The 57,295-nt window shown below is 46.2% G+C and carries 59 protein-coding genes and 1 other annotated feature (2 of these 60 cut by a window edge); of the genes, 33 read left to right on the top strand and 26 right to left on the bottom strand.

Annotation, left to right across the window (positions count from 1 at the left end; all coding sequences use genetic code 11):
• Positions 1-188, top strand: partial view of a hypothetical protein gene (locus ADM98_RS02685; RefSeq protein ID WP_053452148.1) — the end only. 1,192 nt of this gene lie to the left of the window's left edge; only the last 188 of its 1,380 coding nucleotides appear in the window; its start codon lies off the left edge, out of view; the stop codon is at positions 186-188.
• A 71-nt stretch (positions 189-259) separates the two neighbouring features.
• Here the strand turns inward: ADM98_RS02685 and ADM98_RS02680 are convergent, their stop codons facing one another.
• Positions 260-826: a GNAT family N-acetyltransferase gene (locus ADM98_RS02680; RefSeq protein ID WP_053452147.1), complete on the bottom strand. Its 567-nt coding sequence runs from the start codon at positions 824-826 to the stop codon at positions 260-262.
• Positions 827-928: 102 nt separating this feature from the next.
• Positions 929-1,546, bottom strand: coding sequence for a YitT family protein (locus ADM98_RS02675; RefSeq protein ID WP_053452146.1), 618 nt, complete (start codon positions 1,544-1,546; stop codon positions 929-931).
• Between the two features lie 411 nt (positions 1,547-1,957).
• On the opposite strand from ADM98_RS02675, the gene ADM98_RS02670 reads away from it, so the two are divergent.
• Positions 1,958-3,307, top strand: a complete 1,350-nt coding sequence (locus ADM98_RS02670; RefSeq protein WP_053452145.1) for an FAD-dependent oxidoreductase — start codon at positions 1,958-1,960, stop codon at positions 3,305-3,307.
• Positions 3,308-3,366: 59 nt separating this feature from the next.
• On the opposite strand, the gene ADM98_RS02665 is transcribed toward ADM98_RS02670, so the two are convergent.
• On the bottom strand, positions 3,367-3,828 hold the full coding sequence (locus tag ADM98_RS02665) for a VOC family protein (protein WP_053452144.1): 462 nt from the start codon (positions 3,826-3,828) through the stop codon (positions 3,367-3,369).
• 131 nt (positions 3,829-3,959) lie between these two features.
• Here ADM98_RS02665 and ADM98_RS02660 point away from each other — a divergent pair, with 131 nt between their 5' ends.
• From ADM98_RS02660 to ADM98_RS02625, 8 genes are all read left to right on the top strand, one after another.
• Complete coding sequence (locus ADM98_RS02660; protein ID WP_053452143.1) at positions 3,960-4,844, top strand: SDR family oxidoreductase; 885 nt, start codon at positions 3,960-3,962, stop codon at positions 4,842-4,844.
• A gap of 121 nt (positions 4,845-4,965) precedes the next feature.
• Positions 4,966-5,517, top strand: a complete 552-nt coding sequence (locus tag ADM98_RS02655; RefSeq protein ID WP_053452142.1) for a maltose acetyltransferase domain-containing protein — start codon at positions 4,966-4,968, stop codon at positions 5,515-5,517.
• A gap of 97 nt (positions 5,518-5,614) precedes the next feature.
• On the top strand, positions 5,615-6,499 hold the full coding sequence (locus ADM98_RS02650; protein WP_053452141.1) for a hypothetical protein: 885 nt from the start codon (positions 5,615-5,617) through the stop codon (positions 6,497-6,499).
• Between the two features lie 19 nt (positions 6,500-6,518).
• On the top strand, positions 6,519-7,202 hold the full coding sequence (locus ADM98_RS02645; RefSeq protein ID WP_053452140.1) for a response regulator transcription factor: 684 nt from the start codon (positions 6,519-6,521) through the stop codon (positions 7,200-7,202).
• On the top strand, positions 7,199-8,470 hold the full coding sequence (locus tag ADM98_RS02640) for a sensor histidine kinase (protein ID WP_053452139.1): 1,272 nt from the start codon (positions 7,199-7,201) through the stop codon (positions 8,468-8,470). Before ADM98_RS02645 ends, ADM98_RS02640 begins: the two co-directional genes overlap by 4 nt.
• 66 nt (positions 8,471-8,536) lie before the next feature.
• Positions 8,537-9,616, top strand: a complete 1,080-nt coding sequence (locus ADM98_RS02635; protein WP_053452138.1) for a site-2 protease family protein — start codon at positions 8,537-8,539, stop codon at positions 9,614-9,616.
• A gap of 149 nt (positions 9,617-9,765) precedes the next feature.
• Positions 9,766-11,154, top strand: coding sequence for an MATE family efflux transporter (locus ADM98_RS02630; RefSeq protein WP_053452137.1), 1,389 nt, complete (start codon positions 9,766-9,768; stop codon positions 11,152-11,154).
• A 108-nt stretch (positions 11,155-11,262) separates the two neighbouring features.
• Positions 11,263-11,829, top strand: coding sequence for a 3'-5' exonuclease (locus ADM98_RS02625; RefSeq protein ID WP_053452136.1), 567 nt, complete (start codon positions 11,263-11,265; stop codon positions 11,827-11,829).
• A gap of 53 nt (positions 11,830-11,882) precedes the next feature.
• On the opposite strand, the gene ADM98_RS02620 is transcribed toward ADM98_RS02625, so the two are convergent.
• The 3 genes from ADM98_RS02620 to ADM98_RS02610 form a co-directional block, all read right to left on the bottom strand.
• On the bottom strand, positions 11,883-12,998 hold the full coding sequence (locus tag ADM98_RS02620) for an NADH-dependent flavin oxidoreductase (protein WP_053452135.1): 1,116 nt from the start codon (positions 12,996-12,998) through the stop codon (positions 11,883-11,885).
• A gap of 92 nt (positions 12,999-13,090) precedes the next feature.
• Complete coding sequence (locus ADM98_RS02615) at positions 13,091-15,181, bottom strand: MMPL family transporter (RefSeq protein ID WP_053452134.1); 2,091 nt, start codon at positions 15,179-15,181, stop codon at positions 13,091-13,093.
• Between the two features lie 70 nt (positions 15,182-15,251).
• Complete coding sequence (locus ADM98_RS02610) at positions 15,252-16,046, bottom strand: hypothetical protein (RefSeq protein ID WP_082318480.1); 795 nt, start codon at positions 16,044-16,046, stop codon at positions 15,252-15,254.
• 115 nt (positions 16,047-16,161) lie between these two features.
• Between ADM98_RS02610 and ADM98_RS17095 the strand changes: the two genes are divergently transcribed.
• Positions 16,162-16,335: a YycC family protein gene (locus ADM98_RS17095; RefSeq protein ID WP_082318479.1), complete on the top strand. Its 174-nt coding sequence runs from the start codon at positions 16,162-16,164 to the stop codon at positions 16,333-16,335.
• Between the two features lie 46 nt (positions 16,336-16,381).
• On the opposite strand, the gene ADM98_RS02605 is transcribed toward ADM98_RS17095, so the two are convergent.
• The gene (locus ADM98_RS02605; RefSeq protein WP_053452132.1) at positions 16,382-16,864 is read right to left on the bottom strand and encodes a site-2 protease family protein; all 483 of its coding nucleotides are present in this window, start codon (positions 16,862-16,864) and stop codon (positions 16,382-16,384) included.
• Between the two features lie 187 nt (positions 16,865-17,051).
• The gene (gene pulA / locus ADM98_RS02600) at positions 17,052-19,058 is read right to left on the bottom strand and encodes a type I pullulanase (RefSeq protein ID WP_235504816.1); all 2,007 of its coding nucleotides are present in this window, start codon (positions 19,056-19,058) and stop codon (positions 17,052-17,054) included.
• 111 nt (positions 19,059-19,169) lie between these two features.
• Here pulA and ADM98_RS02595 point away from each other — a divergent pair, with 111 nt between their 5' ends.
• A complete protein-coding gene (locus ADM98_RS02595; protein ID WP_053452131.1) occupies positions 19,170-19,664 on the top strand; it encodes a YajQ family cyclic di-GMP-binding protein in 495 nt (164 codons plus the stop codon).
• A 110-nt stretch (positions 19,665-19,774) separates the two neighbouring features.
• Here ADM98_RS02595 and ADM98_RS02590 read toward each other — a convergent pair whose 3' ends face one another.
• Positions 19,775-20,560: a 3-hydroxybutyrate dehydrogenase gene (locus ADM98_RS02590; RefSeq protein WP_029342884.1), complete on the bottom strand. Its 786-nt coding sequence runs from the start codon at positions 20,558-20,560 to the stop codon at positions 19,775-19,777.
• A gap of 121 nt (positions 20,561-20,681) precedes the next feature.
• On the opposite strand from ADM98_RS02590, the gene ADM98_RS02585 reads away from it, so the two are divergent.
• The 3 genes from ADM98_RS02585 to ADM98_RS02575 all read left to right on the top strand — a co-directional run bounded on the left by ADM98_RS02585 (position 20,682) and on the right by ADM98_RS02575 (position 22,736).
• Entirely contained in the window at positions 20,682-21,560 is an 879-nt protein-coding gene (locus ADM98_RS02585; protein WP_053452130.1) for a LysR family transcriptional regulator, read from the top strand.
• 91 nt (positions 21,561-21,651) lie between these two features.
• Positions 21,652-22,065 (top strand): carboxymuconolactone decarboxylase family protein, encoded by a 414-nt coding sequence (locus tag ADM98_RS02580; protein ID WP_053452129.1) that lies wholly within the window; start codon positions 21,652-21,654, stop codon positions 22,063-22,065.
• Between the two features lie 77 nt (positions 22,066-22,142).
• A complete protein-coding gene (locus ADM98_RS02575; RefSeq protein ID WP_053452128.1) occupies positions 22,143-22,736 on the top strand; it encodes a metallophosphoesterase family protein in 594 nt (197 codons plus the stop codon).
• A 62-nt stretch (positions 22,737-22,798) separates the two neighbouring features.
• On the opposite strand, the gene ADM98_RS02570 is transcribed toward ADM98_RS02575, so the two are convergent.
• Together ADM98_RS02570 and argS are read right to left on the bottom strand one after the other, a co-directional pair.
• Positions 22,799-23,404 carry a hypothetical protein gene (locus ADM98_RS02570; protein ID WP_053452127.1) on the bottom strand — a complete coding sequence of 202 codons (606 nt, stop codon included), beginning with the start codon at positions 23,402-23,404 and terminating at the stop codon, positions 22,799-22,801.
• A 30-nt stretch (positions 23,405-23,434) separates the two neighbouring features.
• Complete coding sequence (argS, locus tag ADM98_RS02565) at positions 23,435-25,117, bottom strand: arginine--tRNA ligase (RefSeq protein WP_053452126.1); 1,683 nt, start codon at positions 25,115-25,117, stop codon at positions 23,435-23,437.
• A gap of 60 nt (positions 25,118-25,177) precedes the next feature.
• Positions 25,178-25,395: a binding site (T-box leader), on the bottom strand.
• Between the two features lie 129 nt (positions 25,396-25,524).
• On the opposite strand from argS, the gene ADM98_RS02560 reads away from it, so the two are divergent.
• A complete protein-coding gene (locus tag ADM98_RS02560) occupies positions 25,525-27,201 on the top strand; it encodes a GGDEF domain-containing protein (protein ID WP_053452125.1) in 1,677 nt (558 codons plus the stop codon).
• Between the two features lie 36 nt (positions 27,202-27,237).
• Positions 27,238-27,999, top strand: coding sequence for an alpha/beta hydrolase (locus ADM98_RS02555; RefSeq protein WP_235504815.1), 762 nt, complete (start codon positions 27,238-27,240; stop codon positions 27,997-27,999).
• Between the two features lie 59 nt (positions 28,000-28,058).
• Here the strand turns inward: ADM98_RS02555 and trhO are convergent, their stop codons facing one another.
• A complete protein-coding gene (gene trhO, locus ADM98_RS02550; protein ID WP_082318478.1) occupies positions 28,059-28,973 on the bottom strand; it encodes an oxygen-dependent tRNA uridine(34) hydroxylase TrhO in 915 nt (304 codons plus the stop codon).
• Positions 28,974-29,211: 238 nt separating this feature from the next.
• Here trhO and ADM98_RS02545 point away from each other — a divergent pair, with 238 nt between their 5' ends.
• The 4 genes from ADM98_RS02545 (at position 29,212) to ADM98_RS02530 (ending at position 32,977) form a co-directional block, all read left to right on the top strand.
• On the top strand, positions 29,212-29,859 hold the full coding sequence (locus tag ADM98_RS02545; protein WP_053452122.1) for a TVP38/TMEM64 family protein: 648 nt from the start codon (positions 29,212-29,214) through the stop codon (positions 29,857-29,859).
• Between the two features lie 266 nt (positions 29,860-30,125).
• Positions 30,126-30,452: a DUF485 domain-containing protein gene (locus tag ADM98_RS02540; RefSeq protein WP_053452121.1), complete on the top strand. Its 327-nt coding sequence runs from the start codon at positions 30,126-30,128 to the stop codon at positions 30,450-30,452.
• Positions 30,449-32,005: a solute symporter family protein gene (locus ADM98_RS02535; RefSeq protein WP_053452120.1), complete on the top strand. Its 1,557-nt coding sequence runs from the start codon at positions 30,449-30,451 to the stop codon at positions 32,003-32,005. Before ADM98_RS02540 ends, ADM98_RS02535 begins: the two co-directional genes overlap by 4 nt.
• 114 nt (positions 32,006-32,119) lie before the next feature.
• Positions 32,120-32,977: a sulfite exporter TauE/SafE family protein gene (locus ADM98_RS02530; RefSeq protein WP_053452119.1), complete on the top strand. Its 858-nt coding sequence runs from the start codon at positions 32,120-32,122 to the stop codon at positions 32,975-32,977.
• A 55-nt stretch (positions 32,978-33,032) separates the two neighbouring features.
• Here ADM98_RS02530 and ADM98_RS02525 read toward each other — a convergent pair whose 3' ends face one another.
• The gene (locus ADM98_RS02525) at positions 33,033-34,409 is read right to left on the bottom strand and encodes an alanine/glycine:cation symporter family protein (protein ID WP_053452118.1); all 1,377 of its coding nucleotides are present in this window, start codon (positions 34,407-34,409) and stop codon (positions 33,033-33,035) included.
• 142 nt (positions 34,410-34,551) lie between these two features.
• On the opposite strand from ADM98_RS02525, the gene ADM98_RS02520 reads away from it, so the two are divergent.
• The 3 genes from ADM98_RS02520 (at position 34,552) to ADM98_RS02510 (ending at position 38,038) form a co-directional block, all read left to right on the top strand.
• Positions 34,552-35,769 (top strand): PucR family transcriptional regulator, encoded by a 1,218-nt coding sequence (locus ADM98_RS02520; protein ID WP_053452117.1) that lies wholly within the window; start codon positions 34,552-34,554, stop codon positions 35,767-35,769.
• Positions 35,770-35,890: 121 nt separating this feature from the next.
• Positions 35,891-37,015 (top strand): alanine dehydrogenase, encoded by a 1,125-nt coding sequence (gene ald / locus ADM98_RS02515; protein ID WP_053452116.1) that lies wholly within the window; start codon positions 35,891-35,893, stop codon positions 37,013-37,015.
• 162 nt (positions 37,016-37,177) lie between these two features.
• Entirely contained in the window at positions 37,178-38,038 is an 861-nt protein-coding gene (locus ADM98_RS02510) for a tetratricopeptide repeat protein (protein WP_053452115.1), read from the top strand.
• 3 nt (positions 38,039-38,041) lie between these two features.
• Here the strand turns inward: ADM98_RS02510 and ADM98_RS02505 are convergent, their stop codons facing one another.
• Positions 38,042-38,689, bottom strand: coding sequence for a diacylglycerol/polyprenol kinase family protein (locus ADM98_RS02505; protein ID WP_053452114.1), 648 nt, complete (start codon positions 38,687-38,689; stop codon positions 38,042-38,044).
• 111 nt (positions 38,690-38,800) lie between these two features.
• Between ADM98_RS02505 and ADM98_RS02500 the strand changes: the two genes are divergently transcribed.
• Entirely contained in the window at positions 38,801-39,424 is a 624-nt protein-coding gene (locus ADM98_RS02500; protein ID WP_053452113.1) for a DUF1836 domain-containing protein, read from the top strand.
• Positions 39,425-39,469: 45 nt separating this feature from the next.
• On the opposite strand, the gene ADM98_RS02495 is transcribed toward ADM98_RS02500, so the two are convergent.
• Both ADM98_RS02495 and ADM98_RS02490 read right to left on the bottom strand, forming a co-directional pair.
• Positions 39,470-39,946 carry a hypothetical protein gene (locus tag ADM98_RS02495; RefSeq protein WP_023469691.1) on the bottom strand — a complete coding sequence of 159 codons (477 nt, stop codon included), beginning with the start codon at positions 39,944-39,946 and terminating at the stop codon, positions 39,470-39,472.
• Positions 39,947-40,117: 171 nt separating this feature from the next.
• Positions 40,118-40,645 carry a restriction endonuclease gene (locus ADM98_RS02490; protein ID WP_053452112.1) on the bottom strand — a complete coding sequence of 176 codons (528 nt, stop codon included), beginning with the start codon at positions 40,643-40,645 and terminating at the stop codon, positions 40,118-40,120.
• Between the two features lie 162 nt (positions 40,646-40,807).
• Here ADM98_RS02490 and ADM98_RS02485 point away from each other — a divergent pair, with 162 nt between their 5' ends.
• Both ADM98_RS02485 and ADM98_RS02480 read left to right on the top strand, forming a co-directional pair.
• Positions 40,808-42,943, top strand: a complete 2,136-nt coding sequence (locus ADM98_RS02485; RefSeq protein ID WP_053452111.1) for an ATP-binding protein — start codon at positions 40,808-40,810, stop codon at positions 42,941-42,943.
• Positions 42,943-44,007 (top strand): SDR family oxidoreductase, encoded by a 1,065-nt coding sequence (locus tag ADM98_RS02480; protein ID WP_053452110.1) that lies wholly within the window; start codon positions 42,943-42,945, stop codon positions 44,005-44,007. The genes ADM98_RS02485 and ADM98_RS02480 overlap by 1 nt, the downstream gene beginning before the upstream one ends.
• Before the next feature lie 52 nt (positions 44,008-44,059).
• Here the strand turns inward: ADM98_RS02480 and ADM98_RS02475 are convergent, their stop codons facing one another.
• Positions 44,060-45,451 carry a TrkH family potassium uptake protein gene (locus ADM98_RS02475; protein ID WP_053452109.1) on the bottom strand — a complete coding sequence of 464 codons (1,392 nt, stop codon included), beginning with the start codon at positions 45,449-45,451 and terminating at the stop codon, positions 44,060-44,062.
• 160 nt (positions 45,452-45,611) lie between these two features.
• Here ADM98_RS02475 and ADM98_RS02470 point away from each other — a divergent pair, with 160 nt between their 5' ends.
• From ADM98_RS02470 to motB, 3 genes are all read left to right on the top strand, one after another.
• Complete coding sequence (locus ADM98_RS02470) at positions 45,612-45,851, top strand: hypothetical protein (protein ID WP_023469697.1); 240 nt, start codon at positions 45,612-45,614, stop codon at positions 45,849-45,851.
• Between the two features lie 98 nt (positions 45,852-45,949).
• Positions 45,950-46,735 carry a flagellar motor stator protein MotA gene (motA, locus tag ADM98_RS02465; RefSeq protein WP_053452108.1) on the top strand — a complete coding sequence of 262 codons (786 nt, stop codon included), beginning with the start codon at positions 45,950-45,952 and terminating at the stop codon, positions 46,733-46,735.
• The gene (gene motB / locus ADM98_RS02460; RefSeq protein WP_053452107.1) at positions 46,710-47,477 is read left to right on the top strand and encodes a flagellar motor protein MotB; all 768 of its coding nucleotides are present in this window, start codon (positions 46,710-46,712) and stop codon (positions 47,475-47,477) included. Before motA ends, motB begins: the two co-directional genes overlap by 26 nt.
• Positions 47,478-47,520: 43 nt before the next feature.
• Here motB and ADM98_RS02455 read toward each other — a convergent pair whose 3' ends face one another.
• From ADM98_RS02455 to ADM98_RS02430, 6 genes are all read right to left on the bottom strand, one after another.
• Positions 47,521-48,054, bottom strand: coding sequence for a DUF420 domain-containing protein (locus ADM98_RS02455; protein WP_053452106.1), 534 nt, complete (start codon positions 48,052-48,054; stop codon positions 47,521-47,523).
• A gap of 3 nt (positions 48,055-48,057) precedes the next feature.
• Entirely contained in the window at positions 48,058-49,485 is a 1,428-nt protein-coding gene (locus ADM98_RS02450; protein WP_053452105.1) for a dihydrolipoyl dehydrogenase family protein, read from the bottom strand.
• Positions 49,482-49,859, bottom strand: coding sequence for a DUF1499 domain-containing protein (locus ADM98_RS02445; protein WP_029342907.1), 378 nt, complete (start codon positions 49,857-49,859; stop codon positions 49,482-49,484). Before ADM98_RS02445 ends, ADM98_RS02450 begins: the two co-directional genes overlap by 4 nt.
• 110 nt (positions 49,860-49,969) lie before the next feature.
• The gene (locus tag ADM98_RS02440) at positions 49,970-51,355 is read right to left on the bottom strand and encodes a sensor histidine kinase (RefSeq protein WP_053452104.1); all 1,386 of its coding nucleotides are present in this window, start codon (positions 51,353-51,355) and stop codon (positions 49,970-49,972) included.
• Complete coding sequence (locus tag ADM98_RS02435) at positions 51,352-52,044, bottom strand: response regulator transcription factor (RefSeq protein WP_053452103.1); 693 nt, start codon at positions 52,042-52,044, stop codon at positions 51,352-51,354. Before ADM98_RS02435 ends, ADM98_RS02440 begins: the two co-directional genes overlap by 4 nt.
• A 20-nt stretch (positions 52,045-52,064) precedes the next feature.
• On the bottom strand, positions 52,065-53,309 hold the full coding sequence (locus ADM98_RS02430; protein WP_235504814.1) for a hypothetical protein: 1,245 nt from the start codon (positions 53,307-53,309) through the stop codon (positions 52,065-52,067).
• 139 nt (positions 53,310-53,448) lie between these two features.
• Here ADM98_RS02430 and ADM98_RS02425 point away from each other — a divergent pair, with 139 nt between their 5' ends.
• Complete coding sequence (locus ADM98_RS02425) at positions 53,449-54,279, top strand: Cof-type HAD-IIB family hydrolase (RefSeq protein WP_053452101.1); 831 nt, start codon at positions 53,449-53,451, stop codon at positions 54,277-54,279.
• Positions 54,280-54,329: 50 nt separating this feature from the next.
• On the opposite strand, the gene ADM98_RS02420 is transcribed toward ADM98_RS02425, so the two are convergent.
• A complete protein-coding gene (locus ADM98_RS02420; protein WP_200904876.1) occupies positions 54,330-54,989 on the bottom strand; it encodes a uracil-DNA glycosylase in 660 nt (219 codons plus the stop codon).
• A gap of 80 nt (positions 54,990-55,069) precedes the next feature.
• On the opposite strand from ADM98_RS02420, the gene ADM98_RS02415 reads away from it, so the two are divergent.
• Positions 55,070-55,795: a WecB/TagA/CpsF family glycosyltransferase gene (locus ADM98_RS02415; RefSeq protein ID WP_053452100.1), complete on the top strand. Its 726-nt coding sequence runs from the start codon at positions 55,070-55,072 to the stop codon at positions 55,793-55,795.
• A 59-nt stretch (positions 55,796-55,854) separates the two neighbouring features.
• Here ADM98_RS02415 and ADM98_RS02410 read toward each other — a convergent pair whose 3' ends face one another.
• Both ADM98_RS02410 and ADM98_RS02405 read right to left on the bottom strand, forming a co-directional pair.
• Complete coding sequence (locus ADM98_RS02410) at positions 55,855-56,487, bottom strand: NAD(P)H-dependent oxidoreductase (RefSeq protein ID WP_053452099.1); 633 nt, start codon at positions 56,485-56,487, stop codon at positions 55,855-55,857.
• Between the two features lie 152 nt (positions 56,488-56,639).
• The gene (locus ADM98_RS02405) at positions 56,640-57,098 is read right to left on the bottom strand and encodes a MarR family winged helix-turn-helix transcriptional regulator (RefSeq protein ID WP_029342913.1); all 459 of its coding nucleotides are present in this window, start codon (positions 57,096-57,098) and stop codon (positions 56,640-56,642) included.
• Positions 57,099-57,269: 171 nt separating this feature from the next.
• Here ADM98_RS02405 and ADM98_RS02400 point away from each other — a divergent pair, with 171 nt between their 5' ends.
• Positions 57,270-57,295: the start of a hypothetical protein gene (locus ADM98_RS02400; RefSeq protein ID WP_053452098.1), read on the top strand. It continues 235 nt past the right edge of the window; the window shows 26 of its 261 coding nt (coding positions 1-26); its start codon is at positions 57,270-57,272; its stop codon lies beyond the right edge, outside the window.

The following is a 57,295-nucleotide window of genomic DNA, read 5'->3' as shown; positions in this document are numbered from 1 at the left end:
TCGGTTCCGTCAGTAAATGGAATGCAGAACCAAAATCCGACCAGATTTACGTAACTGGTCGGTTGCTCGAACGTCTTCATGCTCAAGGTGTTCGACCAAAAGTCAAACCGGTCGTCCGCTTTACGAGTGATTCCCGCTACGAACCGGAAGATGCACAAGCGATGCTATATCAGTTAATAGCACCTTGATCGCATCACTGTATACAAACGAAAAACCATGTCGACTCCCGAATGACTCCGGGGAAATCGACATGGTTCTTTTATTGCTGCGTATCATAACGACGTTCCATATAATCAAAGGTGCCACCGCTGATTTCGATTGTTCGTACCGGTTTAAAGCCGAGACGCCGATACAGTCGCTGTGCTCCTCCGTTCGTTTGATCAGCGTTTAAGGTGAATGCTTGTAGTCCTCGTTTTTCGCCTTCTTCCGCTGCTGCCTGCAACAGTTCCGTTCCAATTCCTTTGCCACCATGACGCGCGTCAACAGATAGTGTATCTAGGTAATAGACGGGTCCCTCCGTCTCGACGTCGATCTGGGCATCTTGCCCTGTCCACTGTTTCAATTGTTTTTTAATTGGTTCGTCGAGTTGTTTCGCATCTGTCCCTGCATAAGCGATCACGATGCCCGCTACTTCACCCTCGATGACTTTGACGAGGATGTTCTCATGACTAAGCCGGTTTCCGGTTTGGGAAACGAAATAGGCGAGTCGTTCTAGAATCTCTTCTTTTTCCGTCGCCCCTGTCAGCGTCTCAGCGATTTCATGAATCGCTTGTTCAATTAAGGGAGCAATCTGTTTTGCTTCTGAAGCATCTGCTTGTCGAATCATCTCGTTATTCTCCTTTGAACTTATTTTCTAATCAATGAACCTGAAAAATCGGACTCGACGAAGTCGAATCCGATACGTAATTTTTTTGGACTTCCATTCATTTCACTGCGTGACTTTTGGTACGACTGGCGCCGGTACGATGACAGGCTCCCGTGTCATGACAGCAACGACACGACCGGCAATCGCTACGGCCAGTAACGTGTACAACGTCAAGCTAAGTGGCAGATAAACAAGTGAAATGACTAACACGATGGCATCGAGTCCGAACAAAATCGTTCCGATCGATAGACCTGTCAGTTTACTAAGTCCCATCGATAGCAGATCATCTCCACCTGTCGCCGCTCCACTTTTCAAAACAAGTCCGAGACCATACCCGGTCACGATTCCGCTAGCGATGGCTGCGATGAGTGTCGCTGGCCAAGCTTGTTCTGGAAAGTGGAACAAATCGAGTCGATGCCACATCTCGTAAAAGAGTGATAATGCACCTGCTGAAAGTAGCGCTTCGCTGACAAAGCGTTTGCCTTTGAAGTACAAGGCACCGATGAAAAATGGAATATCGAGCACGATCATTGAGATCGAAGGATTGATATCAAAAAAGTATCGACCAAGCAACGATAATCCAATAAAGCCGCCTTCTGCTAATCCGAACTGTTCATTCAATGTGTAGTAACCGAACGCCATGATCAGCGTTCCGGTTAAGATGGTTGCGATTCGTTTCATGTTTTATTGTCCTCTCCCGTTTACATCGTGGGAGAGGTTTTATACGTCCCGTTTGGGTATTCATCTATTTTCGCTCTCCCTGATTTTTATAAGCCATTACCGTCTTGTTCGTCTTGACCGGTACTGCTAAAAATCAGGTAAGCTAAATAGATGATTGGTCCTCTCGGTATCCATCGGTTTCCACCCCTTCATTAAAAATCTACTTTCATTATAACCCGAATTTCAGTAACTAAAACAGTTTTACGCATTCTTCACATAATCCAAACACTTTTGCTCACTCATTCACAATTTAGACAAGATTATGCTCAATGTTGAACAAACTACTTGAAAGTGAACTTGTGAAGGATTACACTAAGTATATCAAATGAATGTGATTTATATCACAAACAAAACAAAAAGGAGACTTTACCCATGAAAGTAGCAGTCATCGGATGTACACACGCAGGAACAGCAGCAGTCAAAGAACTCGCTTCACAACAAGATGTCGAGATCACCGTTTATGAGCGGAATGACAATGTATCGTTTCTCTCTTGTGGGATCGCACTTCACGTCGGTGGTGTCGTCAAACACGCGGAATCGCTATTCTACTCGTCACCAAGTGAACTTGCTGAACTTGGAGCTGAGATGCGTCTAAAACATGATGTACTTGAAATCGATAGTGAACGTCAAACGATCGTTGCGAAAAACCTCATGACTGGTGAAGTCGTTCACGATACGTACGATAAACTCATTATGACGACTGGATCTTGGCCAATCATTCCAATGCTTCCTGGCATTGAGTTGAATCAAATCGAGCTCTGTAAAAACTATCATCACGCCCAAACGATCATAGAAAAAGCAACAGATGCAGAGCGCATCACAGTCGTTGGTGCAGGCTATATCGGTGCTGAACTCGTCGAAGCGTTTGAAGCCTACGGAAAAGATGTCACGTTCATCGATAGTGCGGATCGCATTCTCAACAAATACCTCGATCGCTCGTTCACTGACGTCATTGAACACGAATTGACAGATCGCGGCATTCGTCTCGAACTTGGACAAACCGTCCAAAGCTTCAAAGGAGAAAACGGTGCTGTCACACACGTCGTCACAGACAAAGGAACGTTCGAAACGGACCTCGTCATTCTTTGTGTCGGTTTCCGTCCAAGTACGGAACTCCTAAAAGGACAGGTTGATATGCTGGCGAACGGCGCGATCATCGTTGACGATTATATGCGGACGAGCAACCCGAACATCTTTGCTGCTGGTGACAGCTGTGCTGTCTATTACAACCCAGCTCGGACACATGCCTATATTCCACTCGCAACGAATGCTGTCCGGATGGGTACGCTCATAGGAAAAAACTTACGCGCTCCAAAGATTCGTTATCAAGGAACACAAGGCACATCAGGTCTTCGCTTATATGACTTAAACATCGCGTCGACTGGTTTGACAGAAGAAGCAGCACCGTTGTTCGGACTTGAAGTGAGCAGCGCGACAGTTACGGATGCGTATCGCCCAGAGTTCATGCCAACAGCAGAAGACGTCCAATTGAAACTCGTCTTTGAGATAGCAACACATCGTGTCGTCGGTGCACAAATCATCTCTAAAGTTGATTTGACACAGGCGATGAATACACTGTCTGTCGCGATTCAAAATGACATGACACTTGAAGAACTCGCTTTCGTCGATTTCTTCTTCCAACCGCACTACAACAAACCGTGGAACTTACTGAACCAAGCAGCTCTGCAAGCAATGAACGAGCAACAACCAGCTCGCGTCTAAATGCATCAGATAATGAAAACAAGCAACGGATCCCGTTGCTTGTTTTCGTGTATTCTCGTTCATTTTTCGTATACTTCTTGCCAGTCATGATACGGCATCGTGCCATTCACTGTTTCCATATCAAAGCGTAACGGTGCAATCAATTCGAGCGAATTACCATCCGGATCCTCGAAGTATATTGCCGCGTGCGCATGTGGATGATTATCGAGAACGAGCGGTTGATCGGCGGCTGCTACACCAAATGCAGATCGAACGGCAATTCCTCTCTCCTTTAACCAATCCTGTGCTTTATCGATATTTTCTTGCTCCATCCGAAACGCAATATGTCGAATCGACGGATGATACGGTAACTCGACTTGACCAGCTTTCCATAAACCTAACCAACTCTTACCGTGCTCGATCCAAAAGAAAGCGACACGTTCATTTTGGAAAGCACATGCAAGACCCAATTTTTCGTAAAAGATAATCGATCGTTCGAGCTCCTTGACCGGTAAATGGGCTTCATACAGTCCAGCAATCATCTTCTTCACACTCCTCTTTTTCTAGTGTAAACCATCAATTTCCAAATTTACTACCATCAGAAACGTTTAATCCGACTTGTTGAGGGAACATACATCCTATACCAAAACCAACTTTCAGGAGGAATGTTTACATGGCTGCATCGAAAAATCCGTTAACACAATACTTTAATGACGATTTCCCAAAACAATATCAGGACGCGCCAGCGGTTCAAGCAAAAATGGAACCTGTTCCCGATTGTGGAGAAGAGAGCTATAAAGGCTCAGGCAAATTGATCGGTAAAAAAGCACTGATTACGGGTGGCGACTCCGGCATCGGCCGAGCAGCAGCGATCGCCTATGCTCGTGAAGGTGCTGATATCGTGCTCAATTACTTACCAGAAGAACAACAGGATGCAGAAGAGGTGAAAGCACTCGTTGAAGCAGCGGGACAAAAAGCCTACCTCTTGCCTGGTGACCTAAGTGATGAAGCGTTCTGTCAGCAACTCATTAAAGAAGCACACGAATCACTCGGTGGAATCGATATTTTGGCACTTGTCGCTGGTAAACAACAAGCTGTCGAAGACATTCTCGATCTTTCGACGGAGCAATTACGCAAAACATATGAAATCAATGTCTTTTCCCTCTTCTGGGTCGTTAAAGCAGCCTTGCCACTCTTGAAGGAAGGAGCTTCAATCATCACGACGACATCCGTTCAAGGATACAACCCAAGTGCGAACCTCTTGGATTATGCTTCGACGAAGTTCGCCATCAACGGGTTCACGCGTGGACTTGCAAAACAAGTCGCACCTAAAGGAATCCGTGTCAATTCCGTCGCACCTGGTCCGATTTGGACACCGCTTCAAATTTCAGGTGGTCAACCAAGCGAGAATATTCCAGAGTTCGGACAGGAAACACCATTGAAACGCAGTGGTCAACCGGTCGAACTGTCAGATGTGTACGTCTTCCTCGCTTCAGACGCTGCGAGCTATGTCACGGCACAAATTTACGGTGTCACTGGCGGTATTGAATTAGCATAAAGATTGAATTTCGACAGGGTAGCTTCGGCTATCCTGTTTTCGTATGCAAGACGGGATATCAGTTGCATCACGGAAGACCATTTAGTCTAATGAAAGTAATAACGATGAAGGAGTGAGTCAGATGACTGAAAAAGAAAAGATGATTCAAGGAGAACTCTACTTAGCACAAGATCCAGAACTCGTGGCCGACCGCATCCGGGCACAGTCACTCTGTCATGAGTTTAATCAATTAAGCGTTCATGATGGTGCTAAACGAAAGGCACTTCTCAAGCAGTTATTCCGAACAGAGCAAGCTGACTTTTACATCGAACCGACCTTCAAATGTGACTATGGCTATAACATCACGTTAGGTGCTCGTTTTTATGCCAACTACGACTGTGTCTTCCTCGATATTTGTCCGATTACAATCGGCGACAATTGCATGCTCGCTCCAGGAGTACATATCTATACAGCGACTCACCCGCTCGATCCTGTCGAGCGCAACAGTGGTTATGAATTCGGAAAACCAGTCGTCATCGGTAATAACGTCTGGATTGGCGGACGTGCCGTCATCAATCCTGGTGTGACGATTGGAGATAATGCTGTCATTGCCTCAGGCAGTGTCGTCGTCAAAGATGTACCAGCAAACAGTGTCGTCGGTGGAAATCCAGCCCGAATCATCAAGACGATCTAATTCTCATCAAATTCTAATCTATTCCTCAGCTTCCTTTCACGTGGTCTGGTTATTCTATGTATAAGAACAACAGCCACTACTAAAGGAGGAAATCATCATGACTGAAAAACGAACAGATAAAGGGAATAAACGCTTTAAAAAAGGAATCGCAACACTTGCCGTAACGGGTACTGTCTTAACAGGGGCCGGTGCATTCCTACTCTTCACAGGTCCGGGACACTCGCTCGTCAATTCAACGGTCACCACTTCACAGCAGGCAGAGCAAAAAGTCGAAGCCGCTTCGCGCCAAGTCGAGCAAAAACTTCCAGCTTCGATGCGTGACGACCAGGAAATCGAAGGCACATTGCAGAAACAATCGGATCGTTCGCTTACAATCGACGTCAATGGTGACTCTCAGACGTTTGACTTTGCTTCATCAGTCGAACGTGAAGCCGTTCAAGAAGGTGATTGGGTCAAAATCGATTTGAATGCAAGTCAGCAAATCACGGAACTTGAGCGAGAAGATCAAGATGATCGCACTGATCGAGATGACGATGGCAATCGCTCAGATGATTCATCAGATGACGCGAGCGAACGATACGGTGTTCTTCATGCCATCTCTCAAAGTGAATTGACACTCGAACAAGATGGACAGGAAACCGTCTACGCGATAGCTGATCGTGCGGAACGTGATGCTGCTAAATCTGGAGATATCGTGAAAATCGAATTGAATGTTGACGGTCAAGTCCGTGAAATTGACCGGGAAGATGACGACGAGGATCGTAATGCTACACGTGACGAAGACCGTGACGATTTACGGGAGCAAGAAGTCCGAGGTACGCTCGCTAAGATTACGAACCAAGAGATCGTCATCGAACAGAACGGTGCGCAAAAATCATACTCTCGTGCATCGAACATGGAACAAGATGATGACATCCGAGTTGGCGGTTCCGTTAAACTAGAATTGAACGCGTCAGACGAAGTGACAGAAATCGATGAATGATCATTAAAGGAGGATGTTTATGCCAACCACCATCTTAATCGTTGAGGACGATGCAAAAATCGCACGCCTCCTTGAACTCGAACTCCAATATGCCGGGTACGCGACACGTGTCGCCCCCAACGGAAAAGATGGTCTCGCTGCCGCTGAGCATTCGGTTGATCTCGTCTTACTCGACGTAATGATGCCGGAGCTAAGCGGCTTCGAGGTGTTGCGCAGGCTCCGTGGAAAGGACATTCACGTCCCCGTCATTATGCTAACAGCACGGGGGGAAGTCTACGATAAGGTCGCGGGACTCGATCTCGGTGCGAATGATTATGTGACGAAACCGTTCGAGATGGAAGAGCTACTTGCTCGAATCCGTGCGTTACTACGAACTCCGACTTCAGCTGCCAACTTATCACGCACGTTACAGTTCGCTGACCTTGTACTCGATCTTGATCGACATGAAGCATTTCGAAACGAACTGCGACTCGATTTGACACCACGTGAGTTCGAACTCCTGACGTATTTACTAGAAAACAAAGAACATGTCCTGACACGCGAACAAATCTTAAATCGCGTCTGGGGGTACGATTATTTTGGCGAAACGAATATCGTCGACGTCTACATCCGGTATCTTCGCAAAAAAGTCGATGCCCACCCTCCTGCTCTCATCCAGACCGTTCGTGGTGTCGGTTATGTGCTACGGGAGGCGAACCCATGAAGCTTCGAACGAAACTCGCCTTATCCGTCACTTCTTTTACAACACTGTTATTAGTCCTCTCCTTCGTTGTCGTCACCCTTGTCGTGCGTAATCATCTGATTGAATCCCGTTATACCCAACTTGAACAGGCAGAGGAATTGATGGAGGACGACTCGTCGGTCCGGGCATTACTGACGCTTCACGAAGACGCCGTCGTTTTATCGAACAAAGATGGACGATGGGTCATTTCTAATGATGAAGATGACGATGATTCGTCTACCGTTAATGGGGATGTCCGTGCAAGTGATCTCCCCGGTATTCCGCGTTCGAACGATCCGTTCAAGTCTGGCGATTGGTTCGGAATCGTTTACCAGGATCAAGCTTATTTGTTCGAAGATGAGAGCGTCGATGATACGGTGTCGACACTCATCTTGACCTTCACCATCGTATTGGTCGTCGGAATCCTCATTGCCTTCATCAGTAGCTTCTGGATTGCGTATCAGACGCTCCGACCGCTCCGGCAATTGAATGATACGATGCAACGAATTTCTTCTTCCGGTACGCTCGAGACGGTGCAGACAGAACGCGACGATGAAATCGGTCGCCTCGGACGTGTCTTCAATCAGATGATCGGACGTGTTGATCAGACAATGGAACAGCAACGCCAATTCGTCGCAGATGTCTCGCATGAGATGAAGACACCGCTGACCGTCATTGAAGGATATGCTCAATTGTTGAAACGATGGGGCAAAACAAAGCCGGATGTACTCGATGAATCGATTGAACACATCTTACAAGAAACGCATGCGATGCGGACGACACTCATTGAGCCAATGCTTGAACTATCTCGTCTCGGTTATGAGGAAACATCTGTCGAAGAAATTGACTTAGCCGAGCTTGGGAGCGAACTCGCTGACCGGATGTATCACGCGACAGGAACAATCATTCCCGTCGATGCATCTGGGATGATTCGGGCGAACCGCGAAGCCGTGTTACGTATCTTGACGATTTATATCGACAACGCACTGAAGTATGCTACTTCCCCAGAGTTACATCTGCGTCAAGAACGACTCGCTGTTCTCGACCGCGGGACGTCTCTGACTGATGAGGAACGCGCCCGATTGTTCGATCGTTTTTACCGGCTCGATACAGCACGCGATCGTTCAGGAAGCGGACTCGGATTGTCGATTGCTGCTGCGTTAGCGACGACCCACCATTTTCAAGTTGGGAGTGAAGCCCGTCAGCCAGACGGGAGTTGTTTCTATCTGGTTCCAGAACAGTCGAGATGAAACTTTTTCTTCATTTATGTCGTACACTTAAGAAGAACGTCATATGATGAAAGAAGGAAACTCACGATGGCTAAAAAACGTTGGGGTGGACTTGCTGTTGCAGGCGCCTTTCTCTTATCGAAGGGAAAAGTCATCCTTGCCTTACTGAAATTTTCAAAGTTTGGAGGCACTCTGATTTCTTTTGGAGTTTCTCTGCTCTTTTACGCTCAAGTATTCGGTGTCTGGTTTGGTGTCGGATTGCTTTATCTCTTATTCATTCACGAGATGGGACATTTACTTGCTGCTAAACGACTTGGTTTTAAAACGGGACCAGCCATCTTCGTTCCCTTCATGGGTGCCGTGATCGGGATTAAGGATACGTTCCGGACGCCAAAACAAGAAGCAATCCTCGCTTACGGTGGACCACTTGCTGGTCTCTTGTCCTTGATTCCCCTTGCGATTGGATACGCCGTGACCGGAAATGACTTTTGGCTCGTCATCTTCCATCTCGGAGCCTTGTTGAATCTCTTTAACCTACTCCCAGTCAGTCCGCTTGACGGCGGACGGATTCTTGCAGGACTTCCGATCATCGTCTGGGTCGCCGGTCTTGCTGCTCTGATTGCTTACGGCATCACGAACTTCAGTCTGATTCTGCTCTTGATTGCTTTCTTCGGTGGAAGTGCTGTTTGGAAACGCTACAAGTTTGCAAAGCAATATGAGGAAAACCAATCGAGCTTAATGTTATACCGTGCTGCACGTGAACGCGTTTTACGAGCAAAGGCAGAGCAAGAACGTGCAGACGCTGAAGTGGCACTTGCTCCAGAACTAGAAGGTGAGGAAGAACAACCAATCGAGAGTACGTACGACCCAATCGCTTGGTCACTTCGTCTCGATTTACAAGATTTGCGACAAGCGAGTCCGGAAGATGCGCGTCAGGAAGCGGACGATCTGTTACGGTATCAATATGATGCCGCAAATGATTACGATGCGTTGTTGCGACGAATCGATCAACGGATTGAACCACTCCGCCTCGCTGAAGAGTCTGTTCAGTACCACCAGATGCCGAAAAAACAACAAACGTTCACCCTACTCGCCTACTTGGCGCTCGGTGCAATTTTATTCATCGCTTTCGAGTACTCGAAAGGGTACTTGCCCACACCATCTTAAATCTAGTTCCATCGGATGCGCTCCTTTGCGCATCCTTTTTTGTAGAACGAACACATTGACTAGAGTGATTTCTTGCATCTCGTCATAGAAGCGACTACTCTGAGTAAAACCCTACTTACCACTTGTCTAAAAAAGGAGGCTCTCCTTCCATGAATAAAAACACCGCTCGTTTGGGTGAAGCACCTATCAACCAGCTCTTGCTTAGCCTTTCTTTACCCGCGATGGTCGGGATGCTCGTCACGGCACTTTACAACATCATTGATACGATTTTTGTCGCACAAGGAATCGGTACGACCGCGGTTGCTGCTGTCGGGATCGCGTTTCCAGTTCAACTCGTATTAATGGCAATCGCTAACTCGATCGGAATCGGTGGTGCTGCCATCGCGTCACAACGGCTCGGTCAAAAACAGACGGATGGTGCCAGTCGTGCCTATGCGAACGTCTTGATGGCTGTCTTCTTCATCAGCATGCTTGCCATCATCAGTGCTTTCATCTTCGTCGAACCACTGCTTCGTCTCTTTGGAGCGACGGATGAAATCATGCCGTATAGTATCGATTTCTTACGCGTCCTGTTACTCGGATCCCCTTTCTTCATGTTGACGATGGCGTCGAGTGCGATGCTCCGCGCAGAAGGACGTGCGAATTATCAGATGCGCGTCATGCTAACGACGGTTGCAATCAACATCGTCCTGACACCACTATTCATCTTTGGTCTCGATTGGGGCATTCAAGGAGCCGCGCTCGGGACGGTCATCGCGCAAATCGTCGGTGCTCTGCTCGTTTTCCGCTTCTTTTTTACGAAACGTCGACAAACAGGATTAACGCTCGACCGGAGCGCCTTCAAACCCGATTTCCGTTTAACGTTTCGGATGATGCAAATCGGATCATCGTCATTTATCATGCAAGTATCGCAATCGATTCTATTCATCACCGTCAACCATATGCTCGTCCGGTACGGTGGTACGACAGAACTCGCGACGTTTGCGGTCATCAATAAGTTCATGGCGCTCGTCGGTATGCCAATCATGGGGATCGTGCAAGGGATGCAACCGATTGTCGGGTACAATTTTGGTTCTCGACAATTCAGTCGGATGTCGCTTGCTATCAAACTGGCGATCCGCTATGGCTTAACATTATCGATCAGCTTATGGTTACTCATTCAGCTCTTCCCTCGTTTTTGGGTCGGCTTGTTCACAGAGGAAGCGACACTTTTGCAAGAAGGTTCAAGTGCGATGCGCATCTTATTCGCTTTATCATTCGTCTATGGGATTCAAATGATCATCAATGGGATGTATCAATCGCTTGCGAAAGCAAAAGTCGCTTTATTCCTATCCTTGTCACGTCAAACGCTATATACGATTCCACTCGTCCTGATTTTGCCAGTGTTCTTCGGTGTCAACGGTGTCTGGTTCGCCTTCCCGATTGCTGACGCTATGGCTGTCTTAACAGCACTCGTCTTTGCCTATAAAGATCGGATTCTTTTGTTCAAACCAGAAGAGTACGTTGAAGAGGAACAAAAGGTCGCATCGGCAAAATGAACGTGATTTACCTGAGATCATCTGCCCTGCAGATGGTCTTTTTTAATGGACTTCTAGAATACGAACATGTATTCTGTTACTAGTGAATAATAGGAAGGAGCCTGCTTGATGTACACATTAGCGATTGACTTCGAAACGGCAAATCGGAATAGTCGAAGCATTTGTGCGTTTGGTTGGTCCGTTCTCTCGAATGGTCGCGTCACAGAGAGTAAACAGGTCTTGATCAATCCCGAAGAAAACTTCGATGCCGGAAACATCCGGGTCCATGGAATTCGTCCGAGTGACGTCTTCGATGCACCGACGTTACCTGAAGCAATGGAAGCACATGGCTTATACGATTTAATTGCAGGTGCTCAACTGGTCGTTGCCCACAATGCGTCATTTGATATGGGGGCGCTCCAAAAAGCGATTCAAAAATACGATATGTACCAGATGCCCGCTTTCACCTACGGCTGTACGGTCAAATTATCCCGCAAACTGTATCCGTGGTTGCCGAACCATCGATTGAACACGATGGCAGAATTCCTCAACGTCTCTTTTCAGCACCATGACGCGAAAGAAGATGCCTACGTCTGCGCCCTACTCTTAAACGATATGTTGGAACGAACAAATCTACAGGATCCGGTCACTTTGCATACGTTTTGTGGCGTTCGAATGGGACAGGTTGCCTATTAAACAAAAAAGCACTCTAGACACGAGATCTAGAGTGTTTTTTCATAGTTGTTCTATTATTTGCTTGTTTGTTTGATTGGGAACCAGCCTGGACGACTTGTAATGCCTGCCCATAATGCATCTGGAACGACGAGTTCGGCTTGTGCTTCTGGATCAAGTTCTGTCCGGATTGACGCAAGGTCACCCGCTTCGACTTTTTCAACCCACTTCGGTTCCATGATCAGCTCACGACCGAGAGCGATCATTGGAACGACAGCCAAACCTTGTTCGACTTCGTCCGCTGTGTGCAGCGATCCAACACCGATGACAGGTACTTGTTCGCCAACTCGCTCTTGAACGAGTGTGATTGGTGAAGTTTTTTCGTTTTCATCACGAATCGAACCTGCGAAGAAGTCCATCACCGAAACGTGCAAGTAATCGAGGTCTTTTTTCGCGAGCTCATCGACGAGACGCATCGTGTCATCGAGTGTGATTCCTGGATTTTCGATCTCTTCTGGAGAGAATCGATATCCGACGATGAATGAAGGATCTTGTTTTGCGACGGCTTCGACTGCATCTACGACTGCTAATGGGAACGCAAGACGTTTCTCTAAGCTACCGCCCCACTTATCTTCACGACGGTTTGAGTGTGGAGAGAAGAATTGTTGAATCAAGTACGTGTTCGCACCATGAATCTCAACACCATCAAATCCAGCTTCCATCGCACGACGTGTTGCTTGACCGAATGCTTCGATGATTGCTTCGACTTCTTCCGCTTCCAACGCACGTGGTGTCATTGCCCCTTCACGTACGGGTGCGACGGCACTTGCACTGACTGTTTGTCCACCAACGAGTTCTGGTGGTGCCATACGACCAGCGTGGAAAATTTGCAAAATTGCTTTTGCGCCTTTATCTTGAATCGTTTTTGCGAGTCGCTCTAGACTCGGAATGAGATCATCGCGGTGCGCGCCGAATTCATTCGGGAATCCTTGACCGTCTGCTGTGACATTCGCACATGCTGTGATGACCGCACTGACGCCACCTGAACGTTCTGCGTAGTACGCGAGTTCCGCATCCGATACTTCGCCGTTCTCTTGTGCCGCATAGTTCGTCATCGGTGCCATCAAGACGCGGTTTTTCAGCGTCACACCGTTTGGTAATGTAAATGGTTCAAACATTGCTTGAGTTGCCATGAGTGAAGTGCCTCCTCTAATTTCTTGAACTGAATATCGACAGTATACGCTCGTCTTCCTCCGAATAGCTACTGATGTGCTTACGCGATGTGTCACTTGCGGATTGCTTTACGACGACCGCCCGGCCACCACCAGTTCCAGTGACCAAATAGTTTCATCAGTGCGGGGACGAGGAGCATCCGGACGATTGTGGCATCAATAAAAATCGCAAGCGCGATACCGACGCCTAGTTGTTTGATTGGACTGACGCCCGTGAAGGCAAACGCCCCGGTGACGACAATCATGATTAAGGCAGCAGACGTAATGATCTTACTCGTCTTCGCAAGCCCCATCTCGGTCGCGTAATCGTTATCGCCCGTCTCGTCATAATATTCTTCCATTCGCGAGACGAGGAACACTTCATAATCCATCGATAAACCAAAGACGAGTGAGAAGATGAAGACCGGTGTCAAAATGCCGATCGTCTCCTGCGGAAGAACTGCGCCGGACTCGAACAAGATGACGAGTAATCCAAATGTCGCTCCTAGACTAAGCAAATTCATCAGAATCGCCTTGATTGGGATCAAGATGGACCGGAACGCAATCAGCAGGATGATGAATGTTGCCAAGACAACGACACCGACTGCTAGTGGGAGTTTCGATTCAATGGCATCATAAATTTCCTGATTGAAGGCTGCCGGCCCCCCGACAAGATAACCGTCCTTCTGCATTTTTCGCACCCAGTCTTGCGAAGCAGCATCGCCGGGATCTCCTTTTAAGTTAACGTCGATTCGTGTTTGGTCGTTCTCTGATAGAAACGGTTTTAGTGCATCGCGCCCAGCCGGAACAGCGAGTAACTGCTCGAGCGGAATCTGTTGCTGCTCCGCAATTGTTACAGCAGACACGACGGAACGCACTTCCGAATCCGATTCGAGTCGAATCGTCACGTCTTCGATTTTTTCTCGTCCCACTTCTGAGGAAGCAGCCGCATTCAAGATGAGAACAGCATCTGTTCCATCGTTCCCGAATGTTTTCTCCCACGACTCAAACGCGAGACGCGACGGATAGGATTCCGGTAAGGCCGTCGCCTGTGGGATATTCAACGTTAGATCACGAAGCGGAAGTAAACACGGTAACAGGAGCAACAGCGATAACACAGTCACAGCAACCGGACGCTTCATGACGAAACGGGCGAGGCGGCGCCAGCGATCTTCACTGCTTCCGGTTCGCTGACGAAAGAGTCGTCCTTTTTCTAACACCTTCCCGAAAACAATCAACAGTGCAGGTAAGAGTGTCAACGCGCTGACGACTGCACCGAGGACGGAAACGAGTGTCCCGATTGCAACGGCTCGGAAAACATCGACATCGATCAATAACAGTCCGGCAAGTCCGACAAATACACAAATCCCCGAAAATAAAATTGACCGTCCTGCCGTCTCAACCGAGCGGATCGCTGCCGCTCGAATACTTTGTCCGTCATGACGTTCTTCACGGAACCGATTGACGTATAACAAGGAAAAATCAATACCGAGTGCAAGCGAAATCATCGCGACTGCATTCAAGACGAAAATCGATAGTTCTTGTTGCCCGGCAACAAAGTAGAGCACACCGGCCCCAAAGACAAAGGTGACGAGTCCCATGATTAAGGGTAAAATCGCAGCGACCGGTGTACCGAAGACAAGTAATAAAACAATCAATGCCGCCGGAATACCAATCAATTCAGCTCGGATCAAATCATTTTTAGAAGCCGTATTCAAATCATCGACGACGACCGGTTCACCGGTCAGTCGAATCGTCCCGGTGTCATCCAGTTGACGCGTAACCGCGGTTGCCCATTTTGCATCAAGTGTCGGTACACCAATTGTTACATATCCCTTATCATCACGAATCGCTTGTGGATTTTCGACAGGTCCCGTCACATTACCGATACCTTGAATATCTCGAAAACGCTTGACATGTTGTACCATCGTCCGTTGTAGATCCTCTTGGTCTTCAAATAAAACGATGATTGTGTGAGGATCCTGACCAAAATCCTTATCTAATGCTGTCTCGACGCGTTGAAAGTCACCGTCACGTGTAAATCCGTTTCCTTCTAAGCGATTCGGTAATTGATACGCGAAATAACCAAGCACGACGAGTAGAATCGTCCAAACGACCAACACACCTCGAAAATACGTACTAATCAGATGACCAAGCCGTTCCATAGTGCCTCCCCTTTCTGCTCAAACGTACAAAAAACATCCTTCTTGCTAAAAAAGCGAAAAGGATGTTTCATTACGTCTTTTGAAAAATTTGAACCCACGTGTTTCCAAACGTCTCAGACGTCGAAACGATGGCAAGACGCCGCGCTTCTTCATCTAACAACACGCTTTTGAGTAAAACAGAGGAATGACATCCCTCAAACTTATATTTCAGCTGACTCTTCTCATAGAGATAAAAACGAGACGAGTCGGTGATCGAAAACAATTGGTGCCTGTGGTCAACGAGCGAGTACTCCGCATAATCAGAAAAAGGAACAATCGATTCTTGATTCGTCGCAGCATCCCAAATGACGTATCGTTCCTTGTGGTCGTCATAGGAGATAATCGTAGTAGGCGCGATGAATCGTTCGAACGTCAAACGTGTATCATATCCCCGCTCAATCAAGCGTCCGAACAACGGTGCCTCTTTATAATCAGAGTACCGCCAGTCTCCTGTTTGAACGTTCACACAGACGACATCTGTTTCTGCCGTATATAGAAAAATCTCATCGTCTTGCCAAAAGAATAAATTACTGAACCATGCTTCGGAAAAAGCAGTAGGTCGCTTGATATAATCCAAATGTCCTTGCTTTAAATCTAATAAACCAAAATAAGCTGACTCTTCAAACACGATGAACAATCGTCCACCGCCTGGTTCGATATACCAGGAGAATGGAACATACGCACATGCTGTTTCCCATAGTGGTTTTAAATCCGCATCACATTTCATAAATCCGTGGCGATCTCGAAAAAGAAGCAAATCCTCCCCGATTTGATCGAACAGTGAGACGGATTCATGGAGTAACAGCTCTGCAGCAGGTTTATACATATGCATCACTTCCTACTTCATACGGTATCAACCTTCTTGATTTCTCGCTACTATTGATGCGCTCGACTTGCACCTCCTGTTATACTAACCTCATGAAAAAAGGAGGAGGAACAAGATGAAACCTTTACAATTATCCGCTGAGACGGCTGTCGAACTTTCGAAACGTCTGAACGTGCCCCTCGAGCAATTGATGCATATGCCCCGCCATATCTTGATTCAAAAGCTCGTCGAACTAGAGCAGGAACAAGCGAAATCGGAATCTGATGCGTCTAGCGAATCGGAATCTTGAGTAAAAAGCCTCTTTTCCAAAGATGGAAAGAGGCTTCATCTTTAGTTTAAGATTGCGGATGATATTCCGACTTGCCATACCGAAAGACATTGATGATTGCCTTCCCATCACTCGGGTAACCATTTGGATGATCGATTGGAAAGAGTGAGAAAAAGACGAAATAAAATGAGAAATACGCAAATTGATACGTAAAAATTGATGCCTCGAACACACCCGCATAAATGAGAGCATTAATGACTAAGATACTCACTAAGTTCGCAATCGATCCACCCGCATAGACCAAAATATTAGCGAATTTTGTCTCCTTGCGTAGTGCCTCATACTGACACCAGCCATCCCAAAAATAGATACGGTTTAACCGAATCGGACCGACACGAAGCAGCGATTTCCCTGAACCAATATTGATTTCCATATTTCCACCGAATAATCGGGCGAAAAAGTAATGTCCCATCTCATGAATCAGTGTCACGATAGGTAAAAGTAAAAAGAACGACAAAAAGAATTTCCATAAGTCACCGAAACCGAACATACCACGTACACCCTTTCAACTCAAAAAACAACATCTTAGATACTACATATGAGTTTTCCCGAAAGATGTATCTTCAAACAGTGTTTCATCAATTTTTCGAAAGTCAATTGCATGACAGACTGCAATCAAATTGTCACTCCACATCACAAAAAAAGGACGAAGCCTCTTGCGCTTCGTCCTTTGAACTTTAATCCGTTTTCTTACGACGTTTGTTCGCTGCGTACAATAATCCAATAATCGTCAGTGCAGCACCACCTGCTACCGCATACTTCTTATAGTCCGCTTTTCGTTCTGCAATGACTGTCGTCGTCAATGCTTTGATGACTAACTGTTTCTCTTCGTGCAATCTTGGGGCGTGTAATTTGACAGTACCTGCCTCAACTAAGACTTCGAACTCACCATTTGGCAATTCAATCGTGATGTCTTCGTCCGTCGCGTTGTGATAGACACGTTGCCGTTCGACATATCCTTCATAGGTACGTTTCAGTTCAAAAGCAATAACGCCTTCTCCTTCTTCAAGGAATCGAAGATGCTTTTTGATCATCGCTGCGTTTGCAAGGCGGAACATCGGATATTGACGACGAAGGGCAATCAATCCTTTGACGTACTCGACTGCTGCCTGTTCTGTTTCCGCCCGCTCATAGTCGAGCCGGTTGACGATTTCCCCGGCATTAAAACTGTCACGAATCCCGTCCTTCGTTCGGAAGAATTCTTGCCCCGCATGGAGGAACGGAATCCCTTGGCCTGTCAAAATAATCGCATTTGCGAGCAATTGACGCTTGCGTCGAACCTCTCCTGTATCATTCGGACGAGAGATCGATAGCTTGTCCCAAATCGTCAAATCATCGTGAGCTTCCACGTATGAAACGACTTGATTCGGCTCATCGGCAAAACCTTGCGAAGAGACATTGCCAGCGATTCCTCGTTTGACTTCACTCGTCCGGTCGAATGCGCCACTGATGAAACCACAATCTTCTGGTGTTTGAACGTCTCCTTTGACGCCGTCGCGTAATCCGTTATTAAAATGTCCGATTCCTGGCATCTTCGGTGCATTGAAGTAGTTCGCTTTCTCTTCCGGATCAAGCGGTGTATCGAGATCCCAGCCTTCACCGATGATCAGAATCGACGGATCAATCCGGTCAAGTGCATGACGTACCTGATTCATCGTCTCGACATCGTGAAGACCCATCAAGTCGAATCGGAACCCGTCTAGGTGGTATTCTTTCGCCCAGTACGTCACACAATCAAGAATAAACTTACGCATCATCAGACGTTCAGAGGCAGTATCATTTCCACAGAAACTACCGTTTGACAGGCTACCATCCGCCTCTTGACGATAGAAGTATCCCGGAACGAACTGACCGAGCGGAACCGTTGCCGCATCGTACGTATGATTGAAGACGACGTCCATGATGACGCGAATACCACGGTCATGTAATGCTTGTACTAGTTGTTTTAATTCAAGGATTCGTGCTCGAGGGTCATCGGGATTCGATGAATACGAACCTTCCGGCGTAAAATAGTTCACCGGATCGTAACCCCAGTTGTAGTTATCCGGGTCGTTCGGCGCTGTCTCATTGACTGAACCAAAATCATAAATCGGCAGTAACTGCACATGTGTCACACCAAGATCTGCTAAATAATCAAGTCCAGTCAATCCACCATTCGGTGTCCGGGTTCCCGCTTCTGTCAGTCCAGCAAATGTGCCACGTGCGACGACACCACTAGCCGGATGACTCGTTGCATCGCGTACATGCAATTCATAGATGACTGCGTCTTGCGAAGAATGGAACAATGGACGTTCTTCAATCCACCGCTCTGGTGTCACACTTGTTGGATCAATCAACGCACCACGTTTCCCGTTCGTTCCGACGGCTTTCGCATACGGGTCAACTGCTTCGACCTTTTGTCCGTTGATGCTCGCTTGAAACGTATAGAAATAACCTTCATATGCCGCTCGATCGAGTTCAACGACGTACGTTCCCCGTTCGCCCGCCACCATCTCGACCTCTTCGACTTTTCGTGCGCGTAACGTCTTATAGAGTCGAAGCACGACACGCTCTGCTGTCGGCGCCCATAATCGCACGTGAATCGCTTTCTCTGAGAAAGTCGCTCCTAAATCATTTCCACTATACGCAAATCGCTCATCCAGTTCTTGCGGTGTGAGCGTCAACATGTCTGCTGTTTGTTTCAAAGCTAAGCACCCCTTTCATTTCATGGTTTTTATTATAACAAAATTTCAAAGCAGTGGACGCTTCCGGTATTCCTCTCTAAAATAGAGAGTGGAATGAAAGGGGAGATTGAAATGGCAGCAAAAGATAATTCATTTGATATCGTGTCACAAATCAATATCGAGGAAGTCAAGAACGCGGTTCAGATCGCACTGAAGGAAATTACGAACCGCTTCGACTTTAAAGGTTCAAAGAGCGACATGAAGCTCGAAAAAGAGGATTTGATTCTGATCTCAGATGACAATTTCAAACTTGATCAAGTTAAAGATGTCTTAACAGCAAAATTGATCAAGCGCGAAGTTCCGACAAAAAACCTGCAGTACGAAAAAGTCGAGCAGGCTGCTGGGAACACAGTTCGCCAACGTGTCATCCTCAAAAGTGGAATCGATCGTGACGACGCGAAAAAGATTAACAACGCCGTCAAGGAGTCAAAATTAAAAGTGAAGACACAAATCCAAGATGACCAAATCCGAGTCACAGGTAAATCACGTGATGACTTACAACAAGTCATGCAAATCGTTCGTGAGCTTCCATTATCCGTCGACGTTCAATTCATTAACTTCCGTTAATCGATTCACGTCAAACAGGCTGAACACGTTTTTTCAGCATCTATCAAACAAAAAAGGAGATACTTTCTGGATTGCATCCAAAAAGTATCTCCTTTCCTTTATGCTGTTTCTTACTGTGCTGTATAGCCACCATCGAGAACGACAGCTTGACCCGTGACACCTGCTGCTTTGTCACTTGCAAGGAAAATAGCGTAATCCGCGATTTCTTTAACTTGCAATAACCGTTGTTGTGGAACAAGTGGATAAATGACTTCTTCTAACACACGCTCGAGCGGTACGTTCCGCGTTTCAGCGAGTGAAGATAATTGATTTTGGACAAGTGGTGTATCGACATATCCTGGGCAAATCGCATTAACCGTAATACCAGAAGTTGCTCCTTCTAATGCGGCTACTTTCGTTAAACCGATGACGCCGTGTTTTGCACTATTGTATGCTGCTTTTCCTGCAAAACCAATCAATCCGTTGATTGACGACATGTTCAAGATGCGTCCAGATCCTTGTTTTTTCATGATCGGGAAGACGTATTTCGTATAGAGGAATGGTGCACGAAGCATGATGCTTTGAAGCAAGTCGAATTTCTCAGTTGAGAACTCTTCGATTGGTGAGACGTGCTGCATTCCCGCATTGTTAATGACGATATCAATCGTTCCGTAATGCGCGACAGTCTGTTCGATACTTGATTTGATTGCCTCTTCATTCGTCACATCACCCGCGACGGCAAACGCATCGAAGCCTTTTTCACGAAGTGTTTCGGCTGAGCGTTTGGCTGCTTCTTCCTGAAGATCGACAATAACGACTTTAGCGCCTTCTTGAGCGAATTCTTCAGCGATTTCGAGACCGATTCCGCTTGCTGCTCCTGTAATTAACGCGACTTTTCCTTCGAGTTGTTTCATCATGATGGATTCCTTCTTTCTTTATCTTTACGTGTTCGGTCTCTTTACTGTACGCTGATTGAAAGAATAATAAAAATGAATACTTGTTATGACATCTATAACTCAAAAGAATAGGAGAATACTGATGGATTTCCGCCAACTGGAATATTTTACGGAAGTAGCACGCTTTAAAAGTTTCACTCGTGCCGCTGAACATCTTCATGTCACGCAACCAACACTCAGTAAAATGGTCCGTCATTTAGAAGAAGAACTCGAGATGGAACTGTTCGACCGAAGCAAACGACAAATCGTCCTGACGGATGCTGGTGAGACCTTATTAGTTGAGGGGGAAAAGATTTTGCGTCAGTTATCTGACCTACCTTCTCATCTCTATGATGTCATGCATCTGACGAAAGGAACGATCCGCCTCGGTGTTCCTCCATTAATCGGCTCGCTGTTTTTTCCGGGTCTCCTGCGGCGTTTCGAGGAGATGTATCCAATGATTCAAATCGCATTGATCGAAGCAGGTGGACATGCGTTAGAAAAAGCAGTCGTCGCCGGTGAAGTCGATTTAATCGCAACAGTACTTCCTTCAGATGAGCATTTGACGACGCACCCCTTCATCGAAGAAGAACTCCATTTATTTTTACCAAGTGATCATCCTCTCGCCGATCGGTCGATGATTGCGTTAGAGGAAGTCGCCGACATGCCGTTCGTCTTATTCAATGAGACATTCTCACTCCACGACGTCGTCTTGAATGCTTGTCAGGATGCTGGGTTCACACCACACGTTTCCCGGATTAGCTCGCAGTGGGATTTCCTATGTTTGCTTGTCGCAGAAGGAAACGCAGTGACTGTTCTTCCGCGTTCGATTGCTGATCGTTTTTCGATTCGCGGCGTCAAAACGATTCCATTGAAAACGCGTGTGCCATGGCACTTAGGAATTGCGGTTCCGACCGGTCGCTATCAATCCTATGTAACGCGAAAATGGATTCAATTCGTCAGTGACATGTATTCCAAATAAGCATACCTTTCATAAAAATCATGTATTTGTAGAATGGATTTTCTTCCTTTACGATGAGAACATCGTTAAAAAAGAAAGGAAGTCCTTTACCATGGCAACTCATTTTGAATCACGTCACGAAACAGGCGTTAAAAAACTCAGCGAATTCACAGACACAAACGCTGCACAATCAACGCATGATAAAATCTCTGAATCCCTGAAAGATATCGCTCCAGCAGTCGGTGAGTGGATCACGGATTTCGCATACGGTGAAGTTTACAGCCGCGATGGTCTCGTCAACCGCGACCGCGCAATCGTCACGATCGCTTCTCTCGTCACACAAGGTACAGAACCACAGCTCGCTCTCCATATCAACACTGGATTGACAGCTGGTTTGACAGGAAACGAAATCGTCGAAGCTATCATGCATCTTGTTCCTTACACTGGATTCCCACGTGTCTTGAACGCACTTGAAGTCGCGAAAGTCGTCTTCGCAGAACGTGGCATCACAGTAGAAACAGAATAAGATACGCACGATTAGATTAAAAAAAGATGGGCATGACGCATTTTCGGGTATCTCCTTAACAAAAGGAGTGGTCGATCATGCGTTATGCCCTTTTTGCGGATCTTCACAGTTCAGTAGCCGACACAGCGGCTGTCCTAGCTGATATACGGCGACTCGCTCCCGATGCGCGTCTATTTTGTCTTGGAGATATTTACGAATGCCATGTTGGTAAAAAGCGAGCGAAGCGCTATTCGTTTGAATCACTCTCCCTCGTCGTGACGCTTGATGATGATTTTTTAGAACTGATTGATTTTAAAACGTTGCTCGGCAATCAAGAAGAACGCATCCTGTCACTCGTCCCGCCGCATCTATCTCCTGTCATCGACGCATTACGTCTTTGTCCTCGAAAACAACGAATCGAGGGGGCGCTATTGATTCATGGAGACCAATTAAGTTGGTCGCGTGATTTTCTGCCTGATCTGTCACAGCAACACGAGCCGCTCCTCTTTTTTGGACATAGTCATATCAGAGGCTTGTTTCAAAATGGGGATGCACTCCCTAGTCCATTACACCAACCCCTATCGATCGCAGGAGAACGTTACGCGGTCAATCTCGGTCCCGTCGTGTTCGAACGGGAATGGTGTCTCTACGATACGGAGCAACAAACGATCGTATTTCATCAAGCGAACTGAGATGATACAACAAAAGCCGTCGGGCGCAAGGCTCGACGGCTTTTGTTCATGCATCTTCACTATCAGAGGTAACGGACAAGCGATGCTTTGACGACATCGACTTGTGTGAAGTTTGAGTCTTCTGCAAAGGCTTCGATGACTTGACGGACATCCCCTTGGCGACGAACGAAGCTCGTCGGAACTGGTGTCGTACCAACAAGTTGCTCATGCAGACTCGTCAATTGATGATCGTCGATGATCGTCGTCATCAAATCAAGGAAAAGAAGGACGTGCAGTCGATTCAAGTAATCCCATGGTTTGTCTTCCGAACGGAATTCATTACGTGCAAGCCACTTTTTCAATCCAATCGCATCGATTTGACTCAATGTCTCTGTCGTACGTGCTGACTTCCAAAGCGTCAACAGTTCGCCAAGTTTTTTCCGCGTCTGTTTTTTACGCATGAAGAATTCAAAATTCTCTTTCGTTCGTAATGCATCGCCTTCAATGGGAGCAATCAACTCTGCTTCCGGTGCCGTCACGAAGTCGTGAACGAAATCGACAGACTCTCCCGGTAACCACGCTGCGACTTTCCCGTGAAAATCAGCCATGAATGCGACCGTTTCCGCCAAAGGCTCCTGCTTCATCTGTGAAGCAGCTTGCTGTAATCGTTCTTTCGTTTCAGTCTTCATAATCTACCTCTTCTTATTCGTGGATTGGTCTTACATTTCTTCTGGAGCGCCGACACCAAGTAAACGAAGACCTTCTGTCAAGACGATCGTGACAGACTTGACGAGTGCAAGACGTGATTGTTTTGCTGCGTCATCTTCGAGAACACGGACGTGCCCATAGTATTTATTGAAGCTTTGTGCAAGATCTAAGACATATCGGCTAATGATTGATGGTTCACGACGCGCAAACGCACGATCGATGACTGTCGAGAATTGGTTCAACATTGAAACGACACCCCATGCATGATCATCGGCACTGCCTGCGAATGGTGTTCCATCATAGCCACCTTTACGGAGCAACGAGTTCGCACGAGCATTCGTATATTGGACGTATGGTCCTGTTTCACCTTCGAATTTCAACATGTGCTCAAGATCGAACTCGATATTGTTCATCCGTTCGTTCTTCAAGTCATGGAAGATGACCGCGCCCACACCGACTTGACGAGCCGTCGCTTCGGCATTTGCTAAGTTCGGATTTTTTTCCGCGATGTTTTTCTTCGCGACGTCGATTGCTTCTTGTAGTACTTCTTCAAGCAAGACGATCCGACCTTTACGCGTCGACATTTTCTTTCCGTCTTTCATGATTAAACCGAACGGTACATGGTGCATGCCGTCGACATTCTCAAACCCAAGTTTCTTCAGAACTGCAAACAATTGCTTGAAGTGAAGGGCTTGCTCGCCACCGACGACATAGAATGCCTGTTCAAAACGGTATGTTTCGAGACGATAGACAGCAGCTGCTAAATCGCGTGTTGCGTAAAGGGTTGCGCCATCTTTCTTTTTAATCAAGGCAGGTGGCATACCTTCTGCTTCGAGATCAACGACCATTGCTCCCTCAGATTCAACGAGTAAATCTTTCTCTTCGAGTAGATCGATGACGTGTTGCATCTTATCGTTGTAGAAAGCTTCACCGTTCAAGCTATCGAATTTAACACCGAGCATGTCATAGACACGGTTGAATTCAACAAGTGAGACTTCGCGGAACCACGTCCAAAGAGTCGTCGCCTGCTCATCACCTTGTTCGAGTTTTTTGAACCAGAGGCGTCCTTCATCCTCAAGTGCTGGATTCGTTTCCGCTTCTTCATGGAAGCGAACGTACAATTTTAACAATTCTTTGATTGGTTCTGCGCGGACTGCTTCTTCCTCACCCCACATCGTGTAAGCAACCATCAATTTCCCGAACTGTGTTCCCCAGTCCCCTAGGTGGTTGACACCAACGACATCGTACCCTTTTTTGCGCGAGATTTGGTTGAGCGCGTTCCCGATGACCGTCGAACGCAAGTGACCCATTGAGAATGGTTTGGCGATGTTCGGAGATGAGAAATCCGTAACGATCGTCTTGCCATTGGCTTCGCTAGAACCGAATGTCTCTTTTTCCTTCAAGACTTGATTGACGATTTCTTGCGAGACGACTTCTCGGTTCAAGAAGACGTTGATGTAGGGACCTACAGCTTGAACGTTCGTGAATAACGGTGCATTGATTTTTTCTGCGAGGTCCGAAGCAATCATGTTTGGTGCCTTACGGAATGCTTTTGCGAGCATGAAACATGGGAAAGCAAGATCACCATGATCTTCGTGTTTTGGTTGCTCGATTAGTTGTTCGATTTGTTCAACCGACAAGGCACCTTCCATGACTTGATGTAACACTTCTGCATATTGTGCTTTATAACTCATCTTTATTTCCTCCAGCTTCACTGATTTTTTTGCAATAAAAAACGCCCCTTGCGCTACGCGCAAAGAGACGGACTGACCGCGGTACCACTCTTCTTGGTGTCACTCGACACCCACCTTGTTCGGGGATAACGGGGGTCCCCCGGCTACGCCTCTTCCATCAGGAATCGGGCAGCGTCTCAGAAGTGCGTTTCGCGACCGGTTCGTCCTCAGGCTTCCACCATTCCCTGATTCGCTAGTTGACGAAAATCAATCGTTACTCTCTTCATCATCGACTGTATTTGATATCCTTCACATTATACGCAATTCTTTCTTTTCTCTCAACCTTATTTTTTTGGTAAATGGCTTATCAAAATTTCCACAATTCGGGTATAGGAATAAAAGATACTTCTCAGGGGGAGGGATGTTTCATGCGCTACTATCAACACGTAGCCCGGACGAGCTGGATTGTCTTCGGTCTCGTCGCTTTGACATTATTATTGATCGGCATCGTTCATCCACCGACCTTCCATCCTTCTGTCTCCATCATCAATACACTTTATTTGTTTGGACTCGTTCTCTTATTTCAGTTCGATAATGTCCGCCGTGGCGGCATTTACTATACCTTCCAAGAAGGAATCATCTTATTTTTGTTCCTGAATTATGGTTTGACGTACGCCTTGATTTTAAGTCAAGTTGGTATTCTCGTCTTTCAATTCATGTCTCACCGAAAAGCGATACGCTGGAAACGTTTCGTGTACCTCTATCCAATCAACGCTCTGTTCGATTTAGTCTATATCTCATTTCCGGCATTTGCGTATTATGCGTTAGGCGGTCCGATTGGCTCAAGCTTTACGTATTCTAAAGCAATGATCCCTTTCATCGGCTTTGTAATTACGGTCTTCCTTGTCTCTTACTTCCAATGTCTGTTCGTTAATCGTTTCCTCTACTTGAAATACGATTGGCGACGTCTCGTAAAGCTTCAATCTCTTGTCTACGGGATTAGCATGTTAAGTGCCCTACTCGGCATCTGGTTCTATGATGAGAGTCCACTCGTCGCAGCAACGGTGTCTGCCTTGATTCTCTTTTTATTCAAGCGTCTGCTCCAAGAACGTGGTGACTCACTCGAAGCAAATGATAGTGCCAAACGATTTGACGATGCAAAGGAACACTTATTGATTTCCCGCTTTGAACGCGAAACGATTGACTCGCTACTCCTTGACTTACCACATCTTCTGCCGTTTTCTGAAGGTTGGATCTCGATTCAACAACAACGGAAGCAAGTCATCTATAACATTCGGACGAAACAACCAATCGACGTGTTACCTCTATTTCATTCACTGACAGCTGACGATTTGCATACTCCGATCATCTATGGTCTTCGGTGTGATTGGGGAAATGACATTCAAATCGGCTTACCTGTTGATCGCCACTCGATGCTAGCCATTCCTTCGATTACAAGTGGAGAGGTCGATGTCTCAATCATCCTGTTCCATCAGGTTGCCGATGCCTATGACGTAACGAATGCTGACGAATTATCTCGTTTACTCCGCATCTTTTGTCGTGTTTTAGAACGCTCTCGTGAAACAGTTCAGCTGTATACGGAAAGTCGGACGGATGCCTTGACGGAATTACCAAATAGTCGTGCCTTTTACGAACATGGTCGGCAAGAATTTGCCGCCGATGCCTATCCACTATCAGTCATTCTGTTCGATATCGATCACTTCAAACGAGTCAATGATACGTATGGTCATAAAGTTGGAGATCTTGTCCTTCGTGAACTCGGACGACGTATCCAAGCGATTCAATTACAACATGATGATGTCTTTGCTGCTCGTTATGGCGGGGAGGAATTCGTCCTCTTACTACGAAATGGTAGTCAAGAGGCTGCTATTCATCTCGCCGAAACTGTCCGCCATGCGGTCATGGATCGTCCTTTCCTCGTCGATGGTCATCGACTTTCGTTAACCGTTAGCCTTGGTATCGATACAGTCGACGAAAAATACCAAAGAACGTTCGAAGAGTCTTTACGCCAAGCCGATCATGCATTGTATGTCGGTGGAAAACACAACGGACGCAATTGTACCGCGCACTATGCAAATCTTTGAAAGGTCGTGACTCTATTGTCGATTACGGAAATTGAAATGATATTACCAACATCTCAAGCTAATCGGACGATTCGGATTCATCGTCCACCACATTTTGATCCGGATGAAGCCTTACCGGTGATCTATATGCACGATGGACAAAATGTCTTCAGTGGGGAGACCGCTTCGTTCGGAAAAGGCTGGGAAATTCATCTAGCTCTTCAGCAGACACAGATTCCGGCAATGATCGTTGCGATCGATAGCCCGGAAGACGGCATGGATCGGTACGATGATTATGCCCCTTGGAGTGACGAAGCCTTATTGATGCGAACGGCTTATCCATCGCATCGTACGTCGATCGGCGGAAACGGAAAAGTCTATATGGATTGGATCATCCGTGAGCTAAAGCCATATATTGACGCCAATTATGCGACACGCCCTGACGACACGACAATGATTGGGAGCTCGATGGGTGGCGTCATCTCACTCTATGGACTCTTTGCGTATCCAGAAGTCATCACGCGCGTCGCTGCCTTGTCGACTGCCGGATGGGCAAACTTCTCCTCACTCCTCGAATTCATTGAGCGAAGCCCGTCTCTTTCTACTGATCATCGTTGTTACATGGATGTCGGTACGAAAGAAGTGAGTGGTCCGATGACTGAGACGGACTATCTACACACGAATGATGTCTTAGCGCGAGCAGTCGCACAAAAACTCACTCAAAGCTGCTATACGATCATTCCGGAAGCGATTCATCATGAAACGGCATGGGCCAATCGTTTACCCGATATTTTGCGTTACTTATTTCCATCCTCCTGAGTACACAAAAAAAGCCAGATGATTTCTGTTTAGAAATCATCTGGCTTTTACACGTTGCCTTATACTAATTCTTCTTGTTGCTCTTTTTCATAACGGTTGCGCGGATGCTCCCGGCATTCATCGGAACACGAACGCATGACTTTCGGTTCGCATTCTTCACAGCAGAAGTGCTGTCGATTACATTCCGGGTTCGCACAATTAACGTAGCGCGTCTCCGGTTTTCCACAATAATAACATTCTGAGACGACAGATGGATTGACGGCATTGACAGGAACTTGTACACGCTCATCAAAGACGTACAGTTCGCCTTCCCAGTCTTCTCCTTGTGTCTGTTCATCTTTTCCGTACATGACGACTCCGCCTTTTAGATGGAAGATATCGTCACTTTGTTGCCGTTTACGGAAGTACGCCGTGAATTTCTCACAACGAACACCACCCGTACAGTATGTGAGAACCTTTTTCCCTTCAAATAAATGCTCGTTCTCGTCGAGCCACTCCGGGAATTCCCGTGAAGCATCGACATCAACTTTTACGGCATTTTTGAAGTGTCCAAGATCATATTCATAGTTGTTCCGTACATCGAGAATGACGACATCCTCTTGTTTCATCATTTCTTTCCACTCTGCTGGTTCAAGGTACGCAGCGTTTTCTTCTGGTACGTTGAATTCGTCCTCAAAACGCCATGTGACGAGTTCTTTTTTGTACCGGACGAACGTTTTTTTGAAGGCATGTTCTTCGACTTCATCGATTTTAAATTCGATGTCAGCGAATCGTGGATCCGCCGTCAAATCCTTCATGTATTGTTCTGTCTGTTCGACCGTTCCAGAAAGTGTGCCGTTGATTCCTTCTGGTGCGATCAAAATCCGACCTTTAATACCGAGCTCTTTACAGTAAGCAAGATGCTCTTTCGTCAATTGTTCCGCATTTTCGATCGGAACATACTTGTAAAATAATAGTACGCGATAAGGTTTCATATTCCTCATTAGCCCCCATGTCAGTTTTTTGCAGTAAAACGAACGTTGGCAAACGAAGCGTCTAGCTATTGACTAGCTGGGAACGCCTGCAAAACGCACCCATTTAAGTATAATACCAACTCCCTTTCGAATGTACAATCCACAATTCCTGAATCCCTTTCAAGGAATTTCATTCCCTTTCTGAATCAGAAAGAGGTAAAATAAAACATAGTAGTACATCTTGCAAGGAGGATTCCGAATGCTCCACACACTTCGTGACTGGATCGAGCAGATGATCTTTTTTCTCCAAGACTTACCTGGAGGAGCTGCCACCGGTTTAATTGCCCCGTTTCTTGAGTCTCTATTTCCTTTCCTGCCACTCGTCCTGATCATTTCCGCCAATGCGGCAACCTATGGTTTTGGTATGGGTGTTCTCGTATCATGGGTCGGGAGCATGCTTGGATCACTCGTCGTCTTCGCTTGTATTCGCTATCTATTCCGGCGTCCGGTCACGCGTTGGCTTGAAAAACACCATGCCGCCCAACAATGGATCGAACGTGTTCGTCACATGAGTCCGATTTCACTGGGATTCTTTTTCTCGCTTCCGTTCATGCCCGCATTCATCATCACGTCCATCTCCGCCATGATTCAACTATCGCTGCGGACGTACTTGATTGCTGCCGGTGCCGGTCGTTTGATTGTCGTGATTATCTTCTCGCTGATTGGAAAGGAATGGTCGACGTTTCTTGAGCGTCCAATGCGTCTTGTTCTTCTATTTTTGATTTTACTCGCCATCTGGGGAGTCAGTCGTGGAACAGAAGAGTGGTTGAAGCGTCGCGCTCTGTCAAAACGTGCGGATCATCTACGGGACATCGAAGATAAAATCGAACGTCCATCTGAAAAATGACCCAAGCCTGTCTATGATTCCATAGATGGGCTTTTTAATATTTTTTGCTCTTATTCAAAACGTTAGGTCTTTTGAATCATTTTTCACATAAATTAAAATATCAATATAACGTTCAAACAATGTTCAATATTGAAAACGCTTACATTAAAATGGTATGACCAATATTAATATAATAATGGAGTTATCCATTCGAAAATTAGGATAGCTTTTCCAGAAACGACATCCTTATAATGAATTTACATTCAGTTTTTAAAGGAGGCGTCCTCATGCATCAAGTATCCGAAGTCCAGAAAAATGAAGCGACTCAATCTGCTCCAGCCATCGTCGAGAGCGCTACTTTTCAACAATTGATGCGACAAAAGAACGGATTCATTCTTCCTGCTATCAGTTTTTGCCTTATTTTCTATTTTACGCTTCCTGTTTTGACAAGCTACTTCACGATTTTGAACGAGCCCGTGTTCGGAGATATTACGGGTGCTTGGCTATTTGCTTTTGCTCAATTTATCATGACATGGACGTTTTGCATGATGTATAGCAAAAAAGCACGTGCCTTTGATCGACTCGTCGAACAAATCAAGGAGGAGTCGAAATGAATTATACTGCCGTTGCCTTATTCTCGGCGATCGTCGGTTTGACGCTCGTCATTACATACTTTGCTGCTCGCAAAACAAAGACAGCTAACGATTTTTATACAGCAGACGGTGGACTTACTGGTGCGCAAAACGGAATGGCGATTGCCGGTGACTATATGTCAGCCGCCTCGTTCCTCGGGATTGCCGGGATGATTGCCTTAGCTGGCTTCGATGGATTCTTTTACTCAATCGGCTTCCTCGTTGCTTATCTCGTCGTCTTATACCTCGTCGCTGAACCACTTCGGAACCTCGGGAAGTATACGATGGCAGACATGATTGCTGCTCGTTTCAACGCTTCAAAAGTTCGCGGCGTCGCGGCTATGAACTCGATCGCGATCTCGATTTTTTACATGATTGCGCAACTTGTCGGTGCAGGTGCCTTGATTGAATTGTTATTAGGGATTCCTTACACAACGAGTGTCATCATCGTTGGGATCTTGATGACGGTCTACGTCGTCTTCGGTGGCATGACCGCTACGTCATGGGTACAAATCATCAAAGCGATCCTGCTGATGGCAGGAACAGCCGTCATCTCATTCATGGTGTTCGCGAAGTTTGATTTCTCAATCTTCAAGATGTTCTCAGAAGTCAAACAAGCCACGCCACTCGGGGACTCATTCTTAAATCCCGGTAATAAATTCAAGTTGCCACTGGATACGATTTCATTAAATCTCGCGCTCGTTCTCGGAACAGCCGGATTGCCACATATCTTAATTCGTTTCTTTACCGTTAAAGATGCTCCGACAGCTCGTAAGTCCGTCGTGTATGCGACATGGATCATCGGTGCCTTTTATATCTTGACAATTTTCCTCGGTTTTGGTGCCGCCGCATTCGTCGGTTCTGACGATATCATTGCTGCGAATGCCGCTGGTAACATGGCTGCGCCACTTCTTGCGCAAGCACTTGGTGGCGATTTACTCTTTGCGTTCGTCGCTGCAGTCGCCTTTGCGACGATCCTCGCGGTTGTGGCAGGACTGGTCTTATCCGCTGCGTCTGCCTTTGCTCATGACTTCTATAGTCATATCCTACGTAAAGGACAAGCGACGGAAAAAGAACAGATGACAGCAGCACGTCTCGCTTCCATCGCCGTTGCCTTGATTTCGATGGTACTGGCATTGTTCGCACAATCGATGAACGTCGCGTTCCTCGTTTCACTTGCTTTTGCTGTCGCAGCAAGTGCCAACTTACCAGTCATTCTCTTAACGATCTTCTGGCGCCGTTTCAATACTGGCGGAGCAGTCACAGGTATGGTCGTTGGGTTATTCTCTTCACTGATTCTCGTCGCACTCAGTCCAAATCTTTGGGCAGTCGACGGTTCAGCCTTGTTCATCGGGGAAGCCCTCTTCCCACTGACGAATCCAGGAATCGTCTCCATCCCTCTTGGTTTCCTCGGAGCCATCGTCGGGACGTTGTTGACGAAATCGAACGAAGTTGCCGGGAACTTCGAACGAATCATAGTTAAGGCCAATACCGGTATCGATGCAGCTACAGAAGTCGCCGCGTCAAAAGAATAAGTTCCCCTTAACGGCTCCTTCAACCCCCTTGAAGGAGCCGTCCCCTTTTACATTCTTCTCATTCATTGCCATACTAAATGAATCATAGAGAAGAAACAGAAAGGAAGACTGTACATGGATCTCGCTTTTTATTATTTCTTAATCCTCGGATTTTTCATTGGTATCATCTCCGGATTTTTCGGAATTGGTGGTGGTATTATCTTGACGCCACTATTACTCATTTTAGGATATGCACCGAGTGTCGCAATCGCGACCAGCCTCATGCTGACCCTCGGATCAACCGTTTCGGGTACAATCTCTCACTTACGCCTCAAAAATGTCGTCTGGCGTGACAGTCTCGTCGTTGGTGGCGTCGGAATCATCGGTTCGACGATCGCGACACCACTTGTCCTTCGTCTAGAGGCTGTTAACGGCGCCCATCTCGTCATCTCGATCGTTTATATTGGACTCTTACTCTATTTCGCGAATAAATTCTTACGTCCGAAATCTACGACAGGTGAACAGACGGGTTGGAAAAATCGTTATCTCGCTCTTGCCTTCACTGGTTTGTTCGCCGGATTCATCTCTTCCCTCCTCGGTGTCAGTGGTGGATTCATCATCACACCGTTACTCGTCGGAATCGTTGGTTATGAGTTGAAGCGTGCGGTCGGAACGAGTATTGCATCCGCGTTACTGATTGTTCTATCGGGACTCGTCAATTATACGGTGGCAAGTACGAACATCGATATTCTCGTCGGTATCATGCTGATCATCGGAGCGTTGCTCGGAGCACCAATTGGAGCGAAGCAGTTGACGCACTTCGAAAGTCCTTTTGTCAAAAAGTACCTCGGTATCTTCTATTTGACGGTTGCGATCAGCGTCTTATTTGAAGTCCTCGGCTGGAACGTCGCTTCACTTTCCGTCCTCATTGCACTCAGTTTGATCTTCTTACTAACACTCCTCATCTACAGCCGTCGTCGTACGAATGGATGAATCCGTTTCATGGCAAAAGCCGTGATGCCTCTTAGGCATCACGGCTTTTATTCGTTCAGGCGACTCGCTTGTGACCCGCCCGTTCGTAGTTGCGCGTTTGTTCAATGACTAGGTGCGATAAGAATAACATCCCGATCAAGTTCGGAATCATCATCAACCCGTTCGCAATATCTGCTACGAGCCATAATGGTTCAAGTTGAGCAACGGCACCGTAACAAGCTGCAAGCGCAAAGAACACACGATAGCCTTCGTTGAAGCGTGTCGTACCGCTCAAGTACTCTAAACATTTTTCTCCGTAGACATACCAACCGATGATCGTCGAATAACCGAAGAAGAAGACCGAGAAAGCAACGGTCCATTCTCCAAATGATCCAAGGACACTCGCAAAGGCAGTTGCCGTAAGTGCTGCCCCAGAAAGACTCGCGTCATGTGTCATACCTGAATGTAAGCCACCGGATGGGTCCCAAAATCCTGTCGTCAGAAGGACGAGTGCCGTCATCGTACAGACGATCAAGGTCACGATGAAGGTACTCGTCATTGAGATCAATCCTTGCTCAACTGGGCGTTCACTTTTTGCGGATCCGGCAATCAAGGCTGCTGTCCCGAGTCCTGCTTCGTTCGTAAAAATCCCACGTGCTACACCGACTTGCATCGCCATCATAATCGACACACCCGTAAAAGCACCTGCTGGCGCAAGTGGCTGGAACGCGTATTCAAAGATTAGGCCTAAAGCTGGCAAAATCTGATCCACCTTTAATACTAAAAGAACACACGCTGCTCCAATATAAAGCAAGCTCATGATCGGAACGAAAATCGTCGAGATCGCACTGACGCGTTCAAGCCCACCACGAATCGATACATAGACCGCAATTGCGAGTAAAATACCGAACAATAACAACGGCACATGGAACGATTGCTCAAGCACCGTTGCCATCGCATTCGCTTGCACTGTATTTCCGACACCAAATGATGCAATCAAACCAAATACCGCAAACAAAACGGCAAGGATTTTAAATTTAGGTCCCAGTCCCTTCTCGATGTAATACATCGGTCCACTGACAGCTTCGCCTCGTTCATTTCGACTTCTAAAGAGAATAGCAAGGAGGCTTTCCGCATATTTTGTTGCCATTCCGATCAACCCAATGATCCACATCCAAAAGACCGCACCTGGTCCGCCCATCGTCAAGGCGACTGCGATTCCTGCGATGTTTCCGTTCCCGATCGTCGCCGCTAGGGACGTCATCAACATCTGAAAGCTACTAATCTCTCCTTCTCCCTGCCCTGATTTTTGAACAGACAATTGAAACGCTTGTTTCAATCGTCGAAACTGAAGACCACGCAAGCGAATCGTAAAGTAAACTCCCGTTCCTACTAATAACACCATACTTGGAATCCCCCAGACCCAAGCTGATATCATACGTAACACATCCATGCCATTTCATCCTCTCTCTTTTCCGAGGCTAACCGTAGCATGCAGTTGTATTTTCTTACAATACAAAAGAAAACTTTTTGTGATTTTTCACAACAGAAGATATACTGAAGATATTGAACGAGAGAGAAAGAAGGGATATTTCATGTTAGAAGCTTCATATCATTCCTTAGATGACTTAGCAGAAGCGATCGGCATCGCGTTGAATGCCCCGATTACGATTGAAGATCGGAACCATCGCCTCCTTGCCTATAGCACGCATACTGCTGACACGGACCCCGCTCGTGTCGCAACGATCATCGGTCGCCGGGTACCGGAATCAGTCATCGATCAACTTTGGAAAGACGAGGTCATCCAAAGTCTCGCAACACAAGATGAACCGCTCATCATTTCAGCACGTACTGGTGTCGGACTGAATGACCGGGTCGCCATTGCCATTAAACAAGATTCTGAAATTCTAGGCTATATCTGGTCAATTGCGCGAAGCACTCCGTTTACCTCGTCGGAATTAGCGGATTTAAAAAAAGGAGCTCTGCTTGCACAACGTCAGTTACTCGCAATCGACATGCAGAAAAAACGAAAGGAAGAGCAGACGGAACAATTCTTCTTCGAGTTATTACACGAAGAACTGTCCGAGTCGGAGATCATGAAGATGTTTTCTAAGCTTCATGTTGCACCACCCGGAATTAGCCGTTTAACAGTCATTCGTTTTTCAGAAGCGATCACACCACGGCTTGCCGATCGTCTTCGCTATTTATTAACGATCCAGCAGACGGTCCGTCCGTTACTTTACGCGTATGATGAAACAGATTTTATCTTGTGGATCAGCACAAATGACCGTGATGCAGAACAAGAGCGTCTGCAATTCGACGCCTTCATTCAGTCCTTCCGCCAATTGCTCGCGGAGCGTTTTGATTACACAGATTTCGTTGCAGCAAGTAGCGAAGTATTCACTGGTGTCCAGGCGATCCCAGAACGCTATGAAGAGGCCGGCATCGTCTTACGTTTGAAAGACGCCTTTCCATTTGAGCTGAAGAACGTGACCCGTTATGAACGCCTCGGCTTGTTTCAACTTTTACCGATTTTCTCAGAACGTCTGCGACGCCGAACGGTTCGTCTCGAAGAAATCGAACGACTGCGTGCTTACGATGTCAAACATGCCTCTTCTTTATGTGAGACATTAGAGTGGTTTCTTCATTATGACGGGAACGTTAAACAAGTCGCCTCTCATCTCCATGTTCATCCGAATACGATCCTCTATCGGATGCGACGAATCGAGGAGGAAGCCGGTATTCGAATGGAATCCTTACCTGAACGCTCCTTACTTTATTTGTATCTTAAAGCAGACCGATATCCTTTGTGATTTTACACAAAGGATATCGGTTATTTTTGAAAACGCCGATAAAGTAGAACGCTTTCATTTCTCGTATACTGAAGAAGAAGAGAAATTGATTTGTTTATTTGCGAAAGGGGATCGCGTTCACATGATCATTGGAGTATTAAAAGAAATTAAAAATAACGAAAACCGTGTTGCATTAACACCTGCCGGGGTAGCAGCGTTACATGCACAAGGACACCGTGTCGTCATTGAATCAATGGCAGGTATGGGGAGTGGCTTCACGAACGAAGAGTACGTCAAAGCGGGTGCTGAAATCATCGCAACCGCTGCTGAAGTCTGGGCAACCGCTGAACTTGCTTTAAAAGTCAAAGAACCAATTGCTTCTGAGTACCAATACTTCCGTCCAGATCTGACATTATTTACGTATCTCCATCTAGCTGCTGAGCCAGAACTGACACGTGCACTCGTTGACTCGAACATCACAGCAATCGCTTATGAAACAGTCGAGAAGAACCGCACACTGCCATTGTTAACACCAATGAGTGAAGTAGCAGGACGTATGGCATCGCAAATCGGTGCACAGTTCTTAGAAAAACCACACGGTGGTATGGGAATCTTGCTTGCTGGCGTCCCTGGCGTCCGTCGTGGAAAAGTAACAGTCATCGGCGGTGGTGTTGTCGGAACGAATGCTGCGAAACTCGCTGTTGGTCTCGGCGCAGATGTCACGATCATCGACGTCAGTCCAGAACGTCTTCGCCAGCTTGATGATATCTTCGGTAACTCAATCAACACATTGATTTCAAACCCGTACACGATTGCTGAAGCAGTCGCTGAAAGTGATCTTGTCATCGGGGCTGTCTTGATTCCAGGCGCTAAAGCACCGAAACTCGTCACTGCCGATATGGTGAAACGCATGAAGCCGGGTGCTGTCATCGTTGACGTCGCTATCGACCAAGGCGGTATCTTCGAAACGGTCGATCGTATCTCAACGCACGATGATCCAACGTATGAAAAATTCGGTGTTGTTCATTACGCTGTTGCAAACATGCCTGGTGCCGTTCCACGTACGTCTACACTGGCATTGACGAACGCAACACTTCCTTATGTTCTTGAACTCGCAAACAAAGGCACACATCGTGCACTTGCTGAAAATGATGCTCTTGAAAAAGGATTGAATGTCGCACAAGGATTCGTCACTTATGAAGCGGTCGCACGCGATCTCGGATACACGTATAAATCCGTGGAAGATGTTCTTCACCTTCACGCATAATCTCAATAGTAGAAGTAGCCGATGATTCCTTTTTTAGGAACCATCGGCTACTTTTTTATAAAAAGAACGAATTTCTCTATTATTTCTTGAGGCACCATTCTGCTTGTCATATGATGAGAATGAAGACATATGATTTTGAACTAGTAGAGGTGATTTCATTACATGACACAAACTGTAACCGCCCATTCCCATGAACTTAAGAGTCACGTCGCTGAAGTTGCGTTACTCGAAGCACTGACATCCGATACAGAAGAGAACGTACGGATTGCCGCAACCGAACGCTTACGTGTTCTTGTCCCATCCCATCCATTGCTCAACATTGCGACAGCCTACTCCCTTTATTTCAAGAACGAACTCACGCAAGCGCGCCGACTTATTGAAGAGACACACCAACAAATCGGTGAGCACGTTCAAGGGTATATTCTTCTTGGGATCATCAGTGAAGAGGAAGGATATATGCACGAAGCGGAACAGTTTTTCTTATCGGCCATCACACGGTTCCCTGAAGAGCCGACAGGACACCGCTCCCTTGCCGTCCATTACAATCATCGTCAATATTATGGTGAATCAGCTGTTCATGCGTTTACATACTTAAAGAAAATTGGTGCATCTGGAATCGATACGCTGATGGCTATTGATTCCATCCAACAACTGGACGGTCATTCGATCGACATGTTGGAAACACTCTATGCGTTAATCATCGGTGTATCTCATCACGATAAAACAGCCGTCTTTCATGCAACCGCTTCTACCAATCAAGGCATTCAGTATGAGATGCTACATTCTGCCTTACGAGAAGACAGCGATGAGGAGCTTTACACTCAGCTCGATGAGCGACTTTCCAATATGCTCGAACACGGCTTATACGCAGCTGTTTATGATGATTCTGAAGAAAAAATCTATCGACATATTTTCCGTGACATGTGTCGGGATATGACTATTCGTCATGCAGGATGGCGCGCGTATCCGGACTACATTCGACTACGTTTGCTCTATTTTAAACAATTGTTGCTACGTGATTAAACGTCAAAAAGCAAATGCGACGAGCGCCGCGATCGTCCACGGTAAGATTAAGTTGTCGAGATCGCGATATGAAATGGCTTCAATCAGAGCGGCGATATTCGCAAGTAAAAAGCCATAACTGACAGCGAGCCAAACAGGTTGTTCGTAAAACAAAAATGTTACTGTAAGAACGAGAAATGATGCTAAAAACAACGCGATGCTCCCTTCAAAGGAACGTTTCGTCTCACCGCGAACGTAAAACGTCTTTCCGTAGCGTTTTCCGACCAAAGCGGCAAGTCCATCTCCCCAGGCAAGTACCATGCTTCCAGCTATGAGCGCCATTGGTTGTAGTTCGAAAAAGAACAGGACGAGTCCTGCTAGAGCGAGCGGATAATAGACCGTTCCATAAGAAGGACGATCGACGTCGTGCATCTGTCCGATTCCTTTGCGTAGTGTCAATAAATTAACAGCAGCAAAGAATAACAACGGTACGATGGCAACGTACCAGTGATTAAGCCATAGAAGTGCAAGAAATACCCAATGACCGACAGCAATATGAATCCATTTCCGAACCGTTTCGGGAGAAAAACCGAAGCGGCGTCCAATGAATTCAAGGATGACGAGAACCAGCCCAACGATGACGATCGTACCAAGGGCAGCAAGCCATTCCATTCTGATTCCCCCTTTCTTATTATTGTACGTTGTTTTAGTTGCCATTTGCCCTATTGAACCTTCATTTGATAACATAAGGTCAAATGACGTCCTAGAGAGGAAGTTTTGGAAATGTATGATGCTCAAGCAGTCCAAACATTATCAAGTTGTCTGCAACGTTTGAATGAAGGCAAAGGAATCGAGCCACTCGTTGCAACAGAAGGAACAGAATTGCCGAAGGTCATCAATCGTCTGAAACAATTCGATCCATTGAAAAATGGTCTATCCATCAATGAAATCGTTCATTTGGCAAATGCCTTGATTGGAGAACACATGTCAGCAACGACGATTCAGAACTGGACGAAACGTGAAGTACGGGACATCATCGGTGTACCGCATCGCGGAAAGAAATACTCAATCAATCAGGCCTCTATCATCTACCTACTGGACGATTTAAAACACCTCTTCTCGCTAGAAGAAACACGGGAACTGCTAACGATTGTCTTCCAGAACCCGAACATCGATGAGGATGATTTGATCAGCCCACTCAATTTTTATCTCGTCTATACACAACATGCGGAGACGAGCGGACCGATTGAATTGACGGAGAAGCGTCTCAGACGCTCGCTCGAGCGTATTAACGCGTATCGCCCTGAAACTGTCCATGTCCTGCAACTCTGTCTCTATGCCCGTCGTGTGTCGCATCTGACGCACGAAGCCAAACAACGCCTTTATCATGTTCTTCAAACGACATGATGAAAAAAAGATGCCATCCATGTCATGGAAGGCATCTTTTTTTATTTAGACGGCTGTCAGTGATTTATAGTGGACATTGTTCGTTAGACTTTTCAAGACAGAGAGTAATTCGTACATCGAGAGTTTGTCAGCATCCTTGACGAGACGGTACTCATCACCGTCTTGCAACAATTCTGCTACGACCTCTCCAGCGGCACTCCGGACGGAGAATTTTCCTTTTGTCAGGTCGAAGGAAATCGTGAACGTACCACGCTCATACACGTTGTACTCACATTTCTTCGAGAAGAGCGAAAACTTCTCACGCATTTGACCTACCTCTTGTCCATCATGGTTCATCACGACCCATTTCTTACATGTCGGAATGAACTTACCAAACGCTACCCCTCTACCTTCACCATTCATTACTTGAACACGACCGTTTTCGTCGTGTTGAACCGCACCAATCATTTGGTGTGCTTCATCATAAATCGCGGCATGACCTTGCGAAAAAACGCAACCCTGCACATAGACAACTTTGCGCAACAGATATTCTCCTCTCACTGCTAAAACGTGCTGGTTTTTCGTCCCCAGTTTATTTAGACATCCTGTATAGTTTAACTTTCTTTATCTGTATGATATTTCGTTAACGAAAATGATTATTGCACCGTTTCTCCAAATTGACAACCCCCTTTTGTCGACAATCATTCGACATGCTTAATGCAGGTTCATCTCCTTTGCAAATGCGAGCAATTCTTCCCGATCGATGAGGCGAACCTGATTCGGTTCTGCCAGTTGATACGCGGCTTCCGTAAAGGTCGAATTCGTAACGACCCATCCCTCGTCCATTCCATAGAATGGAACAGAGGCAGCGACCTGTTGAACCGCTTCGAGCCCTACAGCCGCACTATATCGCTTTGCCTGGATGGCAATCTTATACCCTCGTTCATCCTCTATCAACAAATCTGCTCCGAAGTCGCGCGAAGCAGGTGTCAGCTCAACCCGATATCCTGCTGTTTCAAACAAATCGGCAAGCCATTCTTCAAATTCTCGTCCTTCCATTCGATCGAGTTGCTTTTCAAGCGACGGCGTTAAAATGGACAAAAGAAGAAAAAGGATACATCCTACTATACTGACGATTAAGATTAAAGGTTCCCAAGAACTCGAAAAAAAATAAGTTCCGAAAATTCCTACCATTGCAAACAAAGTTGCCAGTAATAAACGTTTTCGTTTCAATCGTTTCATCGTACGTTTCTCCTCTACTTTGTCGTGATCTGTTTTTCACTATACTAAAATTCTTCATTGGTTGCTTTCTTCGACAGGAAACACTACTTCTGTTGCAGAAGTAAGCTAACGAAGAAAGTCCGTCTTAAAATCCATGGTCAAGGACCAGTCAGGAGGTAGCTCATGGCAGAACATTCATCCCCCTCATCTTTACGAATCATCCATGCGACGTTACGTGCTATGAAAGACCCCGTTCTTCTTATCGATGCAAATGGAAAGATTCAATTTCATAATGACGCCTTTCAACATCAGTTCATGACCGCTCCGAAAATAGAAACAGTCCAGGAACTTTTTCCGATCACGGATGATTTCTTTCCGTTACAGAAGGAAGCCGTCATTTCAGCGACGCATCAATTAACAATCACAGCGATTGAAGCGACCGACTATTTCCTCGTCCATGTCGCTCCTCTAAAAGTCGATGACTTATTCGGTTCATCACTTGATGTCGCTTTATTCATTACAGATATAGAATTTCGGATCCAGGCATGTAACGAGGTAGCAAGTACCTTGTTTCAATTTGATCACGCCGAAGATATCATCGGTCTTCAACCAACGATCTTACATGATGCAAAGGAAATGGCTACCCGCCGTCAACATCTCGAACAACTGAACTTAAAGGATTTATCGGATGCTCAACTCCTCCTACTTCATGGACGGGAAGCTGAAAACGACTGGACGTACCATCGCTTGGATGGTTCAACCTTTCATGGACGACTTTATATGACACGTTTACCGAACGATACGTATTTCCTACTCATTCAAGACATCACGACGCAAAAACAAATCGAATGGCACCTAACGAAAAGCGAGCGTCGATTCCGACTCTTCTCGGAATCTGTCGTCGAAGCCGTCATCTTTCATGATCATGGCATTATCATTGATGCCAATCGCGCAGCAGAAGTCATCTTCCGCACAAAACTCGAGAAGATGAAAGGAAAAACGACACTTGAATTGATTCATCCGGATCATCATGCACGCGTCTTACAGCGCATCGAGCAGCATCGTGAAGAACCTTACGAAGTGCTCGGTCAACGTGCCGATGGAACTTCTGTCGAAATCGAAGTCTTCCCGCGTGAAATCATCTATAACAATATCCGTATGCGTGTCGCCGTCGTCCGTGATATCACGGAACGAAAAAAAATCGAGAAAATGCTCGAGCGCGAAAAAAATGCTATCATGCGCCAACGTGACATCACACAATCGATTCTTCAAGCGTCCAACGAAGGCTTCTTACTGACAGAAGAGGATGGAAGTTTTATCTTCATGAACGTCAAAGCGCGTAAGTTACTTGATGTTCCAGGTATTGCACCAAGTAAAATCCAAGAACGGATCAGCTTGATTCCGAACCTTGATCTGACTACTCGATTCGATATGCTCCGCCAAGTCGAGGAGCTACTCGCCGGAAAACATTCTGAACTATCATTTCGTTTTACGTTACAGCGACCGAATGAGTCCAGTCCGCTCTATTTCGAATTTTATGCCACAGCAATCAAAAAGGAGAAGAGTCGTATTTCCCGTCATGGTTTCTTATTCGTTTTCCGTGACCGGACGGAGGAAGCAAAGATGGATCAAGTAAAGGATGAACTCGTCAGTACGGTATCACATGAGTTGCGGACACCACTGTCTTCCATCCTTGGTTATATGGAATTACTCCGATATAAAGAGCAACCACCTGCTAGAATCGAACGTTATGTTGAGATCGTCCACGAAGAAACGAAACGACTGACAACTCTGTTAAATGAGTTTTTAGACATCCAGCGACTAGAAAGTGGAAAGCAAGAATATGCCTTTTCATCGTTCTCATTACGTGAGCTTCTAGTAGCGACCGTCGATGCTTATGGCGAGACCGTCGATTCACATCGCATTGATCTGGAACTACCAGAGGATTCTGTCCTGATTTTTGCGGACGAGCATAAAATCAAGCAAGTCATTTTAAACTTACTGTCTAACGCCATTAAATATTCTCCACAGGCGGATCATATACAAGTAAATCTTTCAGTAAACTCGGAACAAGCAACGTTATCTGTAACGGATCATGGACTAGGCATTCCACAAAATGCTTTTGAAAAGCTCTTTACGAAATTTTACCGCGTCGATAACTCAGACATCCGGAAAATTGGTGGTACAGGACTCGGTCTTGCCATTTGCAAGGAAATCATTGAATCGCATGGTGGAGCGATTTCAGTCGAATCAGAAATCAATGCTGGTTCGACATTCACTGTCATGCTTGAACGCGACCCAAGAAAGGACTGGAATTGATGCGGACCTATTTTATGACTGGTTTCCCCGGTTTTTTAGCAACAAAACTGATTGAACAACTGGCACGTGTTCCGGATCAAATCGCTTGTTTTCATTTGCTTCACTTATCGTCAGAGCAGAACATGGCCGCTGAGCGACGTGATGCTCTTCTAGAGCGGACATCCTTACGACCGGACCAACTCGTATTACATGAGGGCGACATCACGGTCGAACAGCTTGCTTTACCTGATGATACACGGATGATTTTGCAACAAGATGTCACACACATCTTTCATCTCGCGGCGCTATACGATTTAGCTACGGCATATGAACCTGCCTTCCGGATCAATGTCATCGGTACTGCGAATGTGACACAGTTCGCTCATACATGCCGCGCTTTAGAGCGCTATATCTACTTCAGCACAGCGTACGTCTCAGGTCTACGTACAGGAACGGTTCTTGAGGACGATTTACAGGCAAGTTACTTTAAAAATGCTTACGAAGAGACAAAGTATTTAGCCGAGGTGCGTTTCCGTAAAGAAATTGGGACGATCCCTTATACGATCATTCGCCCCGGAATTGTTGTCGGACATTCCGAAACGGGAGAAACTCCGAAATGGGATGGTGTCTATTTCGTTTTGAACGCGATGCGTCTTCTGCAATCTTTCGCTCCTCTTCCGTATCCCGGACGTGCGAATGCACTCGTTAATCTCGTCCCATATGATTATGTCATCGAAGCGACCGCTTACCTCAGTCATGCACCCGTTGGTAAAAATAAGACGTATCATCTGACGGATCCATTCCCACATGGGGCACGTGCGATTTTTGAGATGTTACATGTCGCCTATTATGGACGGTATCCACGTGGTATCGTACCGTTTCGACTCGTCAGTACGGCATTGACTCCAGCTATTGCAAAACGTCTTCAGATGCAACGTCAGACACTCGATTATTTCATCCATTCCGTTCAATACGATACAACACATACCTTACGCGATTTACGGGATACCGGTATCATTTGTCCGGATCTAGCAGAAACGATGCCTCGGCTTGTTCAGTACTATCAAACACATGTCCCACATTAAAAAAAGTCCAATCGCCTTTCCTATCGGAAGGTCGATTGGACTTTTTGATTAATTAGCCGATCAACATATTTTCTTTTGGATAACGAATCGTCCGGTCTCGTTGCGTCGCAAACGTGAACAGGATCGTCAACGATCCGACACGTCCGAGCAACATCATGAACATGATCAAGAACTTCCCAAAGCTGTTTAACTCCGGTGTCACATTCAATGATAGACCGACCGTCCCGAATGCGGAGACGGTCTCAAAGAACAGACCGATGAACGATAGGTTCGGTTGACTCAACGCAAGGAGCGTCGTGATCAAAGCGATGAATAACAAACTGAAGACAGCAATCGCATACGCTTTTTGGATCGCCTGTGCTTGAACCGTCCGTCGCATCAGAACGGTCTCACGCTGTCCTCGTAGATACGTCCAGACATTCTTTAGGATGACCGCTGCCGTCGTGACCTTGATCCCAGAACCCGTCGACGCTGAACCTGCTCCGATATACATCAAGACCATCATCAAACCGATCGAGAGCGGTACCATCGTCGTTAGATCGATTGTCTGGAAACCAGCCGTCCGTGTTGTGACGACTTGGAAAAATACGATGTGGAGCGCATGAAAGAACGACTCGTCTCGCAATGAGCCAAGATGAGACACCCATTCATAGAGCATCATCGCTAAGACACCGAGTCCGTTGATGACGAATAAAGATAGCACCATCAATTTCGAGTGCAGGGAGATTTTTTTGAAGCTTCGTTTTCCCGCGATATCAGCGATGACGGTAAAGCCTAATCCACCAATCATCAAGAGAGCGGCGATCGTCAGGATGAACGTCGTGTCCTGTTGGAAACCGATCAAGTTATCACCCCAAAGCGCGAACCCCGCATTGTTGAAGGCAGATACGGCGTGGAACAAACCGTAATAGAGTGCTTTTCCGAAGCTGTATTTGTATTGAATGAACAAATCAAGCGCAATCAAAAACATGCCGACGATCTCGACGAGAACTGTCGTGACGATGATGTTTCGAACAAGACGAATCGTTCCACCCGGACTATCGAGATTGAACATCTCTTGAATAATAATCCGCTGACGAATCCCGATCTTTCGTCCCGTTACGCTGAGCAAGACAAGCGCAATCGTCATGAATCCAAGCCCACCTACCTGAATCAAGAGCATCATGATGAGTTGACCGAGCAGATTAAAGGCTTCAGCGATATTAATCGTCGATAGACCCGTAACGGTTCCGGCAGAAGTCGCGACGAACAAGCAGTCAATGAAGGAAACATCTTGCCCCTCTTGTTGTGAAATCGGAAGCCACAATAAAAAACCACCTAGTAAAATCGTCAATGTAAAGCCCGTCGCGATGAAGCGTGCTGGTTTATCGAACAACTGATGGTACATCAATTCACCTAAACGCCCGAAGCGCGCCAGTGGTGAACGTCTTTTATGCGAGAACATCTTACTCCCCCTAGATTGTTTTCAGACAGAATTGTCTTTATCATACTCTCTTGAATTAAGAAGTTCTATCGAAATATGCAATCGACTAAACGTTTTCGTATTTTTTTGGTAAACTAGATAAAAGTGGACGTGTAATCATTAAAGGAGGTTGAGGGAAACAGTGGACCCTAAGACGGCTGATCATTCGATTGAGGATGTCTGGCGAAGGCTGGAACGGCAATCACAATGGATGCCTGCGCAATTGTATTATCAATTCGAGGAACTCTTATCATTACATTTGGAGCAACCAATTCTAAATGAATTGTATCAAGTGTTAAAAAAATACGATGTACTGACCGATATAGAGCGTGACGAACGAAACGAAAGCATTCAAATGCTAATCGACGAAAACGGCGCTTAATTCTCGGTTTTTGGATTTCCGAGCAGAAGAAGTGTCTTCTGCTCTTTTATTTTTCGTTCTTATACGGATTACATACAGAAAGGTGGCACACATCAATCATGGATATCGTGTCGATTATCGGGATCATCCTTGGTCTCATCACACTAGTCGGAGGTATGATCTTAAAAGGTGCGCCTCCAGTCGCTCTACTCAACCCTGCAGCCCTTGTCATCATCTTTGTCGGAACGGCAGCTGCCATCATGATCTCCTTCCCGAAGGAACGATTAAAAGTACTACCTGCCTTATTTAAAGTCATCTTTTTCGAACAAAAGCTGATGACAAAACAAGTGTTGCTCGGACAATTTCTGACACTCTCAACGCAAGCGCGTAAAGAAGGCCTCTTATCTCTCGAATCAGCACTCGAGGAAGTCGATAATGCCTTCATGAAGCGTGGCGTCATGATGGTCATCGATGGGCAGCCATCTGAATACGTCGAGGACGTCATGACTCGCGATCTCGAAAACATGACAGAACGGCATCACGCCAATGCAAACATCTTTACGCAAGCCGGAACTTATGCGCCAACGCTTGGGGTTCTTGGTGCCGTTGTTGGTCTCGTTGCTGCTTTATCCGATTTATCGGACATCGAAAAATTAGGTCACGCGATTTCGGGTGCCTTCATTGCGACGCTATTCGGGATTTTCACCGGGTACGTGCTGTGGTTCCCCTTCGCAACAAAACTGAAGCAAAAATCAGCAAGCGAGATTCAATTGTACGAGATGATGATTGAAGGGATTCTCTCGATTCAAAACGGTGAATCACCTAAAAACTTAGAGGATAAGCTACTTGTGTACTTGACACCGAAGGAGCGTGCAAATTATGAAGCGGAAAAAGAAGCCGCATGACGAACATATCTCCGAAGGCTGGTTGATTCCGTACGCCGACTTGTTGACTTTGCTTCTAGCCCTCTTCATCGTTCTCTTTGCTTCGAGTAATGTCGATGCTGTAAAACTAAAAGCAATGTCCCAGTCGTTTAGCTCCGTCTTCAACGGTGGATCAGGGATGATTACGAACAGTTCCCTTTCTTCACAAGAAGAAGAGGATTCAAAAAAACTCGATGCCCGGACAAAAGCACAAAGCTATGAAATTGCTGAGCTTGAGAAGATTAAAGAAGAAGCAAATCAATATATCAAAAATGAAAAACTCGAGAAAGACATCAAGGTTGAAATCACGAATGAAGGTCTTGTCTTTACGATTCGTGACCGGGCACTGTTCTCGCCAGCCCAGGCAGAAGTAAGAGGCCGATCCATTCAAATTGCCAAAGGAATGAGCGACCTTCTCGTCAAAGCCGGACAACGTCAGATTCAAGTCTCTGGTCATACAGATAACATTCCAATCAACACAGCTCAATATCCATCGAACTGGGAACTAAGCGCTGACCGAGCGATTAGTTTCATGCGTGCTCTACAACGGAATGCCAAACTTGAACCAAAACGTTTTACGGTTAGTGGTTACGGAGAATTCCAACCGATCGCTTCCAATCAAACAGAGGCGGGTCGTAGCCAAAATCGACGCGTTGAAGTATTGATTCGACCATTGATCGACTTAAAAGCGAACGTACTCGACGAAACAAAAGTGAAGTCCTAACCATAAAAAAATCCTTCGTGGCGAACTGCCACGAAGGATTTTTTTAATAATATGGACGAATCATGATATAGACGATGACACCGGTCAAACTGACGTATAACCAAAGCGGCATCGTAAAGCGCGTCCATTTCTTATGTTTCTCGAAATTTTGATTCACGGCATGTGCGAGTGACATCAAGACGAGCGGAACGATCACTGCCGCTAGTATGATGTGCGTAATCAAGATGAAGAAATAGACCGGACGCACAAAACCTTCGCCTCCGAATTTCGTTGATTCACTGACGGCATGATACGTGACATAAGAAATCAAGAACAACGTCGTCGTCGTCATCGCGCCACCAATGAAGCGACGATGGTTCACACGGTTCCCTCGACGAATCGAAATCCAAGCACCGAGCAACAGCATGAAGGTAAAACTATTAAAGATGGCATTGAAAAAAGGAAGTAACGTCCAGTCGAATCCTGAATCAACTTGTACGGGTGGTGCAAAGAATAAGAGCGCCACAAGCAAGTTGATGACGAGTGTCAACAAGATGACGAGCGGGACGAAATTCCGTTTAGTAGCAGGTTGTTGCATGAATCATTCTCCTTGTTTCCAGTCGAAATAACGTTTCAACCATTTTGGGATCGGACCAGCGAATAAACGTTCACGCCAGTAAATATCAGCAGCACGCTGAACGGCAGCACCACGAATCGGATACGGGTGGACGACGCGCGACAATTGACCGACCTTATCTTTACGTGCCATCGCATAGACGACTTCTTGCATCCATTCTCCAGCTTGTTCTCCAATCGCATGCGCTCCGATTAGTTTACCTCGTTTATCAGCGATGAGTTTGACGCGTCCTTCCGTCTGACCATTGATGACGAAACGATCGACTTCATCGAGACCTGTCTGATAGACTTTGATCTCGCCATGTTTCTTGCGTGCCTCTTCTTCCGTTAAACCAAGATGGAACAGCTCTGGTGTCGTAAATGTGACCCATGGGACCGCCCGATAATCAGGCTTCGTCCGTAGACCGAATAAAGCATTCGTGACGACGGTTTTTCCTTCGAGTCCTGCAACATGCGTAAAGGGAAGCGAGTTGATCGTATCCCCGACCGCAAAGATGTGTCGCTGACTTGTCCGAAGTGAACCGTCAACTTGAACGAATCCTTTCTCGACGTGCACACCAGCGCGGTCAAGACGTAGCGCATCGATGCGCGGCTTCCGACCAACAGCCACAAGAACGGCATCTGTTTCGATGACACGTGATTCGCCGTTTGCTTCAACTGTGACTTCAATGCCTCCCGCTGACTTGCGGACATGTGTGACCTTCGTATCGAGATGTAACGTCAATTCTTGTTCGAGCTGGCGTTGAATGACTTCGACCATGTCACGATCTTCTTTTCCGAGCAACGTCTTCATGCCTTCGATGATTGTGACTTCTGTTCCGAGATGCGCGTAAGCTTGCGACAACTCAAGACCAATTGCACCACCACCGATGACGAGGAGACGCTCGGGACGTTCCGTCAATTCAAAGATCGTCTCGTTCGTTAAATAATCAATCGTATCAAGTCCTTCAATCGGTGGAATAATCGGTTGAGACCCAGTCGAGATCGCAAACTTCTCACCAACGACAAGCTGTCCTGCCACTTCGACTTCGTGTGCACTAAGGAATGTCGCTTCTCCGATGTAGACATCGACACCCAAGTCCTCGAACCGTTTTGTTCCATCATGTGATTGAATGATGTTGCGCGCTCGATCAACACTTGCTTTCGTTTTTGAATAGACGGCATCTCCATTCAACGTTACGTTATACTTCTCTGCCGTCCGTTTCATGACATGTACATCGTGTGCTGCTTCAATCAACGCTTTTGAAGGCACACAACCATAGTGAAGACAATCTCCACCTAGATGTGTATGGCGTTCGATCAAGGCAACATGTGCACCAAGACTTGCTGCACCAGCAGCGATCGTCATTCCTGCTGCACCGCCACCAATGACAACTAATTGATAGTTCTTCATCGTGACCCCTCCTCATAACGGCGTGTAATGTCTTCCATGCGTTTACGGTTGACACCCCAGTCAGAGTACCCGACACGTGACGCAGAACGGAAATGAATCACTTGTGCCGCTTCATCGAAGTAAAATTCGACGTCATCCTTGAAACGAAAGACTTTACTTGTGAAGATGGCATGAATGTATGTCCCTTCTTCCTTGACGACTTTGACGCGGTCGAGGCTTTGAAGGATACGTAATAGTTGAAACTTCGAATCTGCAAGCGTTCCTTTAAACGGGAGCGGTCGCATTTTCATTTCTTGTAGATCGGTTTGAGTAGATACCGCGTTCGGTTTTCCGGAGAGCGGTTGAAGCGTACCATTTGAAACACCAAGTGCCATGACTGATTCCTCCGTTTCCTATCATCTGATCCATTTCGTACTATAATCCATTTCGTACTATAATCCATTTAACTTTAACAGTTTCTGTTTCACTCTGCCCGTCTCAGTGTTTACGCTTTCGTGACAGGTAGCAGAATCGTTGCGATGACGCCACCTTCCGGCTGATTATCAATGAATAGCTTACCTTCATGTGCTTCGACGAGTTCTCGACAAATCGATAGACCGAGTCCTGTTCCGCCCTTTCCTTTTTGCACTTGATAGAACTTTTCTGTGACATGACGTAAGTGCTCTTTTGGAATACCAGGACCTTCATCGCTGAAGGAGAGGAACAACACACGCTCCGAACGAACAAGGCGAATGGTAATCGTCCCGTCGATCGGTGAAAAGCGAATCGCATTATCGAGCAGATTCAAAAAGACTTGCTTCAGTCGGTTTTCGTCGTACAGACCGACGACTTGTGACGGTAACTTCTGTACGATTTGGACATTTTTTTCTTCTAACTTTTGACGAAGTTGCGCCGTCACGGTCTCGATGATTTCCGTCAAGTTGACTTCTTGACGGTATAAGACGAGACGACTTGTCTCGAGTTTTGAGAAGTCTAGCAACTGCTCGACGAGCGAAATCAAACGTTCCGTCTCCGAATGAATGATCCCCATACCAAGCGATGCCTCTTCCGGCAACTGATCCTGTTCGACGAGTAATGTCTCGCTCCAGCCTTTGATTGATGTCAATGGCGTCCGTAATTCATGGGAGATACCAGAAATGAATTCATCTTTCAGCGTTTCCTGTTGTTTGATCTGTTGCCCCATATAATTAATCGTCCGTGCTAGTTCTCCAAGTTCGAACGAATACTCCTCGTTCACCTTGACGTCATAGTGCTGTTTCGCGATTTGATCGGACGCACCGATGACTTCCTGAATCGGTCGAACAATCGACGAAACAAGACGTGAGGAATAAATGAAGGCAAGTCCCCAGATTACTGTACCCAGGAGGACAATCGCTAAACAAATTTCGATCACACGCCGGTCAATCCGCTCAAGGGAAGTCGTATAACGAAGTGCTCCCGTCGTCTGACCGAACGAAACGACAGGTTCCGTCACCTCAAGCAAATGTTCCCCTGTCGCCTCATCGTCGTAGCGCTTCGTGACGGTCTGTCCGCCTCGCACTTGATTGACTGCCTCACGCGTCAATTTACGTTCTGAGATGAATCCGGTCGAGGAGTAGCGCGGAATACCCGTCGCATCCAAGACTTCGATTTCTGCGTCCGGATAGGCATAGGAATCCAACACATCATGAATCGTTGCTTCAGAATCCGTGTAATCGTAAGCAAGACCGCTATTCGCAAACAAAACGGCACTCGCGTTCGCATGGCGCTTTAAGACATCTGTCGCCGTTACGTAGTAGTAGTTATAGGTTACGAACGAAAGAATCCCGATGACAAGTAAGACTGTCACCGTGATGATCGTCATGAACCGCATCAATATCTGGCGCTTCATTCTTCGTTACGCCACTTGTATCCATGTCCCCACAATGTCTCGATGAACTTAGGTTCTGCTGGATTCTCTTCGATTTTTTGACGCAGACGGCGAATGTTGACATCCACTGTCTTCCGGTCGCCAAAGTAGTTCTCGCCCCATACCGCATCGAGTAATTCATCACGTGACATGACCTGGTCTTCATTCTTAATAAAGTGACAAAGCAAATCATATTCTGTCGGTGTTACTTCGACATCGATACCTTCTTTTTGGACACGCTTCGCACCTAAATCAATCCGGAACGGTCCAGAAACGAGCTCACGCGGCTGTTTCCGACGACGTAACGTCTCTACGCGTCGCAAGAGCGACTGGATGCGCGCGAGTAATTCTGCTGGACTGAACGGCTTCGCGATATAGTCGTCCGCCCCGACGCTTAGTCCCATGACTTTATCCTCTTCTCGCGTCCGTGCCGTCAACATGATGATACCAACGACTTCATCCTTCGCCCGTGCCTGTTCACAGACAGCAAAACCGTCGACTTCTGGCATCATGATATCGAGTAACAGAATATCAAACGTTTGTTGATCAAATTGAGCAAGTGCTTCTTTACCATTTTCCGCTTCGATGACATCATAGCCTGCCCGTTTCAAATTAATGACAATGAAACTGCGAATCGCATGTTCATCCTCGGCTACTAGTATTTTGGTCATTCTCTTTTCCCCCTGATTCTTTATTCCACGAGTGTGACACGATTGACAAAACCTTCATAATCCTTCGTCGCATCAATCACATAGACATAATCGATACCTTCTTTGATTTTTCTTTTTTGATCACTGGCAATGTATTGATTCTTCGGAATGATTTCTAATTCGAAATCAATCTGTTTCGTTTCCTGATTAATGAAACGAACTCGATTTTCGCGTTTTTCGATCGTTTCACGTGTCGCCCAGTTAGCAGGGAAACGCATCACGAAATTGTATTCTTGATCAATGTATTGTTCTTCCCGCAGTTCGAAGCCACTTTCAAGAAACGGCGGATTGTTCGATCCATTCCATGTATAGTATGCCGTGATGCGTGGTCTTGATTCACCCTCACGCCCCTTACTATCTTCAGGTGTATATTGATGACCGAACTCAACGATTCCATCTTGATCGACATCTTTCGGGAACGTATACATCGGTTCAACGATTTCATCGACCTGACCGAAACGCACCTGTTCCAACGTACTATTCGCTAAACGGAATAATGAGATGTGCATTTTAGCATCTCGTGTATACGAAACGATCAAGCCTTTATTACGAGCAGCATTGATCGTATCCACTTCAAATAAATCATGTTCTGCAAATAAATCGCCGTCTTGCGTCGAAAGCGTCGTCTCTTGGTTCTTTTTCGACAAAATATCTTTATAATAAATCAAACGAGATGGACTGCCCTTTTGCAGGAGCACCATATCCCGCTCTCGATCTTGATTCAAATCAGCCACTGACAAGCGATCGTACTGATCGACTTTTGTGACGTTCCGTTGTTTTGACAGCAACTGCTCAATGATATACAACGTATTTTCACCATAGCTCGTAATCCCGATGACTAGATGATTTTGTTTATGTCGCGGGTCGGCTACGACTTCGAGTCGATCGATGGCGCGACCATCTGCAACTATCTGTCGTGTCACGAGTCGCCATTTTTCGCCTTGCCGTTCATGGACGAGAAGATGAATCGTGAATCGTCCCTCTTGCTCGCTACGATAGAAAGTAATCGCCTCGTCTTTACCGTTCTGGTCTAAATCGATGAGTTCATATAAACGTGACACTGCTTGATTACGTGGCGCCACGATTTCTGCCTGTTTCGGTAAATCAATTTCGATTCGTTCTTTTAACGACTGCTCCCATGCCGGAAGAGACGGATGTTCGAGTAGAGAGGCTGGGTGCGGAAACATCGTATTACATCCCGCTAATAATAGACTTGATATGATCATGAAGAGATATTTCATAAAGTTGAAATCCTTTCCGTACGGGCTCTGTTTCCACTTTATCACACTCTCTTCGAGGAGAGTATATTGTCGAACGGGAGACAAGTTGTTACGATATACAGATAATTGAAAGGGGTTTGAATGTATGACGTACAAAATGATTGTTCTCGATTTAGATGATACCTTGTTGACAAGTGACCATACGATTTCATCACGCACAAAAGAAGCATTGCTCGCTGCTCAGCGTCGTGGCAAGAAGGTCGTCCTCGCTAGTGGTCGTCCGACTTTCGCGATGCTCGACCTTGCAAAAGAGCTTGAACTCGCTCGATACAGAAGTTATATTCTGAGCTTCAACGGAGCCTCGATCATCGATTGCCAAACGAACGAATCGCTCTTCCTCAGTACCCTTTCTCCGGAGACAGTCCATCGTCTCGACGATTTAAGTAAACGAGAAGGTGTCTATATCCACACGTATGTCGGACATGAGATTCTGACAGAGCAACCGAACGAGTATACGACGCTCGAAGGACAACTGACTGGTATGGACGTCATTCCCGTCACTGATTTTAAAGCGGCGATTCAAACACCTGTCGTCAAGTGTTTGATGATGGCAGAAGAGACAAAACTTGCTCGTGTCGAGCAGACACTTCAACAAGAACTGGCTGGTGAACTCGCAGTCGCACGCTCAAAGCCATTTTTCCTCGAATTCACGGAAGACGGTGTCACAAAAGGAACAAGTCTTGCCTTATTGTCTAAAAAACTAGGAATCGCTCAAGAAGAAGTCATCGCCTGTGGCGATGGGAACAACGACTTATCGATGATCGAATGGGCGGGTCTTGGCGTCGCAATGGCGAACGCAGCCGATACCGTCAAAGAAAAAGCACAGTACATGACAGCTTCGAACGATGAAGACGGTGTTGCTCTCGTCGTCGAAAAGTTCATGATGGATGAAGAACCAACTGTTTCAAACCGTTAAGCAAACCAAAAAGCGTGTGTTCCGCATTCAACGGAACACACGCTTTTGATTTAGGATAAACACCAATCGATTGGCTCTCTTCCCTGCTCTTTGAGCCAGGCATTCGTCTGTGAATAAGGTTTACTACCGAAAAATCCACGACTCGCTGATAACGGACTTGGGTGTACCGCTTCGAGAACAAGATGACGATTCGTATCGATCAATGCCTTCTTACTCTTCGCGTGATTCCCCCATAGGATGAACACGATCGGTTGCGTCTGTGTGCCTAATACTTCGATGACCCGGTCCGTAAACTGCGACCAGCCTTTTTTCGCATGCGACCCCGCTTTCCCTTCTTCAACCGTCAATGATGTATTCAGTAAAAATACACCTTGTCGCGACCAGGATTCTAGATTCCCAGATGTCGGCGCGGAGCAACCGATATCCGTCACCAGTTCTTTGTACATGTTTCGGAGGGATGCGGGAATCGGAACACCGTCATGAACGGAAAAACTTAGTCCATTCGCCTGACCTGGACCATGATAGGGATCTTGTCCTAAGATGACGCACCGGACATCTTCTGGAGCAACCGCATCAAACGCATGAAAAATCCGATCTTTCGGAGGATAGACGGTCGTCGTTTGATAAGCTTCCTTTAGAAACGTCCAGAGCTCCTGAAAGTATGGTTTTTCCTTTTCTTCTTTTAACACCGTTTGCCAAGATGGATGCACGTGAATCCGCTCCTTTTTCAGTCTCAAGTCGCTGTTCGTCCGTCTTGATTCTGCTATGATGGATGATGAGGTGGAAAACTATGATTCAGACAAAACAATTATTCGGACTACCATTCGTGGATGCCACACCTTCGCAATGGTATACCCATATTAAAACAATCTTACACGATCGAGGAAAAGCCTTTCTTGTCACAGCTAATCCTGAGCTCGTGTTGCGTGCACTGCGCGAACCTTCATATGAAGCCATCTTACGGCGAGCAACATTCATCACTCCGGACGGAATCGGTGTGACTGCTGCTAGCAAGCGGATGGGATCTCCTTTAACAGCGACGTTGCCTGGAATCGAGACGGCGCGTGAACTCTTACGGACGGCAGATGCACTAAAAAAGCGTGTTTTTTTGCTTGGTGGACGTCCGGAAGTCATGAAATCGCTGATTCGCCAACTATCGATTCGTTTTCCGAACATCCGCTTTGTTGGAACATTTCATGGTTTTGGTAAGACAGAGGAGGCTACACGGGCGATTGTAGAAGCAGATGCCGACCTCGTTCTTGTCGCACTCGGTGCCCCAAAACAAGAAGAATGGATTGCTTCCGTTTACGATCAAGTCGATCATGGCATCTTCATCGGTGTCGGCGGTGCATTCGATGTCTGGTCCGGACATAGTAAACGCGCTCCAAAACTATTTCGTCGCCTAAAACTGGAATGGCTCTATCGTATCTCGACTCACCCACGTGGCTTTGAGAAACTGAAAGATTTGTTACTTTTTCTGACGCTCGTCCTTCGAAAAAAGTCGACGCTTTCTTAAATCATCCGTACACAAAAAAGGCTCTCGCAAATGCGGGAGCCTTTTTTGATGCGCTTGTCTTACGCGTTGACAGTCGAGAATGAACGACCGAGTTCTTTCGCTTTTGCGATTGCTGCTTCTTTGATTTCTTCTGCTTTTTCTGGGTTCATTGCCATACCTTCGATGAAGAGTGCATCGTAGTCTGTTACGCCAGTGAAAGCAAGTGCTTGACGGAGGTAGTCGTCACCGAAGTTAAGACCAGATCCTGCGTAAACGCCACCTGTCGCTTGGATGTGGAGTGCTTTTTTGCCTTCCATCAAACCTTTAGGACCTTCTGCAGTGTAAGCGAATGTTTTACCTGCAAGAAGTACGCTGTCGATGTACATTTTGAGACGTGCTGGGAAAGAGAAGTTCCACATTGGTGTAACGAAGACATACTCATCTGCTTCCATGTATTGCTCGAGATGTTTTGTCATCGTACCGACTTTTGCGATCTCCACTTCTGTTAATTCTTCGCCTGTTGCGAATTTGCCCCATGCGCTAAGGACGTCTGTATCGATTTCTTGGACTGTTTCGTTGTATAGGTCAAGAACTTCTACTTCAGCCGAAGGATTCGCTGCTTTGTAGCTTTCGAGGAATGCTTCACCGACTTGAAGGCTGAATGAATGTTCTGTAGCTTTCGGGTTAACAGTTACATAAAGTAATTTAGTCATTATTATTTCTCCCTTTTATTTAAAGTAAATTCTGTAACTAAACATACCAACCGTCTTTTCGTTTGTCAATTAGTTTGACTTTCAATTCATAAAAAAAGCCCAAGTCGACGACTTGGGCTTCCTCAATTCTATAATCCTATGAGTGCTAATCCTTATACATTTTCGAGCGGCGTATAATGTTCGGCTCGTAAACCGATTCGTTTCAGCTGATCAATCAACTGTTCCTTTTCAGAAACCGACAAATCCTTGAATAAGTCTGCTAAAAAGGCTTCATGTTTCGGGAATGTTTCTTCCATCAGTTCGCGTCCAGCTTCTGTTAAGGTTCCAAACGTGACACGACGATCTGTCGCACATGATTTTCGCGCAATCAATCCACGCTTTTCAAGTTTATCAACGACATAGGTCACACTGCCGCTTGTTAACAGAATCTTATCGCCAATCTGTTGTAAAGGCGTATCCCCTTTGTGGTACAGCAATTCAAGAACTCCGAATTCTGATAAATTCAACTGATGTGTTTTGATGTCTGCCTTCACTTGTTCCGTCACCGCATGCATCGTCCGAGATAGAACAACGAGCATTTTCAATGCCAGCTTCGAGTCTGTCGATTCCATTTTACGTTCGCCCCTCTTTGTGTTGTATCGTCACAATCATAGACTTCTTTGTCTACCTGGTCAATTCTTGTTGAATTTTTCCAAACGATTTATATCTCACAAATAGTTCTTGCCGTGAAACGCGTTTCATAGCCTATCGTCTTGATATACACTAAAAAGGAGGTAATCATCATGTCGATCCATACACGGTTAACCGA

The organism is Exiguobacterium sp. BMC-KP, assembly GCF_001275385.1.
Classification (GTDB): domain Bacteria; phylum Bacillota; class Bacilli; order Exiguobacteriales; family Exiguobacteriaceae; genus Exiguobacterium_A.
Note: the sequence above shows the minus strand (reverse complement) of the source record. Positions and strands in the feature narration are given on the sequence as shown.

What these genes read in the sequence shown, in the direction of transcription:
- trhO (WP_082318478.1), bottom strand. Translation starts at nt 28,973, where the DNA reads ATGAAACCTTATCGCGTACTATTATTTTACAAGTATGTTCCGATCGAA.
- ADM98_RS02610 (WP_082318480.1), bottom strand. Translation starts at nt 16,046, where the DNA reads ATGTATAAACCTGCTGCAGAGCTGTTACTCCATGAATCCGTCTCACTG.
- ADM98_RS02675 (WP_053452146.1), bottom strand. Translation starts at nt 1,546, where the DNA reads ATGAAACGAATCGCAACCATCTTAACCGGAACGCTGATCATGGCGTTC.
- ADM98_RS02450 (WP_053452105.1), bottom strand. Translation starts at nt 49,485, where the DNA reads ATGAAGAACTATCAATTAGTTGTCATTGGTGGCGGTGCAGCAGGAATG.
- ADM98_RS02525 (WP_053452118.1), bottom strand. Translation starts at nt 34,409, where the DNA reads ATGGATGTGTTACGTATGATATCAGCTTGGGTCTGGGGGATTCCAAGT.
- ADM98_RS02440 (WP_053452104.1), bottom strand. Translation starts at nt 51,355, where the DNA reads ATGAAGCGCCAGATATTGATGCGGTTCATGACGATCATCACGGTGACA.
- motA (WP_053452108.1), top strand. Translation starts at nt 45,950, where the DNA reads ATGGATATCGTGTCGATTATCGGGATCATCCTTGGTCTCATCACACTA.
- ADM98_RS02485 (WP_053452111.1), top strand. Translation starts at nt 40,808, where the DNA reads ATGGCAGAACATTCATCCCCCTCATCTTTACGAATCATCCATGCGACG.
- ADM98_RS02410 (WP_053452099.1), bottom strand. Translation starts at nt 56,487, where the DNA reads ATGACTAAATTACTTTATGTAACTGTTAACCCGAAAGCTACAGAACAT.
- ADM98_RS02575 (WP_053452128.1), top strand. Translation starts at nt 22,143, where the DNA reads ATGCGTTATGCCCTTTTTGCGGATCTTCACAGTTCAGTAGCCGACACA.
- ADM98_RS02645 (WP_053452140.1), top strand. Translation starts at nt 6,519, where the DNA reads ATGCCAACCACCATCTTAATCGTTGAGGACGATGCAAAAATCGCACGC.
- ADM98_RS02625 (WP_053452136.1), top strand. Translation starts at nt 11,263, where the DNA reads ATGTACACATTAGCGATTGACTTCGAAACGGCAAATCGGAATAGTCGA.
- ADM98_RS02510 (WP_053452115.1), top strand. Translation starts at nt 37,178, where the DNA reads ATGACACAAACTGTAACCGCCCATTCCCATGAACTTAAGAGTCACGTC.
- ADM98_RS02560 (WP_053452125.1), top strand. Translation starts at nt 25,525, where the DNA reads ATGCGCTACTATCAACACGTAGCCCGGACGAGCTGGATTGTCTTCGGT.
- ADM98_RS02670 (WP_053452145.1), top strand. Translation starts at nt 1,958, where the DNA reads ATGAAAGTAGCAGTCATCGGATGTACACACGCAGGAACAGCAGCAGTC.
- ADM98_RS02595 (WP_053452131.1), top strand. Translation starts at nt 19,170, where the DNA reads ATGGCAGCAAAAGATAATTCATTTGATATCGTGTCACAAATCAATATC.
- ADM98_RS02555 (WP_235504815.1), top strand. Translation starts at nt 27,238, where the DNA reads ATGATATTACCAACATCTCAAGCTAATCGGACGATTCGGATTCATCGT.
- ADM98_RS02490 (WP_053452112.1), bottom strand. Translation starts at nt 40,645, where the DNA reads ATGAAACGATTGAAACGAAAACGTTTATTACTGGCAACTTTGTTTGCA.
- ADM98_RS02530 (WP_053452119.1), top strand. Translation starts at nt 32,120, where the DNA reads ATGGATCTCGCTTTTTATTATTTCTTAATCCTCGGATTTTTCATTGGT.
- ADM98_RS02425 (WP_053452101.1), top strand. Translation starts at nt 53,449, where the DNA reads ATGACGTACAAAATGATTGTTCTCGATTTAGATGATACCTTGTTGACA.
- ADM98_RS02680 (WP_053452147.1), bottom strand. Translation starts at nt 826, where the DNA reads ATGATTCGACAAGCAGATGCTTCAGAAGCAAAACAGATTGCTCCCTTA.
- ADM98_RS02570 (WP_053452127.1), bottom strand. Translation starts at nt 23,404, where the DNA reads ATGAAGACTGAAACGAAAGAACGATTACAGCAAGCTGCTTCACAGATG.
- ADM98_RS02520 (WP_053452117.1), top strand. Translation starts at nt 34,552, where the DNA reads ATGTTAGAAGCTTCATATCATTCCTTAGATGACTTAGCAGAAGCGATC.
- ADM98_RS02660 (WP_053452143.1), top strand. Translation starts at nt 3,960, where the DNA reads ATGGCTGCATCGAAAAATCCGTTAACACAATACTTTAATGACGATTTC.
- ADM98_RS02455 (WP_053452106.1), bottom strand. Translation starts at nt 48,054, where the DNA reads ATGCAACAACCTGCTACTAAACGGAATTTCGTCCCGCTCGTCATCTTG.
- ADM98_RS17095 (WP_082318479.1), top strand. Translation starts at nt 16,162, where the DNA reads ATGAAACCTTTACAATTATCCGCTGAGACGGCTGTCGAACTTTCGAAA.
- ADM98_RS02535 (WP_053452120.1), top strand. Translation starts at nt 30,449, where the DNA reads ATGAATTATACTGCCGTTGCCTTATTCTCGGCGATCGTCGGTTTGACG.
- ADM98_RS02665 (WP_053452144.1), bottom strand. Translation starts at nt 3,828, where the DNA reads ATGATTGCTGGACTGTATGAAGCCCATTTACCGGTCAAGGAGCTCGAA.
- ADM98_RS02430 (WP_235504814.1), bottom strand. Translation starts at nt 53,309, where the DNA reads ATGATCATATCAAGTCTATTATTAGCGGGATGTAATACGATGTTTCCG.
- ADM98_RS02635 (WP_053452138.1), top strand. Translation starts at nt 8,537, where the DNA reads ATGGCTAAAAAACGTTGGGGTGGACTTGCTGTTGCAGGCGCCTTTCTC.
- ADM98_RS02505 (WP_053452114.1), bottom strand. Translation starts at nt 38,689, where the DNA reads ATGGAATGGCTTGCTGCCCTTGGTACGATCGTCATCGTTGGGCTGGTT.
- ADM98_RS02475 (WP_053452109.1), bottom strand. Translation starts at nt 45,451, where the DNA reads ATGTTCTCGCATAAAAGACGTTCACCACTGGCGCGCTTCGGGCGTTTA.
- ADM98_RS02615 (WP_053452134.1), bottom strand. Translation starts at nt 15,181, where the DNA reads ATGGAACGGCTTGGTCATCTGATTAGTACGTATTTTCGAGGTGTGTTG.
- ADM98_RS02500 (WP_053452113.1), top strand. Translation starts at nt 38,801, where the DNA reads ATGTATGATGCTCAAGCAGTCCAAACATTATCAAGTTGTCTGCAACGT.
- ADM98_RS02405 (WP_029342913.1), bottom strand. Translation starts at nt 57,098, where the DNA reads ATGGAATCGACAGACTCGAAGCTGGCATTGAAAATGCTCGTTGTTCTA.
- ADM98_RS02585 (WP_053452130.1), top strand. Translation starts at nt 20,682, where the DNA reads ATGGATTTCCGCCAACTGGAATATTTTACGGAAGTAGCACGCTTTAAA.
- ADM98_RS02540 (WP_053452121.1), top strand. Translation starts at nt 30,126, where the DNA reads ATGCATCAAGTATCCGAAGTCCAGAAAAATGAAGCGACTCAATCTGCT.
- ADM98_RS02650 (WP_053452141.1), top strand. Translation starts at nt 5,615, where the DNA reads ATGACTGAAAAACGAACAGATAAAGGGAATAAACGCTTTAAAAAAGGA.
- ADM98_RS02415 (WP_053452100.1), top strand. Translation starts at nt 55,070, where the DNA reads ATGATTCAGACAAAACAATTATTCGGACTACCATTCGTGGATGCCACA.
- ADM98_RS02620 (WP_053452135.1), bottom strand. Translation starts at nt 12,998, where the DNA reads ATGGCAACTCAAGCAATGTTTGAACCATTTACATTACCAAACGGTGTG.
- ADM98_RS02605 (WP_053452132.1), bottom strand. Translation starts at nt 16,864, where the DNA reads ATGTTCGGTTTCGGTGACTTATGGAAATTCTTTTTGTCGTTCTTTTTA.
- ADM98_RS02545 (WP_053452122.1), top strand. Translation starts at nt 29,212, where the DNA reads ATGCTCCACACACTTCGTGACTGGATCGAGCAGATGATCTTTTTTCTC.
- ADM98_RS02480 (WP_053452110.1), top strand. Translation starts at nt 42,943, where the DNA reads ATGCGGACCTATTTTATGACTGGTTTCCCCGGTTTTTTAGCAACAAAA.
- motB (WP_053452107.1), top strand. Translation starts at nt 46,710, where the DNA reads ATGAAGCGGAAAAAGAAGCCGCATGACGAACATATCTCCGAAGGCTGG.
- argS (WP_053452126.1), bottom strand. Translation starts at nt 25,117, where the DNA reads ATGAGTTATAAAGCACAATATGCAGAAGTGTTACATCAAGTCATGGAA.
- ADM98_RS02590 (WP_029342884.1), bottom strand. Translation starts at nt 20,560, where the DNA reads ATGATGAAACAACTCGAAGGAAAAGTCGCGTTAATTACAGGAGCAGCA.
- ADM98_RS02655 (WP_053452142.1), top strand. Translation starts at nt 4,966, where the DNA reads ATGACTGAAAAAGAAAAGATGATTCAAGGAGAACTCTACTTAGCACAA.
- ADM98_RS02435 (WP_053452103.1), bottom strand. Translation starts at nt 52,044, where the DNA reads ATGACCAAAATACTAGTAGCCGAGGATGAACATGCGATTCGCAGTTTC.
- ald (WP_053452116.1), top strand. Translation starts at nt 35,891, where the DNA reads ATGATCATTGGAGTATTAAAAGAAATTAAAAATAACGAAAACCGTGTT.
- ADM98_RS02640 (WP_053452139.1), top strand. Translation starts at nt 7,199, where the DNA reads ATGAAGCTTCGAACGAAACTCGCCTTATCCGTCACTTCTTTTACAACA.
- ADM98_RS02580 (WP_053452129.1), top strand. Translation starts at nt 21,652, where the DNA reads ATGGCAACTCATTTTGAATCACGTCACGAAACAGGCGTTAAAAAACTC.
- ADM98_RS02630 (WP_053452137.1), top strand. Translation starts at nt 9,766, where the DNA reads ATGAATAAAAACACCGCTCGTTTGGGTGAAGCACCTATCAACCAGCTC.
- ADM98_RS02445 (WP_029342907.1), bottom strand. Translation starts at nt 49,859, where the DNA reads ATGGCACTTGGTGTTTCAAATGGTACGCTTCAACCGCTCTCCGGAAAA.